Origin of the sequence: Sporofaciens sp. SGI.106 (genome assembly GCF_050314255.1) — a bacterium.
Classification (GTDB): Bacteria; Bacillota; Clostridia; order Lachnospirales; family Lachnospiraceae; genus Claveliimonas.
Window position 1 is genome coordinate 1 of the sequence record NZ_JBNPMZ010000009.1, and the last position, 57,671, is coordinate 57,671.

Annotated in this window: 49 protein-coding genes and 1 pseudogene; 37 read left to right on the plus strand and 13 right to left on the minus strand. The window is 42.9% G+C overall.

What is annotated here, in order from left to right; translation table 11 throughout:
- Positions 1–143 precede the first annotated feature (143 nt).
- Positions 144–1,307 (plus strand): annotated as a pseudogene (locus ACQRCC_RS08275) (MFS transporter).
- A 67-nt stretch (positions 1,308–1,374) separates the two neighbouring features.
- Here the strand turns inward: ACQRCC_RS08275 and ACQRCC_RS08280 are convergent.
- Complete coding sequence (locus tag ACQRCC_RS08280; RefSeq protein ID WP_427850341.1) at positions 1,375–2,388, minus strand: LacI family DNA-binding transcriptional regulator; 1,014 nt, start codon at positions 2,386–2,388, stop codon at positions 1,375–1,377.
- A 313-nt stretch (positions 2,389–2,701) separates the two neighbouring features.
- On the opposite strand from ACQRCC_RS08280, the gene ACQRCC_RS08285 reads away from it, so the two are divergent.
- From ACQRCC_RS08285 to ACQRCC_RS08325, 9 genes are all read left to right on the plus strand, one after another.
- On the plus strand, positions 2,702–4,066 hold the full coding sequence (locus ACQRCC_RS08285; protein ID WP_427850342.1) for an extracellular solute-binding protein: 1,365 nt from the start codon (positions 2,702–2,704) through the stop codon (positions 4,064–4,066).
- Between the two features lie 42 nt (positions 4,067–4,108).
- Positions 4,109–4,987, plus strand: coding sequence for a carbohydrate ABC transporter permease (locus tag ACQRCC_RS08290; RefSeq protein WP_427850343.1), 879 nt, complete (start codon positions 4,109–4,111; stop codon positions 4,985–4,987).
- A gap of 9 nt (positions 4,988–4,996) precedes the next feature.
- The gene (locus ACQRCC_RS08295; RefSeq protein WP_427850344.1) at positions 4,997–5,818 is read left to right on the plus strand and encodes a carbohydrate ABC transporter permease; all 822 of its coding nucleotides are present in this window, start codon (positions 4,997–4,999) and stop codon (positions 5,816–5,818) included.
- 40 nt (positions 5,819–5,858) lie between these two features.
- Positions 5,859–8,258, plus strand: coding sequence for a TIM-barrel domain-containing protein (locus tag ACQRCC_RS08300; RefSeq protein WP_427850345.1), 2,400 nt, complete (start codon positions 5,859–5,861; stop codon positions 8,256–8,258).
- 161 nt (positions 8,259–8,419) lie between these two features.
- Positions 8,420–9,073 (plus strand): YkgJ family cysteine cluster protein, encoded by a 654-nt coding sequence (locus ACQRCC_RS08305; RefSeq protein ID WP_427850346.1) that lies wholly within the window; start codon positions 8,420–8,422, stop codon positions 9,071–9,073.
- Positions 9,074–9,098: 25 nt separating this feature from the next.
- Positions 9,099–9,467, plus strand: a complete 369-nt coding sequence (gene crcB / locus ACQRCC_RS08310) for a fluoride efflux transporter CrcB (protein WP_427850347.1) — start codon at positions 9,099–9,101, stop codon at positions 9,465–9,467.
- Between the two features lie 22 nt (positions 9,468–9,489).
- Positions 9,490–10,290 (plus strand): selenium-dependent molybdenum cofactor biosynthesis protein YqeB, encoded by an 801-nt coding sequence (yqeB, locus tag ACQRCC_RS08315; protein ID WP_427850348.1) that lies wholly within the window; start codon positions 9,490–9,492, stop codon positions 10,288–10,290.
- 91 nt (positions 10,291–10,381) lie between these two features.
- Entirely contained in the window at positions 10,382–11,977 is a 1,596-nt protein-coding gene (locus tag ACQRCC_RS08320) for a xylulokinase (RefSeq protein ID WP_427850349.1), read from the plus strand.
- Between the two features lie 31 nt (positions 11,978–12,008).
- Positions 12,009–12,470, plus strand: coding sequence for an N-acetyltransferase family protein (locus ACQRCC_RS08325; protein ID WP_427850350.1), 462 nt, complete (start codon positions 12,009–12,011; stop codon positions 12,468–12,470).
- Positions 12,471–12,517: 47 nt separating this feature from the next.
- Here ACQRCC_RS08325 and ACQRCC_RS08330 read toward each other — a convergent pair whose 3' ends face one another.
- The 4 genes from ACQRCC_RS08330 to ACQRCC_RS08345 all read right to left on the minus strand — a co-directional run bounded on the left by ACQRCC_RS08330 (position 12,518) and on the right by ACQRCC_RS08345 (position 15,432).
- A complete protein-coding gene (locus tag ACQRCC_RS08330) occupies positions 12,518–13,804 on the minus strand; it encodes an aminotransferase class I/II-fold pyridoxal phosphate-dependent enzyme (protein ID WP_427850351.1) in 1,287 nt (428 codons plus the stop codon).
- A 247-nt stretch (positions 13,805–14,051) separates the two neighbouring features.
- Entirely contained in the window at positions 14,052–14,312 is a 261-nt protein-coding gene (locus ACQRCC_RS08335; protein WP_427850352.1) for a spore coat protein, read from the minus strand.
- 15 nt (positions 14,313–14,327) lie between these two features.
- Positions 14,328–14,510 (minus strand): hypothetical protein, encoded by a 183-nt coding sequence (locus ACQRCC_RS08340; RefSeq protein ID WP_427850353.1) that lies wholly within the window; start codon positions 14,508–14,510, stop codon positions 14,328–14,330.
- A 100-nt stretch (positions 14,511–14,610) separates the two neighbouring features.
- The gene (locus ACQRCC_RS08345; protein ID WP_427850354.1) at positions 14,611–15,432 is read right to left on the minus strand and encodes a gamma-glutamyl-gamma-aminobutyrate hydrolase family protein; all 822 of its coding nucleotides are present in this window, start codon (positions 15,430–15,432) and stop codon (positions 14,611–14,613) included.
- Between ACQRCC_RS08345 and ACQRCC_RS08350 the strand changes: the two genes are divergently transcribed.
- Positions 15,397–16,386 carry a dipeptidase gene (locus ACQRCC_RS08350; protein ID WP_427850355.1) on the plus strand — a complete coding sequence of 330 codons (990 nt, stop codon included), beginning with the start codon at positions 15,397–15,399 and terminating at the stop codon, positions 16,384–16,386. The two genes, ACQRCC_RS08345 and ACQRCC_RS08350, sit on opposite strands and share 36 nt — an antisense overlap.
- Positions 16,387–16,468: 82 nt before the next feature.
- Here the strand turns inward: ACQRCC_RS08350 and ACQRCC_RS08355 are convergent, their stop codons facing one another.
- Positions 16,469–17,689 carry an argininosuccinate synthase gene (locus tag ACQRCC_RS08355; RefSeq protein WP_427850356.1) on the minus strand — a complete coding sequence of 407 codons (1,221 nt, stop codon included), beginning with the start codon at positions 17,687–17,689 and terminating at the stop codon, positions 16,469–16,471.
- Positions 17,690–18,269: 580 nt separating this feature from the next.
- Here ACQRCC_RS08355 and proB point away from each other — a divergent pair.
- The 15 genes from proB to hemW all read left to right on the plus strand — a co-directional run bounded on the left by proB (position 18,270) and on the right by hemW (position 34,907).
- Positions 18,270–19,235 carry a glutamate 5-kinase gene (gene proB / locus ACQRCC_RS08360; protein WP_427850357.1) on the plus strand — a complete coding sequence of 322 codons (966 nt, stop codon included), beginning with the start codon at positions 18,270–18,272 and terminating at the stop codon, positions 19,233–19,235.
- A complete protein-coding gene (locus ACQRCC_RS08365) occupies positions 19,201–20,448 on the plus strand; it encodes a glutamate-5-semialdehyde dehydrogenase (RefSeq protein ID WP_427850358.1) in 1,248 nt (415 codons plus the stop codon). Before proB ends, ACQRCC_RS08365 begins: the two co-directional genes overlap by 35 nt.
- 186 nt (positions 20,449–20,634) lie before the next feature.
- Positions 20,635–21,675 (plus strand): N-acetyl-gamma-glutamyl-phosphate reductase, encoded by a 1,041-nt coding sequence (argC, locus tag ACQRCC_RS08370; RefSeq protein WP_427850359.1) that lies wholly within the window; start codon positions 20,635–20,637, stop codon positions 21,673–21,675.
- Between the two features lie 24 nt (positions 21,676–21,699).
- Positions 21,700–22,146 carry a GNAT family N-acetyltransferase gene (locus ACQRCC_RS08375; protein ID WP_427850360.1) on the plus strand — a complete coding sequence of 149 codons (447 nt, stop codon included), beginning with the start codon at positions 21,700–21,702 and terminating at the stop codon, positions 22,144–22,146.
- Positions 22,147–22,162: 16 nt separating this feature from the next.
- On the plus strand, positions 22,163–23,386 hold the full coding sequence (gene argJ / locus ACQRCC_RS08380; RefSeq protein ID WP_427850361.1) for a bifunctional glutamate N-acetyltransferase/amino-acid acetyltransferase ArgJ: 1,224 nt from the start codon (positions 22,163–22,165) through the stop codon (positions 23,384–23,386).
- A gap of 39 nt (positions 23,387–23,425) precedes the next feature.
- Entirely contained in the window at positions 23,426–24,322 is an 897-nt protein-coding gene (gene argB, locus ACQRCC_RS08385; protein ID WP_427850362.1) for an acetylglutamate kinase, read from the plus strand.
- 52 nt (positions 24,323–24,374) lie between these two features.
- A complete protein-coding gene (locus tag ACQRCC_RS08390) occupies positions 24,375–24,806 on the plus strand; it encodes a DMT family transporter (RefSeq protein ID WP_427850363.1) in 432 nt (143 codons plus the stop codon).
- A 67-nt stretch (positions 24,807–24,873) separates the two neighbouring features.
- The gene (locus tag ACQRCC_RS08395) at positions 24,874–25,524 is read left to right on the plus strand and encodes a helix-hairpin-helix domain-containing protein (protein WP_427850364.1); all 651 of its coding nucleotides are present in this window, start codon (positions 24,874–24,876) and stop codon (positions 25,522–25,524) included.
- A gap of 15 nt (positions 25,525–25,539) precedes the next feature.
- The gene (locus tag ACQRCC_RS08400) at positions 25,540–26,229 is read left to right on the plus strand and encodes a response regulator transcription factor (RefSeq protein ID WP_427850365.1); all 690 of its coding nucleotides are present in this window, start codon (positions 25,540–25,542) and stop codon (positions 26,227–26,229) included.
- Entirely contained in the window at positions 26,174–27,649 is a 1,476-nt protein-coding gene (locus ACQRCC_RS08405) for a sensor histidine kinase (RefSeq protein WP_427850366.1), read from the plus strand. The genes ACQRCC_RS08400 and ACQRCC_RS08405 overlap by 56 nt, the downstream gene beginning before the upstream one ends.
- 11 nt (positions 27,650–27,660) lie before the next feature.
- Positions 27,661–28,581: a GerMN domain-containing protein gene (locus ACQRCC_RS08410; RefSeq protein ID WP_427850367.1), complete on the plus strand. Its 921-nt coding sequence runs from the start codon at positions 27,661–27,663 to the stop codon at positions 28,579–28,581.
- Between the two features lie 34 nt (positions 28,582–28,615).
- Positions 28,616–30,823, plus strand: coding sequence for a DNA internalization-related competence protein ComEC/Rec2 (locus ACQRCC_RS08415; RefSeq protein ID WP_427850433.1), 2,208 nt, complete (start codon positions 28,616–28,618; stop codon positions 30,821–30,823).
- Entirely contained in the window at positions 30,807–31,790 is a 984-nt protein-coding gene (holA, locus tag ACQRCC_RS08420; RefSeq protein ID WP_427850368.1) for a DNA polymerase III subunit delta, read from the plus strand. Before ACQRCC_RS08415 ends, holA begins: the two co-directional genes overlap by 17 nt.
- A gap of 42 nt (positions 31,791–31,832) precedes the next feature.
- On the plus strand, positions 31,833–33,647 hold the full coding sequence (gene lepA, locus ACQRCC_RS08425; RefSeq protein WP_427850369.1) for a translation elongation factor 4: 1,815 nt from the start codon (positions 31,833–31,835) through the stop codon (positions 33,645–33,647).
- Between the two features lie 48 nt (positions 33,648–33,695).
- A complete protein-coding gene (hemW, locus tag ACQRCC_RS08430; RefSeq protein ID WP_427850434.1) occupies positions 33,696–34,907 on the plus strand; it encodes a radical SAM family heme chaperone HemW in 1,212 nt (403 codons plus the stop codon).
- Positions 34,908–34,918: 11 nt separating this feature from the next.
- Here hemW and ACQRCC_RS08435 read toward each other — a convergent pair whose 3' ends face one another.
- Positions 34,919–36,526 (minus strand): CTP synthase, encoded by a 1,608-nt coding sequence (locus tag ACQRCC_RS08435; protein WP_427850370.1) that lies wholly within the window; start codon positions 36,524–36,526, stop codon positions 34,919–34,921.
- 55 nt (positions 36,527–36,581) lie between these two features.
- The gene (locus ACQRCC_RS08440) at positions 36,582–38,075 is read right to left on the minus strand and encodes a DUF1846 domain-containing protein (protein ID WP_427850371.1); all 1,494 of its coding nucleotides are present in this window, start codon (positions 38,073–38,075) and stop codon (positions 36,582–36,584) included.
- Positions 38,076–38,259: 184 nt separating this feature from the next.
- Here ACQRCC_RS08440 and ftsH point away from each other — a divergent pair, with 184 nt between their 5' ends.
- The 4 genes from ftsH (at position 38,260) to ACQRCC_RS08460 (ending at position 44,123) form a co-directional block, all read left to right on the plus strand.
- On the plus strand, positions 38,260–40,185 hold the full coding sequence (gene ftsH / locus ACQRCC_RS08445) for an ATP-dependent zinc metalloprotease FtsH (protein ID WP_427850372.1): 1,926 nt from the start codon (positions 38,260–38,262) through the stop codon (positions 40,183–40,185).
- A gap of 95 nt (positions 40,186–40,280) precedes the next feature.
- Complete coding sequence (uvrC, locus tag ACQRCC_RS08450; RefSeq protein WP_427850373.1) at positions 40,281–42,119, plus strand: excinuclease ABC subunit UvrC; 1,839 nt, start codon at positions 40,281–40,283, stop codon at positions 42,117–42,119.
- A 123-nt stretch (positions 42,120–42,242) separates the two neighbouring features.
- Positions 42,243–43,166, plus strand: a complete 924-nt coding sequence (hprK, locus tag ACQRCC_RS08455; RefSeq protein ID WP_427850374.1) for an HPr(Ser) kinase/phosphatase — start codon at positions 42,243–42,245, stop codon at positions 43,164–43,166.
- Positions 43,167–43,187: 21 nt separating this feature from the next.
- A complete protein-coding gene (locus tag ACQRCC_RS08460) occupies positions 43,188–44,123 on the plus strand; it encodes an ROK family glucokinase (protein ID WP_427850435.1) in 936 nt (311 codons plus the stop codon).
- 192 nt (positions 44,124–44,315) lie between these two features.
- Here the strand turns inward: ACQRCC_RS08460 and ACQRCC_RS08465 are convergent, their stop codons facing one another.
- Positions 44,316–46,820 carry a transglycosylase domain-containing protein gene (locus tag ACQRCC_RS08465; protein WP_427850375.1) on the minus strand — a complete coding sequence of 835 codons (2,505 nt, stop codon included), beginning with the start codon at positions 46,818–46,820 and terminating at the stop codon, positions 44,316–44,318.
- A 143-nt stretch (positions 46,821–46,963) separates the two neighbouring features.
- On the opposite strand from ACQRCC_RS08465, the gene ACQRCC_RS08470 reads away from it, so the two are divergent.
- Entirely contained in the window at positions 46,964–47,614 is a 651-nt protein-coding gene (locus tag ACQRCC_RS08470; protein WP_427850436.1) for a YigZ family protein, read from the plus strand.
- Between the two features lie 36 nt (positions 47,615–47,650).
- On the opposite strand, the gene hpf is transcribed toward ACQRCC_RS08470, so the two are convergent.
- The 4 genes from hpf to typA form a co-directional block, all read right to left on the minus strand.
- Positions 47,651–48,184 carry a ribosome hibernation-promoting factor, HPF/YfiA family gene (hpf, locus tag ACQRCC_RS08475; RefSeq protein ID WP_427850376.1) on the minus strand — a complete coding sequence of 178 codons (534 nt, stop codon included), beginning with the start codon at positions 48,182–48,184 and terminating at the stop codon, positions 47,651–47,653.
- 103 nt (positions 48,185–48,287) lie between these two features.
- Positions 48,288–48,899, minus strand: coding sequence for a phosphate-starvation-inducible PsiE family protein (locus ACQRCC_RS08480; protein WP_427850377.1), 612 nt, complete (start codon positions 48,897–48,899; stop codon positions 48,288–48,290).
- A 26-nt stretch (positions 48,900–48,925) separates the two neighbouring features.
- Positions 48,926–49,819: a phosphatase PAP2 family protein gene (locus ACQRCC_RS08485; protein ID WP_427850378.1), complete on the minus strand. Its 894-nt coding sequence runs from the start codon at positions 49,817–49,819 to the stop codon at positions 48,926–48,928.
- Between the two features lie 18 nt (positions 49,820–49,837).
- Positions 49,838–51,670 (minus strand): translational GTPase TypA, encoded by a 1,833-nt coding sequence (typA, locus tag ACQRCC_RS08490; protein WP_427850379.1) that lies wholly within the window; start codon positions 51,668–51,670, stop codon positions 49,838–49,840.
- 238 nt (positions 51,671–51,908) lie between these two features.
- On the opposite strand from typA, the gene ACQRCC_RS08495 reads away from it, so the two are divergent.
- From ACQRCC_RS08495 to hisA, 6 genes are all read left to right on the plus strand, one after another.
- On the plus strand, positions 51,909–52,538 hold the full coding sequence (locus ACQRCC_RS08495) for a single-stranded DNA-binding protein (RefSeq protein ID WP_427850380.1): 630 nt from the start codon (positions 51,909–51,911) through the stop codon (positions 52,536–52,538).
- A gap of 122 nt (positions 52,539–52,660) precedes the next feature.
- Positions 52,661–53,551 carry a 4-hydroxy-tetrahydrodipicolinate synthase gene (gene dapA / locus ACQRCC_RS08500; protein ID WP_427850381.1) on the plus strand — a complete coding sequence of 297 codons (891 nt, stop codon included), beginning with the start codon at positions 52,661–52,663 and terminating at the stop codon, positions 53,549–53,551.
- Between the two features lie 51 nt (positions 53,552–53,602).
- A complete protein-coding gene (gene dapB / locus ACQRCC_RS08505) occupies positions 53,603–54,361 on the plus strand; it encodes a 4-hydroxy-tetrahydrodipicolinate reductase (protein ID WP_427850382.1) in 759 nt (252 codons plus the stop codon).
- A 19-nt stretch (positions 54,362–54,380) separates the two neighbouring features.
- Positions 54,381–56,333: a fructose-1,6-bisphosphatase gene (locus tag ACQRCC_RS08510; RefSeq protein WP_427850383.1), complete on the plus strand. Its 1,953-nt coding sequence runs from the start codon at positions 54,381–54,383 to the stop codon at positions 56,331–56,333.
- 100 nt (positions 56,334–56,433) lie between these two features.
- Complete coding sequence (locus ACQRCC_RS08515) at positions 56,434–56,775, plus strand: hypothetical protein (RefSeq protein ID WP_427850384.1); 342 nt, start codon at positions 56,434–56,436, stop codon at positions 56,773–56,775.
- 68 nt (positions 56,776–56,843) lie between these two features.
- Positions 56,844–57,626 (plus strand): phosphoribosylformimino-5-aminoimidazole carboxamide ribotide isomerase, encoded by a 783-nt coding sequence (gene hisA, locus ACQRCC_RS08520; protein ID WP_427850385.1) that lies wholly within the window; start codon positions 56,844–56,846, stop codon positions 57,624–57,626.
- Positions 57,627–57,671: the final 45 nt, after the last annotated feature.

The window sequence follows — 57,671 nt, forward strand, 5'->3', positions numbered from 1 at the left end:
ATTTTTGTAAAAACATATTTGATCTCCACTTATTCTTTGTCTGTTTTGTTATAGTATATGGCGGCTTTGAAATTGAAATTCAATTCGCACGACTATATAATTATATCACATAGATTAAAAAAGAAAATAAGGAGAGCAAAAAAATGAGTTTGTTATTAGGAATTATATATCTTTCATTTATCAGTCTTGGACTTCCGGATGCTCTGTTAGGCGCTGCATGGCCGAATATATATCCGGAATTTCAGGTTCCGGTATCTTATGCAGGTGTGATTTCTATGATTATTGCATTTGGAACTATTATTTCAAGTTTACAGAGTGACCGTCTCACGAGAAAATTTGGAACAGGCAAAGTGACAGCAGTGAGTGTTGGTATTACAGCATTTGCGCTTTGAGGATTCTCAATCAGCCATAGCTTTATGATGTTATGTTTATGGGCGGTTCCATATGGTCTTGGTGCAGGAAGTGTAGATGCTTCACTGAATAATTATGTGGCATTGCATTATGCGAGTAAGCATATGAGCTGGTTACATTGTATGTGGGGAATTGGTGCGACACTTGGACCTTACATCATGGGAACAGTACTAACAGGTGGAGCATCGTGGAATACAGGGTATAGAATCATATCTGTTTTGCAGATCGGACTTACAGCTGTTCTTGTATTCAGCCTCCCAAAATGGAAAAGTCAGAGTACATCAGCAGAAAGTCAGACAAAAAGTAAAGCCCTTTCACTGAGAGAAATCGTTTATATTCCCGGGGCAAAGGCGATTATGTTCTGTTTCTTCTGTTATTGTGCAGTGGAACAGACTACGATGCTTTGGGCAAGCAGTTATCTGAATTTGGTAAAAGGAGTAGATGCACAAACGGCAGCTTCATTTGCAGGTATGTTTTGCATTGGTATTACGGTTGGACGTGGAATCAATGGATTTATTGCTATGAAACTGAAAGATTATCAGATGATCCGCATGGGGCAGGGAATTATTCTGGGAGGAATTATAGTAATGATTCTTCCTTTAGGAGAAATTGCTTCGTTGATTGGCTTTTCCCTGATAGGATTGGGATGTGCTCCAATATATCCCTGTATTATTCATTCTACACCGGATTATTTTGGAGAGGAACATTCACAGGCAATTATAGGTGTACAGATGGCAAGTGCTTACATAGGAACATGTCTGATGCCACCACTGTTTGGAGTGATTGCAAATCATATATCCATCAAAATATTACCGGTATATTTACTGATTTTACTTGCATTAATGATATATATGCATGAATTATTAAGAAATACTGGGACGAACCGGGATAAATGATGGATGTCGAACAAGAGCGGTAGTTTCTCATTATTTGAGGTTCTACCGCTCTTGTTATTTGACTTTACTAAAATAAAGAAATTACGGACTGCCTTTCTACGATTTCTACATCCATGGTTACATGATCCGGAGAATCCATTTCTTCCCCGTGTATTTTTTTCAACAGAAGCTGAGTGGCAAGAAGTGCTTTCTGAGGGACATTCTGAGAAATGGAGGTCAACTTTGGAGAAGTATATCTGCATAGGCTCAAATTATCGTATCCGATTACCGACAGATCGACAGGAACCCGGACTCCTCCAAGACGTGCTCCTTCCATTATTCCAATCGCACAGATATCTGCTGTTGTTACAGCAGCAGTTATCTGAGTGGATGCAATTTGTTTTCCGGCGGCAATACCGCTTTCATAAGACGGTGGATAAGCAAAAACATAGTCCTCGCGGAACGGAATACCACATTCATCTAATGCTTTCCGATAACCGTTAAATCGCTTGGTGAGAAGGTGATTATCTTTATAATCTGCAACAAAAGCAATATGAGTATGGCCACGGTTGATCATGTATTTTGTTGAAAGATACAATCCTTTTTCATCATCAGAACAAATATTAATCAGTCCGGGCATGGTCAGATAACTGTCAAAAATGGCAATTGGGCACGGAGCAGATTCAATAAATTTAGAAAGATAATCCTGCATATCCGGATAAAGGAAAATGATTCCGTCAATATTCCAGTTTCTAAGAAGCTGTGTAATGTCTGTTTCTTTGGAAACGGAACGTACCATCGTATAATATCCGTTATGGCGAAGCTCTCTTTCTATAATTCCTATCATTGTGCTGACATAGGGGTTTTCCAGATAATTATCATTTGATGAATCGTCATCGAGATGTATGATAATGCCAATAATAGAAGATGTTTTATTTGTCATGTTTCTTGCGCTGAGATTTGGATAATAACCGCATTCTTCAATGATGGCATTCACCTTCTCAATCGTTTTTGCTGACACACGGTTATGTTTGCCGTTGATTACGTTGGAAACTGTCATCATGCTGACTCCGGCTTTTTCAGCAATATCTTTTAATGTCATAGGGGTGTTTCTTTTCCTTTCTAATAAATCACAGGTCTATATTTTATATTAAAAAAGTTTATAAACCTTTGTTGGTTTAAAATAAAACCTTTTGTTTCGTTTATTATACTACAATAGGTTTATAAAAACAAGTAGTATATGTAAGTTGTTGATAAAGATATTGTTAAAAATGCACGAATTAAAGTTTTTATAAATGTGAAAATTGATGAAAAAATAAAATGTTATTGACGAATCATTAGAGGCGTGTTAGTTTAAATATAGATTTAGCGCTAAACCAAATAGAGGTAAAAATGTGGAAATGAGGAGGCAAAATATGAAGAAGAAACTTATTGCAGCTATGCTGGCAACAACACTTGCAGTAACAGGATTAACAGGATGTGGCGGAAGTACAGATAGTAAAGACACAGAAGCAAAAATTGAAGTACCTACAGAACCTTTTGGTGACACAATTAAGTACGATCCTTCTGTAGAGATTAATGATGGAAAAGACATTACAGTAGAATTATGGGAGTGGGGCAGTGATGAACTTTTTCAGCAGGTAATTGATGGATATACAGCAATTCATCCAAATGTAACTATTAAGCTGGTTAACAATCCGTGGGAGGACTACTGGACAAAATTGCCGTTAGCATTAGATGGAGAGAACGGACCGGCAATTTTCAATGTTCACAATAGTTATCATGAGAACTTGATCAATTATATGGCTCCTCTTGATATTCCGATAGAAGATCTTCAGGCAGATTTTACGGGTGTAGATGCACATGTGATTGACGGTCAGGTTTATTATATCGACTATGGTATGATGACAGGTTCTGTATATTATAACAAAGAGATGTGGGAAGCAGCAGGACTCACAGATGAAGATATTCCGAAAACATGGGATGAGATGCGTGAGGTGGCAAAGAAACTGACAATTAAGGATGGAGATAAGCTGATTCAGGCTGGTTTGAACTTTAACGATGATTTCCATCAGAATTATTTGCTTGGACTGAACTATCAGCTTGGCGAAAACCTGTTCCAGGAAGATGGAAAAACTCCAAATGTAAATTCAGATGCCATGAAGCAGATTATGCAGATGCTGGTAGATATGTATGAAAAAGATGGTGTCGGATCGAAAGACTTTGGAGAAAAAGGAGCTGACAGCTTTGGACAGGGTCAGTCCGCTATGGTTATCCAGTGGGGACATTATTATAACACTCTGAAAACAACATGGAGCAATATTGACTTTGGTGTATTTGAGATTCCTACATTTGACGGTGAGCCATATGCATATAACCGATATAACGGTGAGTCCACATTTGGTGTTAACAAAAACGCACCGGCAGATCAGCAGGCAGTTGCACAGGATTTTGTAAAATATTTCCTGGCAAATGATGATGCGCAGGTTGCATTTAACATTGCAATGAGTACATTCCCGGCTAAGAAATCTCTTGCAGACAATGAGGAGATTCTGGCAAATCCGTCACTGGAAGTTCTTGCAGAGCACATTGACCACTATATCTGGCCAGGTCCGATGCCTTCTACAGTTGAGACTTCTCTGAAAAAAGCAGGACAGGATATTTTCTTTAATGGCGTAGATATCGACACTGCATTTGATGAAGCACAGAAGAATATCATCAAAGATATGAAGAACAGTTCCTTTGTTTCTGTTGAAAATCTTTACGCATATGCGGAGTAATGAACTGGAATCCCGCAACATAGAAAAGGGAGGTAAACATTTATGTTTAAAAAGAGCCATCCCCTGCAAAGTAAAAGTGAAATCATACTGAGAAATATTGTAGTTGCTGCAATGGTAATTTTCTTTTCAGTGTTTCTCATCGTTCCTATAGGAATTGCGTTTGCAGGAAGTTTTCACGAATGGAATCCGTTGAGCGGAACGTATAATTTTCTGGGACTGGAAAATTACAAAGAAGTGTTTACCAGTGCCCTGTTTGGAAAGTCCATGTTAAACACGTTGATTTTCTCGGTTGTAGTTATTATCTTCCGTGTAGGACTGGGACTTGGAATCGCATATGCCATTTATTCTGCTTTAGTAAAACATAAAAGCTTCTTTAGGGCAGTATATTATATGCCGGTGGTTACACCAATGGTAGCTGTGGCATTTGTATGGAAATTTATGTATAACCCACAGATAGGTACGATTAATCAGATACTTGGTCTGGATGTGAACTGGCTGATGAATCCGAAAACGGCCCTGATTGCGGTTATGATTATGACCATCTGGAAAGATTTTGGATATGCGGTAGTAATGTATATGGCGGGGCTTTATTCGCTCCCGTCAGATGCATTGGAAGCAGCTAAGGTTGACGGTGCAAATGCATGGCAGACATTCCGTTATATTACACTGCCTCTTTTGAAACCGATGACTTTATTTGTAGTAATTAACTCCATTATCGCTTACATTCAGGCATATGTGCAGATTTTGATTATGACGGAAGGCGGACCGGGAACTTCTACATACCTGGCTTCCTACATTATTTACGACGAAGCTTTTGTAAAATATAATTTTGGTTACGCTTCTGCACTTTCCTTTGTACTGTTTGTGATTACGGCGGTATTTTCATGGTTATCTTTCCGGGTTTCCGGAAAGGAAGAATAGGAGGCTGTTATGAGAAGAAAAGTAAGCAGTATTGTATTAAACATAGTTCTTCTTATGCTTGGAGTGGTTACTGTTTATCCATTTGTATGGATGCTGTGCTCCTCTTTTAAGAAAAACAGTGAAATTATGGCTTTGGAACAGCATCTTCTTCCGCAGGAATTTATTTTGGATAATTACGTTAATATGAACGCCCACTTTAATTTCCTGAGATTTTTTGTAAACAGTTTGCTGGTTACAGTAGTGGTTACGGTTTTGGTTGTTTACACAAGTACACTGTGTGGCTTTGTGTTGAGTAAATATAAATTCAAAGGAAGAAATCTTATTTTTGGATTTGTACTTTCAACTATGATGGTTCCATGGTGTGTAACGATTATTCCAAAATATTCTATGATTCAGAGCTTTGGCTGGATGGACAGCTATAAAGCATTGATTATTCCGGCAATGTTCAGTGGATTTGGAATATTTATGATGAAACAGCATATTTCATCTATGCCTGATGAAATACTGGAGGCAGCACGAATTGATGGTGCAAATGAATTTTATATTTTCCATAAAATTGTGTTTCCAATGGCTAAAAATGGTATTTCCAGTATTGCCATATTCCAGTTCCTGTGGACATGGGAAGATTTCCTGTGGCCTTATCTGGTAATTAATACCCAGGAAAAGCAGCTTCTGGCAGTAGGACTTAAGATGTTTAACGGTCAGTATTCAACGGATTATGGCGCTTTATTTGCAGCTACGGCAATTTCTATCGTTCCGGTGCTTTTGATTTATTTGTTCTTCCAGAAACAATTTATTGCAGGTATTGCATCATCGGCAGTTAAGGGATAGTATAATGCCATAATATATTAAAATAAAAGGAGACAGAATTATGCAGGATATGTATAAAGTTGAGACTCGTTCTGCTGCTCTGGCTGCTAATATGGTCACTGGTAAAAAATACAGGATCACCCTTCTTACGGAAGGGTTGATCCGTTTGGAATACAGTGAAGATGGTATATTTGAAGACAGAGCAACACAGATGGTTTTTTTTCGGGACTTTCCCAAAACGGACTTCAGGGTTATAACAGGTAAAGGCGGGATTGAAATTCACACATCCAGGATTCATCTTATATATAATGAAAAAGAATTTTCGAGTCATGGTCTCAGTATACAGGTAAAAGGAAACCTGAGTGCATATCACAGTATCTGGCATTATGGAGAAGAAATACATGATCTTGGAGGAACATCCAGGACTCTGGATGAGGCTGATGGAGCTATTCCTCTGGACCATGGAGTGGTTTCGCGGTTTGGCTATTCTGTGATTGATGACAGCAGATCACAGGTGCTTCTTTCGGATGGGTGGATTGAACCCAGAAAAAAAGGGATAAAAGATCTGTACTTTTTCGGGTATGGGCATGATTATAAAGATGCTCTCAATGATTTTTACCGTTTGTGTGGAAAGACGCCTATGCTTCCGAGGTTTGCCCTTGGAAACTGGTGGAGCCGTTATTATAAGTATTCAGAAGAATCTTATATGGAATTGATGGAAAGATTTGACAGAGAAAATCTTCCGTTTACGGTGGCAGTTATCGATATGGACTGGCATTTGGTTGACGTAGACCCGAAATACGGAAGCGGCTGGACAGGATATACCTGGAATAAAGAACTCTTTCCGGATCCGGAAAGGTTTTTAAAAAGACTTCATGACAGAGGAATGCGAACCACATTAAATGTACATCCGGCTGATGGTGTTCAGGCACATGAAGAAATGTATGAGAAAATGGCAACAGCGATGGGAGTGGATATCCAGGCGGAAGATCCGGTAATCTGTGATCCGGCTGATCCTAAGTTTATGGAAGCGTATTTTAAATATCTTCATCATCCGAGAGAAGAGGAGGGTGTGGATTTCTGGTGGATAGACTGGCAGCAGGGAAGTAATTGTAAGATTGAAGGACTTGATCCTTTGTGGATTTTTAATCACTTCCATTTTCTCGATAGTAAAAGAAATGGAAAACGTCCTATGACTTTTTCCAGATATGCCGGACCTGGAAGTCATCGGTATCCGGTGGGCTTTTCCGGAGACACAGTAATTACGTGGGAATCACTTGATTTTCAACCATATTTTACGGAGACGGCATCCAATATTGGATATGGTTGGTGGAGCCATGATATCGGCGGTCATATGCAGGGCTATAAAGATGATGAAATGACAGCCCGTTGGACACAGTTTGGAATTTTCTCACCAATTATGAGACTTCACAGCTCCTGTAGTGAATTTAATGGCAAGGAACCGTGGAGATTTAAAAAAGAGACAGAACTGGTCATGGGAGATGCTTTAAGGCAGCGCCATGCTATGATTCCGTATCTGTATACCATGAATTACAGAAGTTATAAAGAAAATCTTCCTGTAATTCTTCCTATGTATTATGAATATCCGGAAGAACAGGCAGCTTATCAAATGAAAAATCAGTTTTTCTTTGGTTCAGCAATGATTGTCGCACCGATTACACAGCCAAGAATTCATAAATTGAACTTAGCCAAGGTTAAAGTATGGCTTCCAGATGGTGTCTGGTATGATATTTTTACAGGGGTCATGTACAGAGGTGGAAGGACACTGGATATGTATCGTTCGTTGGAGAGTATTCCTGTACTTGCCAAGGCAGGAGGAATCCTGACCTTTACAGATGAGATCAGTGGTGTGGATGCAGCAAAGAATCCGGATTCATTCAGAATCCATGTATTTGCCGGTGCGAATGGCAGGTTTGAGCTTTACGAGGATGATAACGAGACATGTGACTATGAAGAGAATCGCTGTGTGACAACAGAGATGATATATTCAGAAGACAAGGATAACGTATTTACGATTATGCCATCTTTTGGAGATTTATCATTGATTCCGGAAAGACGTACGTATACGGTGGAATTGACAGGCTATCAGAAAGATGCTGTGAATTGTGTGCAGGCAGAAATTGACGGCGTTCCTGTTGTGCCGGATAAGATCTCATATAATGAAGAAAAACAGGCAGTGATTATTTGTGTATCAGATGTATCTGTAAAACAGATGTTAAGAATCATTGTGGATTCACAGTATGTGGAGTGTAAGAACAGGGTAGAAGAACGATGTTTCGCATTACTCAACCAGGCAGAGATAGAGTTTAATCTGAAGGATGAGCTGTATAAGAGGATTTTGAGAGAAAAACAAATATCCGTACTTGTTGCAGAATTAAACTCTATGGATTTGTGTCAGGATTTATATGGGGCACTTTTGGAGCTGATTACGGCAAGATAAGATTGTGTCTAAATAAGAGAAAAGTAAATGAAAAGCAACACCTTATGTTGATTAGGGGTGTTGCTTTTTTGTTCGCTAATTTTGCCTGTGTTGACGAAATCAGGGGTGTGTGTTAAATTTTTGATAGTAAAATAGAATCCAACAGCAATGGAGGAGAGTTCATGAAACGGGAAATAGATTTAAATGTAATATCAGATGGAAAATTGTATACCGCAAATGATATGGTGAAAGCAGATTGTGGGGACTGTAAAGGTTGTTCGGCGTGTTGCAGAGGAATGGGACAGTCCATTGTCTTGGATCCATTAGATGTTTTTAGGTTGATTAAGAAACTAAATCAGAACTTTGAAGAGCTTATTGGTTCATGCCTGGAGCTTCGGGTAGTGGATGGCCTGATTCTCCCAAATCTTAAAATGCAGGGAGAGGAGGAACAATGCGCTTTTCTGAGCGAGGAAGGCAGGTGCAGTATCCATGCGGAGCGTCCAGGATTCTGTCGCCTTTTCCCGTTGGGAAGATATTATGAAAATGGAAGCTTCCGATATTTTCTCCAGATTCACGAATGTAAAAAGGAGAACCGGGCAAAGATTAAGGTAAAAAAATGGCTGGATGTTTCGGATGTAAAATGCTATGAGAAATTTATTAATGACTGGCACTACTATTTAGTTTCTATGCAGGATTGTTTGTCAGAAAAACCGGACAAAGCGAAGAAAGTCAGTATGTATATCTTGAAGCAGTTCTATCTGTTGCCGTATAATATGGAAGAAGATTTTTATTCACAGTTTTACCATCGATTAGAAGAGGCGGAAAACTGCTGCTAGATTAGACGACAGGGAGGTTAGGAGAATGCCGGGAATTATATATGTAGGGCTGGGAGGAGCCGTAGGAGCTATGGCAAGATACGGAATCAGCCTTTTGCCATCGAAGACAATGTTTCCTGTTTGGACTCTGGTAACTAATTTTGCGGGAGCGTTACTGATTGGCTTTGTGACCGGAATGCTGGCTATGAACTCAGAAAATGCACAGAATACCGCTTTGTTCTGGAAAACGGGTGTATGTGGTGGATTTACAACATTTTCTACATTTTCTCTTGAGACATTAGGTCTTTTGGAACGGGGAGAAGTTTTCACAGGGACAATTTATGCGGTTTTAAGTGTAGTGTTGTGTCTGGCAGGGGTTTATGCCGGAAGGGCAATATCTGGAATGATGAAATAAACATATATCGGAGGAATGGAAAATGGATAGACTTGTGATTGTCCGGGGCGCGGGAGATCTGGCGACGGGAGTAATTGCAAAGCTCTGGCGGTCTGGATTTACCGTTGTTGCACTGGAAAGTGAAGCTCCGTCTGCTATACGCAGAACGGTTGCCTTTTCAGAGGCTGTCTATCAAAAGGAAACAACGGTGGAAGGAATTACAGCCTGTCTGGCTGTAGAGAAAAATACTCTGGATATATTAGAGCAGGGAAAAATTCCGATACTTATAGATAAAGAAGCGGATATTTTGAAGAAAATTCATCCATTTGTGCTTGTAGACGCAATTCTGGCGAAGCGAAATCTTGGTACGAATATGGAGATGGCAGATATTGTAATCGGACTTGGGCCGGGATTTACAGCGGGAGTTGATGTTCACGCAGTAATTGAGACAATGCGGGGACATAATCTGGGCAGAGTATATTATAAAGGGAGTGCGATTCCTAACACAGGGATTCCGGGGATGGTAGGCGGTTATGCAAAAGAAAGAGTAATGTATGCAGGAAACGCGGGTATAATGAAAGGAATATGCAGGATAGGTGATTCTGTCCGGCGTGGAGATATTATTGCTTACGTGGGGAATGAACCTGTCTATGCGTCAATTTCCGGAGTTCTGAGAGGAATTCTGCCGGATGGATTTGAAGTGAGGGTTCACGAAAAACTGGCGGATATTGATCCGCGGGAAGATGAATATCAGAACTGCTTTCTGATATCTGATAAAGCGAGGTGCATTGCGGGAGGAGTCCTGGAAGCAATATTATGTCTGGAGAAGGGAAGGCTTGCTTAATTAAATTCTTTGTTGTATATTATTAACAGAGAGATTTTTCTGTGCTAAATTGTAGATATATTGCACAAATATATGAAAGAGGTGTAGAACGATGGGAAACGCGAAAAACAGCATTTTAAACGGGAAAACAGCATTGGGAATTGAATTTGGTTCCACTCGTATTAAGGCAATCCTGATCGACGAGAATCACGAGGTGATCGCATCCGGCGGACATAGCTGGGAGAACAAACTGGTGAATAACATCTGGACTTATGATCTGGAAGATGTTTGGGCAGGATTACAGGATTGTTACAGAGATCTGACTGAGGATGTGAAGAAAAAATACGATGTTGTGCTGGAAAGTGTTGGTTCTATTGGATTTAGCGCTATGATGCACGGATATATGGCTTTTAATGAAAATGATGAACTTCTGGTTCCATTCCGTACCTGGAGAAATACGATTACAGAACCTGCTGCAGATGCGTTGACAGAATTGTTCCAGTACAATATTCCGCAGAGATGGAGCGTGGCACATCTGTATCAGGCAATTATGAATGGGGAAGAGCACGTGCCGGATGTGAGATATATTACAACCCTGTCAGGATATGTTCATTGGAAACTGACAGGAGAGAAAGCACTTGGTGTGGGAGATGCTTCCGGAATGTTCCCGATTGACATTGCAACAAGCTCATTTGATGAGCGCATGATCGGACAGTTTAACGAGCTGATAGCAGATAAGAATTATCCATGGAAACTGGAGGAGATCCTTCCAAAGGTTATGGTGGCAGGAGAAAAAGCTGGTGTGCTGACAGAAGAAGGTGCAAAACTTCTGGATCCGACAGGAACTTTGAAAGCGGGAATTCCGCTTTGCCCTCCGGAAGGAGATGCAGGAACCGGTATGGTGGCAACCAATAGTGTTAAACAGCGTACCGGTAATGTGTCTGCAGGAACCAGTATCTTTGGAATGGTTGTTCTTGAAAAGGAACTGTCTAAAGTATATAGAGAGCTGGATATGGTTACAACACCTGATGGAAGCCTGGTTGCAATGGCTCACTGTAACAACTGTACATCTGATCTGAATGCCTGGGTAGGTCTGTTTAAAGAATTTGCAGATACCTTTGGTATGGAAATAGATATGAATGGCCTGTTTGGAACTTTATATAACAAAGCTCTGGAAGGAGATAAGGATTGCGGCGGATTGCTGGCATACAACTATTTCTCAGGAGAACATGTAACCGGATTTGAAGAAGGACGTCCACTTTTTGTGCGCAGACCGGACAGCAAATTTAATCTTGCAAACTTTATGAGAGTACATCTGTATACCTGTCTGGGCGCATTGAAGACCGGTATGGATATTCTTGCAAAGAAAGAGAATGTTCAAATCGATGAGATTCTGGGACATGGTGGTCTCTTCAAGACCAAAGGTGTCGGACAGAGTTTCCTTGCAGCATCCATTAACACACCGGTAACTGTTATGGAGACAGCTGGTGAAGGTGGAGCATGGGGAATCGCTATTCTTGCTATGTTTATGGAAAATAAAGCAGAAAATGAGACACTTCCAACTTATCTTGCTGATCACGTATTTGCAGGACAGAAGGGAACTACACTGGCTCCGGATGCGGCAGATGTAGAAGGATATGAAGTATTTATTGACAGATATACCAAAGGACTTTCTATAGAAAGAGCGGCGGTAGATTCTCTGGTATAAGAAATATTCCAATGGCGGGAGTGTGTTACCTATGCAAATCAGACTGGCGAATACAGAGGATGCCGGAAGAATAAAAGAATTGTATAAAGTATTATATCGGGAGACATCAAGACTACAACCGGAATTCATACGGGAAACGGAGCAGGATGAAGAGTATTTGAAATTCATCATTCTTGGTGAAAATGGTGATATTATTCTGGCGGAGCAGGATGGCCAGTTGCTTGGCTTTGTGATGGTTCAGCAAAGAAAGACCAGATATATCGGATGCCTTGTTCCGTACCGCTATGCGTATCTTCCGGACATTGTGGTGGTGGAAGAATACCGAAGGCAGGGAATAGGTAAAAAACTGCTTCGTGCGGCGAAGGTCTGGGCGAAGAACAGAGGGCTTGAGTATGTTGAACTGAACTGTCTCAGTGGAAATGTAGCAGCCAAAGCGCTTTATCAGAGTGAGGACTTTGCCGAATGTATGTGTACCATGCGGACAAAATTATAATAAAAATGCGTTGATATCATGTGGTATCAACGCATTTTTTACTGAATTTATTTGGATTCCAGCAGTTTGTCGATGCTGACGAGTTTGACACTTAATACAAATATTTCAGCTGCCAGGGCAAGCTCTTCTGGTGTTGGGTAGGAAGGAGCAATGCGGATATTTGTATCTTTGGGGTCCTTGCCATATGGAAAAGTTGCACCTGCATTGGTCATGATCAATCCTGCTTCTTTGGCTTTTGCTACGATTGCCTTTGCGCAGCCTTCCATAGAATCGAAGGAGATGAAATAACCTCCTCGTGGAGCAATCCAGGAACCGATTCCCAATCCGCCCAGTTCACGATCCAGTGTATTTAATACAGCATCGAATTTAGGACGAAGAACAGCGGCATGTCTCTTCATGTGAGTTACCATGCCATGAATGTCTTTGAAATATCTGACATGGCGCAGCTGATTTAACTTGTCGTGACCGATAGTTTGAATCTTCATCTGTTTCTTTATGTCTTCCAGATTTGCGTCTGATGCGGCAATTGCTGCGATTCCGGATCCAGGGAAACTGATCTTGGAAGTAGAAGAGAATTTGTATACCATATCCGGATGTCCTTCCTTCTTACATTCCATAAGGATCTCAATCAGGTAATCCTGTTTATCTTCATATAAATGATGGATGCTGTATGCGTTATCCCAGTAAATACGGAAATCCTCTGCTGCAGGGTTCAGTTTTGCAAAACGGTGAACTGTTTCGTCAGAATAAGTAATTCCCTGTGGATTAGAGTATTTCGGTACACACCAGATGCCTTTAATAGCCGGATCACTGCTTACCAGTTCTTCTACGATATCCATATCCGGGCCGGTTGGCGTCATTGGTACATTGATCATTTCAATTCCAAAATACTCTGTAATTGCGAAATGTCTGTCATATCCAGGTACAGGACATAAGAATTTGACTTTATCCAGCTTGCACCAGGGAGTGCTTCCCATAACACCGTGTGTCATGGAACGGGCAACCGTATCGAACATAACATTCAGGCTGGAATTACCGAAGATGATAATATTGTCCTTTGGAACTTCCATCATATCCGCAAGAAGCTGTTTGGCTTCTGCAATACCGTCCAGTACACCATAATTACGACAGTCCACACCCTCGCTGCAGACAAGGTCGGAATCACTTTTCAGGACATCCATCATTTCCATAGAAAGATTAAGCTGTTCTGTTGATGGTTTTCCTCTGGACATATCCAGTTTCAGCCCTTTGGCCTTTACTTCTGCGAATTGTGCTTCCAGGTCAGTTTTTAAGTTCAATAATTCTTCTTTTGATAATTCTTCGTACGCTGCCACTTTAGCATCCTCCATCTCATTTTTTCTCAATGCTATTATTCTAACACATTTTGAAGAATCGTCAATTGTTTCTTGCAAAAAAAGTAAAAAAAACCGTATTTTTTTGGGAATATACAATAGATATGAAATGTTTTTGGTGGATTAATTCATTTTTGGGAATGGAATGGATAAAATCAGGAGATTATATTTGGAAATATACGATAAAAGGGCTCAAGTGTACACCTGAACCCATTTTATATAGGAAAACTTATTTCATAACCGGTTGTGTCAGGATGGATTTTACGTGGTTGATTTCCTGCTGTGATGCTTTTTCGGCAGGCACATAGTAGCTTTTCTCTCTTGCAATCTGATAAAGTTTCTCCTGAGACATTTCGCATTCATTGCGAAGCTGCTTAAGGCACTGTTTCAATTCTCTGTTTTCCGTCTGGGGAATCATTTCGCCAAAACGGGTCAGTTCTCCATTTACGCCGGTCAGCGCATCTACAACCATTGTTTTTTCATTTAACATTTCTTTGCGTCCTCCTTATAAAAATTTCATAAGTTCCTGCTTATTCTTCATTGCAGAATTTGCTGCGTCCTGAAATAACTGTTTTACTTCCGGATCCTTGCTCTGGCTTGCATATTCTGTCAGTTTGCAGTGACATGTGTCGTATCCTCCTATCAGATGACGGAGATTCTGTAAATCTAAAACGGATAAATCTGCCATGGTTTTATTCCTCCTCTATATTTGTTTAAGAGTGCCAGCGGCAATCTGTTTACCCGGTTAGTATGTGAAAAACAAATGAAAATATACAGTAAGAAATATGTTATTTTGAGGCTTTCAGGAAAGAATAAAATAGAGTACGCATTTTTTGAGACGTGTGATACATACATTCCGGATGCCATTGTACACCTGCAACAAAGGAGTGGCGGCAGGATTCGATGGCTTCTGGCACGTGATCGGAGGTTTCTCCGACAATGACGAGATCATTACCGGGAGTTTGAATAGCCTGATGATGGAAACTGTTAGTATCAACAGATTCTTCAAAAATATTATATAGCATACTATTTTTTTGAAAGATAACAGTGTGGAAAATATCACTCCGCTCCAGTGTGTTTTGCATGTGACAGAAGGCAGGTGTGTGTGCAAAGGAGAGGTCCTGATAGATTGTCCCGTTGCAGGCAACATTGATAAGCTGCATGCCGCGGCAGATTCCGAGAACAGGTCTGTCATGATCCAGTAACAGTTTCAGGAAAGACAGGTGGAACTTATCCGTCCGGATGTCGGTGGGAGAGGAGGTGTCCAAAGGATTTTCGTCCATCAGTATGGGGCTGATATCGCCGCCTCCACAGAAGAGAAAACCGTCACAGAGAGAAAGCCAGGAAGAGAAAATATCCTGGATGGGAAGGTCCTGAAGGGGGAAAAGGATGGGAAGAATGACGGGAATTCCCCCAGAGCAGGTGATGGCATCAATGTAGGCGTGACTAACGAACTGGCGTATGGAAGAATCACGAATGTCCAGTCCACAGGCAATTATTCCAATCACAGGGTTCATAAATGGGCTCCTTTGCGCTATGATATAGTAAGAATCTATGATTGGGAGATGTAGAATATGAGTGAAAAGAATATACCGCTTTTGGATATGCATTGTGACACCATCTGGCAGCTCGCTGTACAGAAACAACCAGGAGATTTGATGGATAACACCGGATGTGTGAGCATTGAGAAACTGCAGCGTGCCGGTTCAATTGCGCAGTTTTTTGCATGCTTTGTATACGCGGAAGAGCTGGAAGGAGATACACCTGAGGAAAAATATGAGCATGGATACGGATCTGTGCTTGAAATGTGTGATTATCTTAAAAAACAGGAGGAGAAGTATCCGGATGAGATTGCCCTGACTTTAAACTATGAACAGTTGGAAAAGCATCAGAAAGAAGGCAGAATATCAGCATTTCTGACGGTGGAAGAAGGCGGAATCCTGTGTGGTAAAATCGAGCGCCTGGATGAATTGTACAGGAAAGGTATCCGACTGATCACTCCCCTTTGGAATTATGAAAACTGCATTGGACATCCTAATTCCAAAGACAGAGAACAGATGCAGCTTGGTCTCAAGCCTTTTGGAATTGAGGCAGCCAAAAGGATGGAAGAGCTGGGAATAATTATCGATGTGTCCCACGCATCGGATGGAACTTTCTGGGATCTGCTGAAATATACGGAAAAACCATTGGTGGCATCCCATTCCAATTGCCGGGAGTTTTGTGCGCATCCCCGGAATCTCTCTGACGAGATGATCCGTGCGCTGGCACAGCGGGGAGGAGTGGCAGGATTGAACTTCTATGGCTTCTTCCTGGAGGGAAACAGAGAATCAAGATTAGAGGCAATGGTGGCACATATCAGGCATATGATCTGTGTGGGCGGCAGTGATTTTCCTGCGATAGGTACAGATTTTGATGGTTTCGATGGAATGGAACTTATGGAAATACCGGATATTGGGGAGATGAGATGCCTTGCACAGGCACTGAAAAAAGCGGGACTTACAACAGGGCAGATTGAAAAAATATGGTTCGGAAATGCGAAAAGAGTGATAAGAGATTTGCTTTAAATATGAATGAGTTAGTGTGAGAATACAAAAAAGATTACGCACAGTATTATTCCATGCGTAATCTTTTTTGTATGTAATTATCTTATTTTCCTTCAATTTCCTGCATTTTCATTGCACGAACTTTCAGCGGCAGACCGAACAGATTGATGAATCCGTCTGCATCGTGATGGTCGTACAGTTCTCCTGTTGTGAAGCTTGCAAGAGATTCACTATACAGAGAATATGGAGAAGTGGTTCCGGCTTTGATGATGTTACCTTTGTAAAGTTTGAATTTTACTTCACCGGTTACATATTCCTGTGTGCTCTCGATAAATGCCTGAACTGCTTCGCGCAGTGGTGTGAACCATTTTCCTTCATATACGATCTGGGACAGTTTGTTGCCCATCTCTTCCTTTACTTCATAAGTAGCACGGTCTAATACCAGCTCCTCTAACTGCTGATGTGCTTCATAGAGTATAGTTCCGCCAGGTGTCTCATATACACCACGGGATTTCATACCAACAACACGGTTCTCAACGATGTCGCAGATACCGATACCGTGTTTTCCGCCCAGCTCATTTAATTTGCGGATTATGTCAGAAACTTTCATTTCTTCTCCGTTGATGCTCTTCGGAACACCTTTTTCAAATGTCATGGTTACATATTCTGCTTCATCCGGTGCTTTTTCCGGTGTAACACCAAGTACCAGCAAATGATCATAGTTTGGCTCATTTGCAGGATCTTCAAGTTCCAGACCTTCGTGACTGATATGCCATAAGTTACGGTCACGGCTGTAGCTGTGGCTTGCGTCAAATGGAAGATCAATACCGTGCTGTTTGCAGTATTCAATCTCCTCTTCACGGGACTGCATGGTCCATACATCTGTCATTCTCCATGGAGCGATGATTTTGATGTCCGGTGCGAGTGCTTTAATACCGAGTTCAAAACGGATCTGGTCATTTCCTTTACCGGTAGCACCGTGGCAGATAGCGGTAGCGCCTTCTTTTCTTGCAATCTCTACCAGTCTCTTTGCGATAGCCGGACGAGCCATGGATGTTCCCAGTAAATATTTGTTTTCATAAATGGCATGTGCCTGTACGCATGGTACAATATAGTTATCGCAGAAGTCGTCTACGATATCTTCAATATATAATTTGGAAGCGCCGGATAATTTCGCACGCTCTTCCAGTCCGTCCAGTTCTTCTCCCTGACCACAGTCTACGCAGCAGCAGATAACTTCATAGTCGAAATTTTCTTTTAACCATGGGATGATTGCGGTAGTATCAAGTCCTCCTGAGTACGCTAATACAACTTTCTCTTTCATTATAAATGCCTCCTGATATACAGTGCCTGACAGCACAGTTTATTTTAAAATTTGTATCTTTTTTTTTCGCAAGAATTACTATACACCATTTTTTATAAATATGCAACAGGAAAATAAAAAATAAGACAAAACTGAATGATGATTTAATAAATATGCATAAAAAAGAATATATATGCATTTAAAACGTATAAAATTGCATAAAAACGAATGAATAAAAATAAGATGTGGAAAAAATATGCTTGACAAATCAGAATATTTATATAAAATAGTTGGAAAATAAAAAGAAAAAACGGACTGGGTTTGATGATGGGAGTGATCGACATGAATTGTGTAAGCAGTTTTAAGTGTGACTTGAATATTTATGTGATGAACTCTGCTTTACTTTCTGTAAGCAGTATTGTTTTTGTGCCGTGTTTTCCGAATCCCCTTGGGGTTGGTATGGCATAAAATTCAATATTGAATTACAGGAAAGAATATGTTTGGATTCTGAAAGGACAGCGGCAAAACATATGCTTTTGCCGTTGTTTTTTTCGTTAAATAAAATGCAGAATCTATATATGAAAGGCAGGAAAATAAGATCATGAAAATCAGAGAGATGTTGAAAGATAAAAAACGAATCGTGATTAAAGTTGGTACATCAACAATTACTTATGCAGAGACCGGAAATATTAATCTGGATAAACTGGAGAAATTTGTACGCATTCTTATTAATCTGAGAAATCAGGGGAAAGAAATTATAGTGGTGTCATCCGGTGCAGTTGGAATTGGAAGAAATGTTCTGGGTGTGAAAAGCAATGTAAAAGACCAGGCTGTACGGCAGGCATGTGCAGCGGTCGGGCAGGGAAGGCTAATGATGATGTATGAAAAACTTTTTGCGGAGTACAGTCAGTTAACAGCACAGGTTTTGTTGACAAAGGAGTCAATTATGAATAAAACCTGTGCACAGAATGCAAGGAATACATTTGATAAATTATTTGCTATGAATGTTGTTCCGATTGTGAATGAAAACGATGCAATTTCTGTTGATAAAGAAATGTACGGTAATTTTGGTGATAATGATACTATGGCCGCATATGTGGCATCTCTGGTAGAGGCTGATCTTCTGATATTAATGTCAGATATTGAAGGCTTGTATACGGATGACCCAAGAAAAAATCCACATGCCCGTTTTATTCATACTGTGGTGAAAATAGATCGGGAACTTGAAAATATGGGGAAAGGTGCGGGCAGTGATGTAGGAACAGGTGGAATGGCAACAAAGATTGAGGCTGCGAAAATTGCTGTAAATTCAGGCGCGGATATGGTAATTGCCAATGGTCAGAATATTTATACAATTAATGATATTATGGCGGGTAAGAAGGTTGGAACTCTTTTTCTGACCGGTGAGCATGCGGAGGGTACAGAAAATATGCTGGCACCGGAAAGAGAACCGTATAGAAGACTTGCAAAAAGGATGCGAAAAGAGGCGTTGAGTAAGAAAAAAGAAAGTTATCAGACAGGAGGTACAGATTATGACTTACATGGAAGCAATTGGCAGGCAAGCTAAGAATGCGGTGAAACGTGTTCAGCTTTTGGGGCAGGATGAGAAAAACAGAGGACTTCGTTCAGTGGCAGAACTGCTTCGGGCACAGAGTAATTATATTTTAAAGGAGAATCAGAAAGATATAGTCCGGGCAGAAGAACAGAAAATGAAAGAATCACTGATAGACAGACTGAGACTTTCAAAAGAGCGGATTGAGGCAATGGCAGAGGGACTTTATCAGATTGCAGATCTGGAAGATCCTGTAGGCGAAGTAATTTCAATGAAAATAAGACCGAATGGGCTGCGGATTGGAAAAAAGAGAGTTCCTTTAGGAGTTGTTGGTATTATTTATGAGTCCCGTCCGAATGTAACTGCGGATGCATTTGGATTGTGTTTTAAGACTGGTAATGTGACTATTTTAAGAGGCGGAAGTGATGCAATTTATTCTAATAAGGCGATCGTTCAAGTGGTACGGGAAGGACTTATCATGGAAAATCTGCCGGAAGATTCGGTGATTCTGGTAGAAGATACGGATAAGGCGCATGTCACGGAAATGCTTCGGATGAATCAGTATATAGATGTTCTGATTCCAAGGGGAGGCAAAGGTCTGATCGATCACGTTGTGAAAAACAGTACTGTACCGGTTATCGAAACAGGTACAGGAAACTGTCATATTTACGTAGATGAATATGCAGATATTGAGATGGCAGCGAATATTATTGAAAATGCCAAGACACAGCGTACAGGAGTTTGTAATGCATGCGAATCTCTGGTGGTTCACGAACAGATTGCCGGGAAGGCAATACCGGTAATTTGTGATCGGCTTAAAAAGAAGGGTGTGGAAATCCGGGGAGATGAAGTTGCAAGAGATATTTATCCTGAGATCATTGCTGCTACAGAAGGGGATTGGGGAACAGAATATCTGGATAAAATTATTTCTTTGAAAGTTGTTTCTTCTATTAATGAAGCAATTGAACATATTAATTACTACAACACGGGGCATTCAGAAGCTATTATTACAGAAAATTATACGAACGCTTTGATGTTCCAGGATGAAATTGATGCGGCAGCAGTTTACGTGAATGCTTCTACGAGATTTACAGACGGATTTGAATTTGGGTTTGGCGCGGAAATCGGTATCAGTACTCAGAAATTGCATGCAAGGGGACCGATGGGATTGGAGGCGTTGACGACAATAAAATATATTATATTTGGTAATGGGCAGATAAGAAAGTAAAAATGTGCCGTACACGGGGTGAAATTCCGATGTACGGTATCTTTTTAATTTAATGCTTGCATAATATACAATATAAGCGTATAATTATGCAATATCGAAAATCAAATATGCAAAGACTCTTTACAATAGGAAGAAAGTGGTATACACTTTAACAGATAACTTTGCACATAAGAGAGGATGAGAATTATGATTAAAGTCGGAATTATTGGTTCTACCGGATACGCAGGAGGAGAACTGGTGAGAATCCTGACCGGACACAAGGATGCTGAGATTGTGTGGTACGGATCCAGAAGTTATATAGATAAGAAATATGCAGAAGTATATCAGAATATGTTTCGTATTGTAGATGCGAAGTGCATGGATGATAATATGGAAGAACTTGCAGAGATGGCAGATGTGATCTTTACAGCAACACCACAGGGATTATGTGCTTCACTGGTGAATGAAGACATTCTTTCAAAGACAAAAATCGTGGATCTGAGCGCGGATTTTCGTATTAAAGATGTTAATGTTTATGAGAAATGGTATAATATTGAGCATAAGAGTCCGCAGTTTATTGAAGAAGCAGTGTATGGACTCTGCGAAATAAACAGAGAAGATGTGAAAAAAGCGAGATTAGTTGCGAATCCGGGATGTTATACGACATGCTCCATTCTGACAGCATATCCGCTGGCAAAAGAGGGTCTTATTGATATGAAGACTCTCATTGTAGATGCAAAATCAGGAACTTCCGGAGCAGGAAGAGGCGCTAAGCTTCCGAATCTGTTCTGTGAAGTAAATGAGAATATGAAAGCGTACGGAATTGCTTCTCACAGACATACACCGGAGATTGAGGAGCAACTGAGTTATGCATCCGGAGAGGATGTTGTCATTAACTTTACACCTCATCTGGTTCCTATGAACAGAGGAATTCTTGCAACCGAGTATGCAACCCTTAAGAAAAATGTGACTTATGATGAGGTCAGAGCTGTCTATGATAAGTATTATAAGGATGAGAAGTTCATCCGCGTGCTGGATGAGGGCGTATTCCCAGAGACAAAATGGGTTGAGGGAAGCAACTATGTAGATATTAATTTTAAGATAGATCCGAGAACAAACCGTATTATCATGATTGGAGCAATTGACAACCTGGTAAAAGGTGCGGCCGGACAGGCAGTGCAGAATATGAATCTGATGTTTGGTCTGGATGAGGCGGAAGGACTGAATCTGGTTCCGATGTTCCCTTAATAATAACGATGGAAGAGGTACTATATGATAAGAGTAATGACTATTGATGACTATGATGAGGTATATCACCTCTGGAAGAAAATCCGTGGATTTGGGATCAGAAGCATGGATGATTCCAGAGAAGGTGTTGCAAGGTTTCTTAAGAGAAATCCGACTACCAGTGTAGTAGCAGTAGAAGATGGCAGAATTGTAGGAAGTATTCTGTGCGGACATGATGGAAGACGCGGATGTTTTTATCATGTGTGTGTGGATGAAGGGTACCGCAGACATGGAATAGGCAAGGCTATGGTGGTACGTGCCATGGAAGCCCTGAAGGCAGAGGAAATAAATAAGGTCTGCCTGATCGCATTTACGAAGAATGACATCGGGAATGCATTTTGGAACACGATTGGATGGACGAAACGTCTTGATTTGAATTATTATGATTTTACATTAAATGAAGAAAATATAACTGCGTTTAATGAGCAGTAGGAAAGGTGGAAATAAGATGGAAATTATCAAAGGCGGAGTAACCGCGGCAAAAGGATTCGAAGCAGCCAGCACAGCAGCTGGAATTAAGTATAAGGATCGTACAGATATGGCACTGGTATACAGCCAGGTTCCATGTGAAGTGGCAGGTACCTTTACTACAAATGTAGTAAAAGCAGCTCCGGTAAAATGGGATCGTCAGGTTGTAGATAGCGGAAAGAAAGCACAGGCTGTCATTGTAAACTCAGGAATTGCTAATGCCTGTACTGGAGCGGAAGGATTTGGATACTGTAAGGATACAGCTGATGCGGCAGCAGAGGCTCTCGGTGTGTCAGCCGATGGTGTCCTGATCGGATCTACCGGCGTTATCGGAAAGCAGATGCCTATCGACCGTCTGGTTGCAGGTATTAAAGTTCTGGCTGGAAAGAAGAATGACTCTATCGAGAACGGAACAGAGGCTGCAAAAGCAATTATGACTACAGATACCTGTGAAAAAGAGCTTGCAGTGACTATACAGGTGGGAGATAAAACAGTGACGATCGGAGGTATGGCAAAAGGTTCCGGTATGATTCATCCGAATATGTGCACGATGCTTGCATTTATTACAACGGATGCAGTTATCACAAAGGAAGCTCTCCAGAAAGCGCTGAGTGAAGACGTAGGCGATACATATAATATGATCTCTGTGGATGGAGATACATCTACCAATGATACGGTTGTGCTTCTGGCTAATGGAATGGCAGAGAATAAGACAATCGAATATGGAACAGAAGAATATGAAGAGTTTAAAAATGCACTGCATGTGATTAACGAGTACCTGGCTAAGAAAATTGCAGGAGATGGCGAGGGTGCAACTGCTCTCTTTGAAGTAAAGGTAGTTGGAGGAGAAAGCGTAGAGCAGGCCAAAGTTCTGGCAAAATCTATCGTCTGCTCGAACCTGACCAAAACAGCGATTGCAGGTCATGATGCAAACTGGGGAAGAATTCTCTGTGCAATGGGATATTCAGGCGCGCAGTTTGATCCGGAGCAGGTAGATTTATTCTTTGAGAGTAAGGCAGGAAAGATTCAGATTATTGAGAATGGTACAGCGGTAGATTACAGTGAGGAAGAAGCTACGAAGATTCTTTCTGAATCTGAGGTAACAGCTATCGCAGATGTGAAGATGGGAGATGCACAGGCAACTGCATGGGGCTGTGACCTGACTCACGGATACATCGACATTAATGCAGATTACAGAAGCTAAGAAACGGAAAAGTAAGAACAGAAGCTGGGAGTTTAAAAAATGGATAAAAGTATGCAGAAATATCTGGATAAGGCGGAAGTGCTGATTGAGGCGCTTCCTTATATCCAGAGATTTAACCGGAAGGTAATTGTAGTAAAATACGGCGGAAGTGCCATGGTAGACGAGACTTTGAAAGAACAGGTGATTCAGGATGTGACACTTCTGAAACTGGTTGGATTCAAGCCGATTATTGTACATGGCGGTGGTAAGGAAATCAGCCGCTGGGTAAGCAAGGTTGGAATGGAACCGAAGTTTATTAATGGTCTGCGTGTAACGGATGAGGATACAATGGAACTGGCTGAGATGGTACTTGGCAAGGTGAATAAAGAACTGGTGAAGCTGGTGGAGAGTCTGGGAGTCCGCGCTATTGGAATCAGCGGCAAGGATGGAGGACTTCTGAATGTAACGAAGAAATATGCAGACGGAGAGGATATTGGATTTGTTGGTGAGGTTCAGAAGGTAAATGCAGATATTCTCTATGATCTGCTGGAGAAGGACTTTCTGCCGATCGTGTGTCCGGTAGGACTGGATGATAATTTCCTTACCTATAATATCAATGCTGATGATGCTGCGTGTGCGATTGCGAGAGCGATGCATGCAGAGAAGCTGGCATTTTTGACGGACATTGAGGGAGTATATAAAGACCCGAAGGATCCGGAAACTTTGATTTCCGAACTTAAGGTATCAGAAGCCCATAAACTTATGGAAGACGGTTATATTGGCGGCGGTATGCTTCCGAAGCTTAATAACTGTATAGAGGCTATTGAAAATGGCGTATCCAGAGTTCATATTCTGGATGGACGAATTCCGCATTGTCTGCTGCTTGAGATATTTACCAACAAGGGTATCGGAACGGCAATTCTCAATGACGGGGAAGAGATGTATTCTCTGAAATAGAGAATGAAAAGACCAATCATCGGATATACTGAAAAAAACAGGAGGTATGTCTATGATTGGTTTTTTGATTGCTCTTTTATCAGGAGCGCTCATGAGTGTGCAGGGGGTATTTAATACGCAGGTAACGAAGACGACAGGAATGTGGGTCAGCAACGGATGGGTGCAGTTCAGTGCATTTGTTGTATGCGTTCTTGCCTGGCTGGTTATGGGCAGAGACAGTATCAGTGCTATCGGAAAAGTGGAACCCAGATACATGCTTTTGGGAGGCGTAATCGGTGCGGGGATTACATGGACGGTTATTAAGAGCATGGAGCAGCTTGGACCGGCAAAAGCAGCTCTGTTAATTGTAATCTCACAGCTTATTGTAGCTTATTTGATTGAGCTTTTTGGGTTATTTGGCGTGGAAAAGGAACCGCTGGAATGGAGAAAAGTCGGAGGTATGGTACTGGCTCTGATTGGAGTTGCAATTTTTCAGTGGAAATAGTACAATTAACTATGTCTAGGCATAAGAGGGGCATTTACAGTTTCGACATGCTGTAAAGGAGGATTTTATGCGAAAGACAAAGGGAAAAGTAAGATTAGGATTATGGATTTTCTGTATGGTTTTATCTGTATTTTGCATCGGATGCCATAAGGAAGAAAAAGAAAGCATTTCTCTGGAAGATGCAGTTATCCCGGAAGAATCTGATGAGGAGAAAGAAGAACTGGAAGAAGATTCCGGAGGCAGAGAAGAAGAACGCGCGGAGCCTCTGGCAGTTCATGTGTGCGGCCGGGTAGCGGTGCCGGGAGTCTATGAGCTGGAAGCCGGAAGCAGAATCTGTGATGCTGTTGAGGCAGCAGGCGGCATGCTTCAGGATGCGGCTGATGAGTGTATCAATCAGGCAGCTTTTCTTGAGGATGGACAGAAGATATATATTCCCTCCCGGGAAGAGGTACAGGAACAGAGTGCCAATGGGCTGTGGCAGAATGATAATTCTGTCAATAATTCTGCAGGTACATCGGAGTCAGACGACAGAGTGAATATTAACAGGGCCGGTAAAGAGGAGCTGATGACTTTGACGGGAATTGGCGAGCGAAAGGCGGAGGCAATTCTTGAATACAGGCAAACTCATGGCGGATTTGACAGTGTAGAAGAGCTGATGCAGGTAGAGGGAATTAAACAGGGAACCTATGAGAAAATCAAGGACCAGATAGGGATATAGAGGGAGATGAATTAAATGAGTAAAAGGGTTTTGGTAGTTGATGATGAGAAGCTGATCGTAAAGGGAATCCGATTCAGTCTGGAGCAGGATGGAATGCAGGTAGATTGTGCTTATGATGGGGAGGAAGCTCTTCGTCTTGCGAGAGAGAATGCATATGACATGATTTTACTTGATATCATGCTTCCCAAACACGATGGCTTTGAAGTGTGTCAGCAGATTCGGGAATACTCTGATGTACCGATCATTATGCTGACAGCAAAGGGCGAAGATATGGATAAAATTCTGGGACTGGAGTATGGTGCGGATGATTACATAACAAAACCTTTCAACATTCTGGAGGTGAAGGCACGTATCAAAGCAATCATGCGCCGGACCGGAAAGAGACGGGATGAAAATGAGACCGGTAAGATAGTGGTCAAGGGTGAGATGAAGATTGACTGCGAAGGCCGAAGAGTATTTATCGGTGATCGTGAGATCAATCTTACAGCAAAGGAATTTGATCTTCTGGAGCTCCTGGCTACGAATCCCAATAAAGTGTACAGTCGTGAAAACCTTCTGAATATTGTGTGGGGATATGAGTATCCGGGAGATGCAAGAACGGTCGATGTACATATCCGTCGTTTGCGCGAGAAGATTGAAACACATCCAAGTGATCCGAAATACGTGTATACGAAGTGGGGTGTTGGCTATTATTTCAGGGGTTAGACCATATTTTAAAAAGAAATATTTGAAAAGTCTGCGTCTCAGAATTGTTTTCTGGCTGATGGTGGTAGGGGTAATCCCCTGCCTGATCATCCGGTTAATTATGCTGGAAAGCTATGAGAGACGGGCAGTTGACGTGCGGACTGCGGAAATTCAGAATCAATGCACGATTCTTTGTAATCAATTGGGCAGCTCTAAATATCTGGTCAATGGCACATCTGAGGTTATCCGGACAGAACTGACACAGTTATCCAGTATCTATAACGGAAGGATACTTGTGGTTGATGATGAATTACGAATTGTTGAAGACACATATAATCTTGAAAAAGGAAAGATTATTATATCAAAAGACATTATTAAGTGCCTAAAAGGAAAAGGTAATAGTCATTATGACAAGAAAAATCATTATATTGAAGTGACGACACCGATTCTGGAAGAAGATGAAAAAGTCTCCGGAGTTATGCTGGTCAGTGTGTCAACAGATACCATTGCAGCAACTATGGACATGCTTCGTGTCAAATCGAATATTGCAGGAGGAATCATCGGTATTGCGGTACTGGTTCTGGCGGTGATTCTGGGAACGGTCATGATGAGGCCATTTGAAAGAATTACACGTTCTATCGAAGCGGTTACGGAAGGATATGAAGATAATTATCTTCAGGAGAACACGTATGCGGAAACAATGAGGATTTCGGAGGCGTTCAATAAGATGCTGGGACGGCTTAAAGTTCTGGATGAATCCAGGCAGGAGTTTGTTTCCAATGTTTCGCATGAGCTTAAGACACCGCTGACATCTATGAAAGTGTTGGCCGATTCTCTTCTCGCTCAGCAGGATGTTCCGGTAGAAATCTATCAGGAATTTATGACAGATATGTCGGAAGAGATCGAGAGAGAAAATAAGATTATTAATGATCTTCTTTCTCTGGTCCGTATGGATAAGACGGCGTCTGCTCTGAATATAAAGTCTGAGAATATTAATGAGTTGGTGGAACGGATTCTCAAACGTCTGCGGCCTATTGCTGCAAAAAACAATATTGAGCTGGTGTATGAGAGCTTTCGCCCGGTAACAGCAGAAGTGGATGAAGTGAAACTTACACTCGCTATTTCTAATCTTGTGGAAAATGCGATTAAGTATAACCATGAAAACGGATGGGTTCATGTATCTCTGAATGCAGATCACCGCTATTTTTATATAGAGGTGGCAGATTCCGGTATCGGGATTCCCGAAGAATCAAAAGAGCATATATTTGAGAGGTTCTATCGGGTAGACAAGTCACATTCCCGGGAGATCGGTGGTACCGGACTGGGGCTGTCGATTGCCAGAAGTGTGGTTGTAATGCATAGAGGAGCAATTAAGGTGTTCAGTCAGGTGGGTGAGGGTACCACATTTACGGTTCGCATACCGATCAGTTACGTTGTGTAGGGGGTGAAAGTATGAGGAAAAAGAAATTTGAGATTCTTTCGCTTGTTTTGATCCTGACGTTGGTGGCTGTCGGATGTAATCGGAAAGGTGATCCGAAAGAGGGTGAACCCTATCTTTATTATATCAATGAAGAGGAAGGACCTCTGGTAAAAAAAGCATATGACTGGAAAGGAGAAAACGCCCGGGAGGAAGTGGAGAATATACTGGAGGGCTTTGGGCATACAGAGGATCCGGCTGAGTATCATTCTCCTATGCCATTGAAAGTGCGTGTGGAAAAATATACACTTGAGGATGGAAAACTGGATCTCTATTTTGATGAGGATTATGCCACAATGGGAACAGTGGAGGAAACGCTCTGCCGGGCGGCACTTGTCCAGTCGTTTGTGCAGATTGATGGAGTGGATATGGTAAAAATTTATGTAGGACAGGAAGCACTGACGGATAAGAGTGGTCAGGAGATAGGGTATATGAGAGCTGAGGATTTTGTTCAAAATACGGGAATGGCACTCAATTCTTATCAACGTGCTTCTATGACTCTTTTCTTTGCGAATGGGAATGGTGACAAGCTGAAGCGGGAGAAAAGAGAAGTCCGTTATAGCAGCAATATGTCTATTGAAAAAGTACTAGTGGAGCAGCTGATAAAAGGACCAGACAGCGGCAGTTTAAAAGCGACCATACCACCGGAGACAAAGCTTTTGGGAATTTCGGTGAAGGAAGGAATCTGCTATGTGAATTTTGATGAGGGATTTTTGATGGAAGGGTATGATATCAATCCTAAAATTACGATTCTATCTCTGGTAAATACAATCATAGAGGGAGGAAATACCAGCCAGGTACAGATATCTGTGAATGGAAAGACTGACGTGGTGTTTCATGATGTGGTGGATCTGAGTAAACCGATTTCCAGAGATCTGGACATTGTGGAGGAGTAAAAAAGTATTGAAAAAGATATTTAAAGAAAGAATATTGTTTTCTTTGAGCCTTTTGTTTCTTGTGTCTTCCTTTGTGGTTATTCATATGGGAAGATTACATGTTTTGCCGCATATAACGGCATCATCTATAGAAACATGGATACCGCCCGGAGAGCAGGCGGCGGTATCCGGCCAGGTGGCCGATAGAAAAGAAATGTCTGATTATCAAATTCTGTATCTGAAAAACAGTTCTCTGACATATCAGAAGAGATCTATAAAAAATCCTGAAATTATTCTTTATGACAACAGTAAAATGGAAGTTCTGATCGGAAACAGTATTGAAGCGAAAGGTGAGATATCGTATTTCGATGAGGAGAGAAATCCGGGGAATTTTGATCGAAAATTCTACTATAAGAAACAAAAGATAGCAGGAAGTATGTGGGCAGCAGAAATCCGGATAGTGAATAAGAGAGAGAATCATCTGAAAGAGAAACTGATGGAATTTCGTGAAGCATGGAAAGCCTTTCTGATGGAGGCGGCAGGGGAGGAAAAAGGCGGTATCCTGTGTGCCATGCTTCTGGGAGATAAGACGGGGATGGAATCGGAGATTAAGGAACTGTATCAAAGAAATGGAATTGCTCATGTGCTGGCGATTTCGGGACTGCACATTTCTCTGATCGGAATCTTTTTTTATCGCTTTATGCGAAGAATAACCGGCTCATATATTGCGGGCGGTGCAGTGGGAATGATTTTTATGGGGCTGTATATCCTGATGATCGGAATGAGTATATCCGCCATGCGGGCGGTGATTATGTTTTTATTCCGGGTTGGTGCTGATATGAGCGGGAGAGTCTGTGATATGCGCACATCCATAGCGGTTTCGGCTGTCTGCGTTATATTGTGGAGACCTTTATCTTATTATGACGGGGGATTTCAGTTGTCCTTCGGAGCAGTGCTCGGGGTCTTCTTGCTGACGATGATCTGTGGACAGAAAAAAGGGGAAAAGGGGATAAAGGTTACATTAACACAGGGACTTAGAGCAAGTCTTGCGATACAGCTTGCCACATTTCCGATTCTTTTGTACCACTTTTTTGAATTCCCGTTATATGCCTGTATACTGAATCTTATCGTTGTTCCTCTGATGAGTGTACTGATGCTTATGGCTATCCTGGGGAGTGTGACGGGACTTTTGTGGACGGGAGGAGGATTGTTCTTTATTTATATCTGCAAATGGATCCTGTCTGTGTTTGAGGCGTTGTGTCAAATGACAGAAATGCTACCGGGATATCGGGTCATAACCGGGCGCCCGGGATTTTTCTGGATTTTCTTCTATTATCTGTGCCTAATCGCTTTTGTTTACCTGTCTGTCCGGGAACGCGGCAGAATCAGAATACTGCTTCCGGTGGCAGGATTCCTGATACTTTTGGCTAATTGCCCTTTTATCAGACAGCCTGAGCTTGAGATTACCATGGTGGATGTGGGACAGGGGGATTGTACATTTCTTCGGGAAAAGGGAGGGATTACCTGTCTGGTGGATGGTGGAAGCAGTGATGTTAAGAATGTGGGGCAATACCGTATAGAACCTTTTCTGAAAGTAAGGGGTGTAAACCGACTCGATTATATTTTTGTTTCTCACGGGGATGCAGATCATATGAATGGTATACAGGAACTTCTGGAAAGACAAAGGCAGGGAATTAAGATTGGTGCATTGGTGCTGCCGGTGGAGGAAACATGGGACGGAGCACTTTGTGATTTGGCGGCAACTGCGGAAAGTGAGGGTATTCCGGTTTGTGTTATGGAGCCGGGGGATCAGTTAAAAATAAAGAAACTGTCTTTGACCAGTCTGTTCCCCGGACGAAACACGGAAACTGAGAAAGGGAATGCCTCATCCATGGTGCTTTCTGTTTCTTATGATGCAATGGATATGCTGTTTACCGGGGATCTGGAAGGAAAAGGGGAAGAGGAAGTCTGCAAAATGCTTTCAGAGAAATATGAAATCCTGAAGGTTGCCCATCATGGTTCCAGAAACTCAACCTGTGCGGAATTTCTGAATCGAGTGAAGCCGAAAGCTGCCCTCATTTCTGCGGGGGCAGAAAATCCCTATGGACATCCCCACGCGGAGACGATGAAACGTCTTGTAAAATGCGGATGCAGAATATATAATACTGCGGACGGGGGAGCGGTTATTCTCAGAATGGAAGGAAAAACAGTAGCCAAGCTGAAGATTTTCCAGTATAATAAATGCTATGAAAACTTTGAATGAAGATATGAAGACTGGACAATTTAAGAATGTATACCTGCTGTTCGGTGAAGAGGCGTATCTGAAAAAGCAGTATAAAGAGCGGCTTACCAAAGCCCTGCTTCCGGAGGGGGATACGATGAATTATGCCCATTATGAAGGAAAGGGAATCCCACCATCGGAGCTGATTGACCTGGCGGAGACTATGCCCTTTTTTGCTGACCGTCGATTAATTGTGGTAGAAGACTCGGGTTTTTTTAAAAATGCCTCACCGGAGCTGGCAGACTATGTAAAACAGATGCCGGATACTGCCTGTTTTTTATTTGTGGAAAATGAGGTGGATAAGCGCGGCAGGCTATATAAGGCTGTGAAGGATAAAGGGCGGGCCGTGGAACTTGGCAGACAGGATGAGAAGACTCTGATGCTCTGGATTCTCGGCATGGTAAAAAGGGAAGAAAAGAAGATTCAGGAGTCTACAGTCCGGTATTTGATCGCAAAGACAGGTACAGATATGGAGAATCTGGAAAAGGAGCTTGAGAAACTTTTCTGTTACACTGTTGACAGAGAGGAGATCCGGGCAGAGGATGTAGATGCGATCTGTACCACTCAGATTACCAATAAAATTTTTGAGATGATAGAAGCTGTTGCCTGTCAGAATCAGAAGAAGGCGCTGGATTATTATTATGATCTGCTGGCACTCAAGGAACCGCCTATGCGGATTCTCTATCTTCTGGCCCGTCAGTTCAAGCTTCTTCTGGAGGTTCAGGAACTGGTGAAAAAAGGGTATGGAAAGAAACAGGTGGCTCAGGAGGCAGGACTTCACCCCTTTGTGGCGGGAAAGTATATGGATCAGTGCCGGAATTTCTCTAAGGACGAGCTTCGTGCAATCATGGAAGAGGCGGCAGAGCTTGAAGAATGTGTAAAGACAGGCCGGTTAAATGATGTGATGAGTGTGGAAATATTTATCCTGAAGAAGAGGGGAAAAGTATAATAATCCTGAATATAGAAAAAGCAGAATAAAGGAGTAATAGAAATGTCAGAGATAGATCAGAGTAAAATTCGTAATTTTTGTATTATTGCCCATATTGACCATGGCAAATCAACCCTGGCGGACCGCATCATCGAGATGACCGGTCTTCTGACCAGCCGGGAGATGCAGTCTCAGGTTTTGGATAATATGGAGCTGGAGCGTGAGCGTGGAATCACCATTAAGGCCCAGACAGTTCGAACGGTGTATAAGTCAAAATCAGGAGAGGAGTATATTTTTAACCTGATTGATACTCCGGGACACGTGGATTTTAATTATGAGGTGTCCAGAAGTCTGGCTGCCTGTGACGGTGCGATCCTTGTGGTGGATGCAGCCCAGGGAGTGGAGGCACAGACTCTGGCCAATGTATATCTTGCGCTGGATCATGATCTGGATGTGCTTCCGGTTATCAATAAAATCGATCTGCCCAGTGCGGATCCGGAGCGCGTTATTGAAGAAATTGAAGATGTTATCGGAATCGAAGCTACAGAGGCACCGCTTATTTCTGCAAAGACAGGCGTAAATGTGGAAGAGGTGCTGGAACAGATTATCACAAAAATTCCTGCTCCGGAAGGAGACCCGAAGGCTCCGCTGAAAGCATTGATCTTCGATTCAGTATATGATTCCTATAAAGGAGTCATTGTGTTCTGCCGTATAAAAGAAGGAACGGTAAAGAAGGGAACACCGATTAAGATGATGGCAACCGGAGCGACAGCGGAGGTCGTTGAGGTAGGATATTTTGGAGCCGGCCAGTTTATTCCGTGTCAGGAATTAAGCGCAGGCATGGTAGGATATATTACTGCAAGTTTAAAAAATGTAAAAGATACCCGCGTGGGTGATACCATTACAAATGCAGTAAATCCGTGTGCGGAACCTCTTCCGGGATATAAGAAGGTAAATCCTATGGTGTATTGCGGTATGTATCCGGCAGACGGAGCAAAATATCCGGATCTTCGGGATGCACTGGAGAAACTGCAGTTGAATGATGCGTCTCTTCAGTTTGAGCCGGAGACATCCATTGCCCTTGGATTTGGATTCCGCTGCGGTTTCCTGGGACTTCTTCATCTGGAGATTATTCAGGAGCGTCTGGAGAGAGAGTACAATTTGGATCTGGTGACGACTGCACCGGGAGTTATTTATAAAGTGCATAAGACCAATGGGGAGGTCATTGATCTGACGAATCCGTCCAATCTGCCGGATCCTTCCGAGATAGATTATATGGAAGAGCCTATGGTAAAAGCGGAGATTATGGTGACATCGGAGTTCATTGGTGCCATTATGGATCTGTGCCAGGAGAGAAGAGGAATCTATCAGGGAATGGAGTATATCGAGGAGACCAGGGCGGTACTTCGATATCACCTGCCGTTGAATGAGATTATCTATGATTTCTTCGATGCATTGAAGTCACGTTCCAGAGGATATGCTTCCTTTGATTATGAGATGCTTGGCTATCAGCAGTCTGAACTTGTAAAGCTGGATATCCTGATTAATAAGGAGGAAGTGGATGCGCTTTCCTTCATTGTGCATGGCGGAACGGCCTATGAGAGAGGACGCAAGATGTGTGAAAAGCTGAAAGAGGAAATCCCGAGACAGCTCTTTGAGATTCCGATTCAGGCGGCAATCGGCAGCAAGATCATTGCCAGAGAGACCGTTAAAGCAATGCGAAAGGACGTCCTTGCAAAATGCTACGGTGGCGATATCAGCCGTAAGAGAAAACTTCTGGAAAAACAGAAGGAAGGAAAGAAACGAATGCGCCAGGTGGGAAATGTAGAGATTCCGCAGAAAGCATTCATGAGTGTTTTGAAGCTGGATGATAAGTAAGCGAGTCTTGAAAAGATGGGTGAGTGAGAGAAGATGAGTGAAAGCAATGTGAAAGAATTGGAGCTGTATCTTCATATCCCCTTCTGTATCCGTAAATGTAAATACTGTGACTTTCTGTCTGCACCTGCTTCCGGGCAGGAAAGACAGAGGTATGTGGAAAGCCTTTGCAGGAATATCCGTGCTTACAGCGCGCCTGCGAAGGCTTATAATGTCGTCAGTATTTTTATGGGGGGAGGAACGCCGTCCATATTAGAACCGGAGCAGATAGAGGTAATTTTCCGGGCGGTATATGAGACCTTTCAGGTGGATGAGAATGCGGAGATTACGATGGAAATGAATCCGGGGACGGTGACAGAAGAGAAGCTTCGGGCCTGCAAAAAAGCAGGAATTAACAGACTGAGTATCGGACTACAGTCAACGAATAACCATGAACTTAGAGTTCTTGGAAGAATTCATACCTATGAGGACTTTATCGACACCTATGTAATGGTTAGAAAAGCAGGATTTGAGAATGTAAATATTGATCTGATGTCAGCACTGCCGGGACAGACAGAGGAGAGCTATGAGGACACCTTAAGAACAGTGGCAGAGCTGGCTCCGGAACATATATCGGCATACAGTCTTATCATTGAAGAGGGAACCCCTTTTTATGATCTGTATGGAGAAAATGGCGTCGGCTGTAATCCGGGAGGAAGAGAGTCTTTACCAGACGAAGATATGGAGCGGAGAATGTATCGCCGTACATCGGAAATCCTGAGAGAATATGGATATCAGCGTTATGAGATATCAAATTATGCTATGCAGGGATATGAATGCCGTCATAATCTGGGATACTGGGAACGGAAGGAATATCTTGGAATTGGGATTGGCGCAGCCTCTCTGATGAATGAAACCCGCTGGAAGGAGACGGACAGTCTGGAGGAATATAATGAATTCTGGAGCCGGGAGTTCCTTTTCTCAGAACCGTGGTCAGAGACAAGCGGGGTAAATAATGCTTATCATGATATAGAAGAATTGAGCAAAAAAGAACAGATGGAAGAGTATATGTTTCTGGGGCTTAGAAAGATAAAAGGAATATCAAAAAAGAAATTTAAAGATATCTTTAAAAATGATATTATGACTGTATACGGCGATGAAATTGAAAAACTATTAAAACAGGACCTTCTTTGTGAAGAAGGTCCCGATAAAGATATTCTCTGTCTTACAGAGCAGGGACTGGACGTCAGCAATTATGTGATGTGTGAGTTCCTGCTGGATTAAGTTTTCGTTCTTTATTTATTCTGAAATTCCAAAGCAGCTTCAACGAATCCTTTAAATAATGGATGCGGCCTGTTCGGTCTGGACTTCAGCTCCGGATGGGCCTGAGTTGCAATAAACCACGGATGATCAGGAATCTCAATCATTTCTACAATGCGTCCGTCCGGTGAAAGTCCGGACAGCTTCATACCGTGGGAAGTAAGCGCATCGCGGTAATCATTATTTACCTCGTAGCGATGGCGATGACGCTCATGGATTTCTTCTTTTCCATAGAGTGCATATGCTTTGGATGTCTTATCCAGAACACATGGATAAGAGCCCAGACGAAGAGTACCACCGATATTTTCGATTCCAATCTGTTCCGGCATGATGTGAATAACCGGATGAGTAGTGTTGGGATCAAGCTCTACACTGTGGGCGTCATGATATCCGATTACATTGCGGGCAAACTCCACAATAGAGAGCTGCATACCAAGACACAGTCCCAGGAACGGCACCTTGTGGGTGCGGGCATAATGAATGGCTTCAATCTTTCCGTCGATACCACGGTCTCCGAATCCTCCGGGAACCAGTATGCCACTTACATCTCCTAACAATTCATCGACATTTTCCGGAGTTACGGTCTCGGAATCGATCCATTTAATATTTACGGTAGCACGGCTGAAGATGCCGCCGTGTTTTAGTGCTTCCACGACGCTGATATATGCATCGTGAAGCTGAATATATTTTCCAACCAGTGCAACTGTAACTTCTGTGTTCGGGTGACGCAGATAATCAACCATTTCAGTCCAATCCTTCAGGTCCGGTTCCGGACAGTCAAGATGCAGACATTCACAGACTACTCCTGCAAGATTCTCACGTTCCATGGCAAGAGGAGCCTCATAGAGATATTCCACATCCAGATTCTGGAGTACATGACTGGAAGGAACATTACAGAAGAGTGCAATCTTATCCTTAATGCCATTATCTAAAGGATGTTCGGAACGGCATACAAGGATATCCGGCCAGATTCCCATTCCCTGCAGATCCTTAACGCTTGCCTGTGTTGGTTTAGTCTTCATTTCCTGTGATGCCTTCAGATATGGAATCAGTGTTACATGAATCAGAATGGCATTTTCATGTCCGATGTCATGCTGGAACTGTCTGATTGCCTCAAGGAAAGGCTGGCTTTCGATGTCACCTACGGTACCACCAACTTCTATAATGGCAATTTCCGTATTCTTGGAAGCGGGGTTGCGATAAAAGCGATCCTTGATCTCGTTGGTAATGTGAGGAATCACCTGAACGGTTCCGCCGCCGAAATCACCCCGACGCTCTTTGTGCAGTACAGACCAGTAAATCTTACCGGTTGTAACGTTAGAATTCTTGGTTAAGCTTTCGTCAATGAATCGTTCATAGTGTCCCAGGTCAAGATCTGTCTCCGCTCCATCATCCGTGACGAAAACCTCACCATGCTGAACCGGATTCATAGTGCCTGGGTCAATGTTGATGTAAGGGTCAAATTTCTGCATTGTTACCGTATATCCCCGTGCCTTCAGAAGGCGTCCCAGAGATGCTGCAGTGATGCCCTTACCAAGTCCTGATACTACACCGCCTGTTACGAATACGTATTTTACTGCCATGTTCTTTTCCTCCCTGTCTTAGCTGGTTGTCAGATGTCTGTTTTTAAAAAAGTTATTATACACCGGTTTCAGAAAAAAATACAGCCTTTTTTTCATATTTTGGTTCAAAAGTTGCCTGAATAGACAGCTTTTTAAATTGCTTTATATCTACAGAGCTCACCATGACAGAAGTGTGTGCCTGACAGCCTTTTAGTTTGGGAAGCTGGTCCAGAGCAAGCTGGGCAGTTTCGTCAGTGGCAGCACTGACTGAGAGTGCGATCAATACCTCATCTGTGTGAAGACGGGGATTTTTGCTTCCCAGATAATTGACCTTTAATTTCTGAATCGGCTCAATCGCCTCAGGTGAGATGACATGGCGGGCATGTTCGATTCCGGCCAGTTCTTTCAATGCGTTCAAAAGAAGAGCGGCACTGGCTCCCAGCAGGTCGGAAGTTCCTCCCGTGATAATGCGTCCGTCCTGAAGCTCCAGTGCGGCAGCCGGCGCATTACTTTCTTCAGCGCGTTCCAGGGCTGCATCTACAACCGAGCGGTCATGAACGGTAATGCCTGCCTGGTTCATAAGCATCTCGATCTTGAATACCTCTTCTTCTGTGCAGGATCCGGCCAGAAGACGCCCCATTGCATCGTAATATCTGCGAATGATTTCCTGGCGGGAAGCTTCCCGGCAGATTTCATCATCACAGATGCAGTTTCCAGCCATATTCACTCCCATATCAGTAGGAGATTTATATGGATTTTCTCCATAGATCCGTTTGAAAGTGGCGCTGAGTACCGGGAAAATTTCTACATCACGGTTGTAATTGACTGTTGTCTCACCGTATGCTTCCAGATGAAAAGGATCGATCATATTTACATCATTCAGGTCTGCAGTTGCCGCCTCATAGGCAAGGTTTACCGGGTGCTTTAAAGGAATGTTCCAGATCGGGAAGGTCTCAAATTTTGCATATCCTGCCCGTATGCCTCTTTTGTGCTCATGGTAGAGCTGGGACAGGCATGTGGCCATTTTTCCGCTTCCGGGGCCCGGTGCCGTGATAACCACCAGAGGTCTGGTTGTCTCAATATAGTCATTCTTTCCATAGCCTTCGTCACTGACGATAAGGGGAACATTACTTGGATATCCCGGGATGATGTAATGGAGGTATACCTTAATTCCCAGACGTTCCAGCCGTGTTTTAAACAAATCGGCGCTTGGCTGTCCGGAATACTGGGTGATTACGACGCTGCCTACATATAATCCACTTCTGATAAATTCTTCTCTCAGTCGAAGTACATCAGAATCGTAAGTGATTCCCAAATCCCCGCGTACTTTGTTTTTTTCAATATCACCGGCACTGATGACTATGACGATCTCAGCCTGATCAGCCAGCTGCTTCAGGAGTCTGAGCTTACTGTCCGGCTGAAAACCGGGAAGGACTCTGGAGGCATGATAGTCATCAAATAATTTTCCGCCAAATTCCAGATAGAGCTTGTTGTCAAACTGATTGATACGCTCCCGGATGTGTGCGGATTGCATTGAAAGGTATTTTTCGTTGTCAAATCCTATTTTCATTGGTATCTTCCCCTTGTTCTATAATTATATCTGCATTTGATTTCAGAAAAATGTGTATAAACATTTCCTTCACAAGTATACTACAAGATAGACTTAGTTTACAATCTTTTCATAATGTTTTTATTGATTTTAAAGAGGGCTGTACTTATAATAAGAAAGGTAAGTACAGGAGGATAAGATTAAAATGAATAATCAGAATAATAATCGGAATAACAAGCCGGATCCGAATCGGAATAATAAGCAGGGAATTGCTTTTATTTTTATAGTGACTCTGATTACCTCCCTGATTGTGATGGCAATGTATCAGTTTCAGGGAAGTGGAAATGCGAATGAGATTACCTATGATAAATTCCTTCAGATGGTTGATGACAAGAAGGTAGATGAGGTTATCATTTCCAGTGACCGGATTCAGATTAAGGCAAAGAAGGAAGACGGCAAGCGTGCCCAGGAATACTATACGGGTGTAGTTAATGATGACGGCCTTACAGAACGTCTGGAGAAGGCAGGAGTGAAGTTCACACAGGAGATTCCGGATACCACATCTATGGTGGTGCTGAATCTGATTTCCATGTTCCTGCCGATCGCATTCTTTATTGGAATGGGAATCTGGATGGTGCGCCGGATGTCAAAGGGCGGCGGCATGATGGGCATCGGGAAGAGTAATGCCAAGATGTATGTAGAAAAAGAGACCGGTGTTACCTTTAAGGATGTTGCGGGACAGGATGAAGCGAAGGAATCACTTCAGGAAGTTGTGGATTTCCTTCATAATCCGGGAAAATACACAGGAGTGGGAGCAAAGCTTCCCAAAGGAGCCCTGCTTGTAGGACCTCCGGGAACCGGTAAAACGCTGCTGGCCAAGGCAGTAGCAGGCGAGGCTAAAGTGCCATTCTTCTCACTGTCCGGTTCTGCATTTGTGGAAATGTATGTTGGTGTTGGTGCTTCACGTGTGCGTGACCTGTTCAAGCAGGCCCAGCAGATGGCACCGTGTATTATTTTCATTGATGAGATTGATGCAATCGGTAAGAGCCGTGACAATCAGCTTGGAGGAAATGACGAGCGTGAACAGACTCTGAATCAGCTTCTGGCTGAGATGGATGGATTTGACACAAATAAGGGACTGTTACTTCTGGCAGCAACCAACCGTCCGGAGATTCTGGATCCGGCATTGCTTCGGCCGGGACGATTTGACCGGAGAATCATTGTGGAGCGCCCGGATCTGAAGGGACGTGTGGATGTCCTGAAGGTACATTCCAAAGATGTTAAGATGGATGAAACGGTAGATCTGGAGGAAATTGCACTGGCAACTTCCGGCGCTGTGGGATCTGATCTTGCAAATATGATCAATGAGGCTGCGATTAATGCGGTAAAGCATGGAAGAAATGCAGTATCACAGAGTGATTTGTTTGAAGCAGTGGAAGTGGTTCTGGTCGGTAAAGAAAAGAAAGACAGAATCATGAGTAAGGAAGAACGCAGGATTGTATCTTATCATGAGGTTGGACATGCTCTGGTAAGTGCTCTTCAGAAGGATGCGGAGCCTGTACAGAAGATCACTATCGTGCCAAGAACCATGGGAGCTCTCGGTTATGTTATGCAGACACCGGAGGAAGAAAAATTCCTGAATACGAAAAAAGAACTGGAAGCAATGCTGGTTGGTATGCTGGCAGGTCGTGCGGCGGAGGAAATTGTTTTTGACACGGTTACTACAGGTGCTTCCAATGATATTGAAAAGGCAACTAAGATAGCGAGAGCCATGATTACCCAGTATGGTATGAGTGAGAAATTCGGTCTTATCGGGCTGGAATCTGTTCAGAACCGTTATCTGGACGGAAGACCGGTTGCAAACTGTGGAGAGGCAACCGCTGCTGAAATCGATAAGGAAGTTATGAAGATGTTAAAAGATGCCTACGAGGAGGCAAAACGGCTTCTCAGTCAGCATCGGGCATCTCTTGATAAGATCGCAGCCTTTCTTATTGAGAAGGAAACGATTACCGGTAAGGAATTTATGAAAATATTCTATGAGGCAGAAGGAATTGATCCGGAGGCAAAGAAAGAGCCTGAGGAGAGAATTGCCATGAAGGAGTTTTCCGCAGTGGAAGCTGAGACGGAATAAAAAAGCGGCTGTGCATGATGCACGGCCGCTTTTATGAGTCCCTTGTCATTTTCAGGGGAACAGAGGCATAAATAACAGGAAAGGGTTTTCGATGCATGTTTGATATTCAGGAAGAATTAAAGAAACTCCCGGGTAAGCCGGGGGTCTATCTGATGCATGATGAAAAGGATGACATTATATACGTTGGTAAGGCTATCAGTCTGAAGAACCGTGTGAGGCAGTATTTTCAGACCAGCCGAAACAAGGGAGTTAAGATTGAACAGATGGTGACCCATATTGCCAGGTTTGAGTATATTGTGACCGATTCTGAACTGGAGGCACTCGTTCTGGAATGTAATCTTATTAAAGAACACAGGCCGAAATATAATACCATGCTTATGGATGATAAAAGCTATCCATTTATTAAAGTAACCGTTGATGAGCCATTTCCACGGATTATGCTGGCACGTCGGATGGTAAAGGACAAGGCACGCTATTTCGGCCCATATACCAGTGCTGGAGCGGTAAAAGACACGATAGAGCTTATTCGTAAACTTTATCATATCCGGAGCTGTAACAGAAAGCTTCCCCGGGACATCGGGAAGGAGAGACCCTGTTTGAATTATCACATTCATCAGTGCAAAGCACCCTGTCAGGGATACATTTCTCAGAAAGAATATCGGGAATCTATTGATGAAGTATTACATTTTTTGAATGGAGACTATGATATAATTTTGAAAAATCTGAAAGAAAAGATGATGGAAGCTTCGGAGGCAATGGAATTTGAGAAAGCCATTGAATATCGGGAGCTTCTTAGTAGTGTTCAAAAGATTGCCCAGAAACAGAAGATTACCGATACTGCCGGAGAGGACAGGGATATACTTGCGCTTGCTGTGGATAACGAGGATGCGGTGGTCCAGGTGTTTTTCGTAAGAGGCGGCCGACTGATAGGAAGAGATCATTTTTATCTGAAAATCGCAGGAGAAGAGACGAAAGGGGAGATACTTTCCAGTTTTATCAAGCAGTTTTATGGAGGGACACCTTTTATCCCGCCCAGGCTCATGCTTCAGGAGGATGTGGAGGACAGGGAATTACTGGAAGAATGGCTGACTCAGAAAAGAGGACATCGTGTACATCTCCTGGTTCCCAGAAAAGGCAGCAAAGAAAAGATGGTTGAGCTGGCGGCAAAGAATGCTGCTCTGGTGCTCAGCACGGATAAGGAACGTCTCAAACGGGAAGAAGGAAGGACGATTGGAGCGGTAAAGGAGCTGGAGAAGCTTCTGGGGTTAAAGAATCTTAACCGCATGGAGGCTTATGATATTTCTAATACGAATGGCTTTGCATCGGTAGGTTCCATGATTGTATATGAAAAAGGAAAACCAAAGCGTAATGATTACCGTAAGTTCAAGATACGGGGCGTTCAGGGAGCCGATGATTACGCAAGCATGGAAGAGGTTCTGCGCAGGCGGTTTGAACACGGTATGCGTGAGAAAGAGGAGGGAAAAGAGCTGGGAGGATTTACAGCTTTCCCGGATATCATCCTGATGGACGGAGGACGTGGGCAGGTAAATGTGGCACTTCGTGTACTGGATGAACTGAGGCTTAATATTCCGGTCTGCGGCATGGTGAAGGATGATAATCATCGAACCAGGGGTCTTTATTACAATAATGTAGAGATACCCATAGACCGGAATTCGGAAGCATTCAGACTGATCACCAGAATACAGGACGAAGCGCACCGGTTTGCTATAGAATTCCATCGGAAGCTAAGGAGCCAGGGACAGGTACATTCTATTTTGGAGGATATTCCGGGTGTCGGACCGGCAAGGAGAAAAGACTTGATGCGTCATTTTCAGACGTTGGATGCCATCAAAAATGCAACAGTCGAAGAGTTAAAAGAGCTGCCTTCCATGAATGAAAAATCTGCCCGCGAAATCTACAAATTCTTTCACTAATGTGATATACTGAACGCATAGCGACGAACACACCGACATAGAGAAATCCACCGTCTGCTTGCAGACGAGGAGATTTCTCGAAGTGAGCGTTCGGAGCGAGGAAAGAAACGAAAGGAGATTGTCATGTCTAAAGTAGAGATGAAAAAAATCGTCGAAAAGATGAATTTAAGGAATCTGACCCCGGATATAGATTTATCCGGCAGATGTGTTGAGGTACCGGATATCAATCGTCCAGCTTTGCAGCTTACAGGCTTTTTTGATCATTTTGATGCAGAGCGTGTACAGATTATCGGATATGTAGAATATACCTTCTTAGAGAAGATGCCGGAGGAAAGAAAAAAAGAAGTGTATGCCGAACTTCTGTCATATAAGATTCCCTGTATCATTTTCTGTCGAAACCTTCAGCCGGAGCCTGCGCTTTTGGAAAAAGCAAATGAGATGGAGATACCGATTTTTTCAACGGATAAAAAGACATCTTCTTTTACGGCAGAGCTTATTCGATGGCTGAATGTACAGCTGGCACCTTGTATTTCTATTCATGGAGTGCTGGTGGATGTATATGGTGTTGGTGTCCTGATTATGGGAGAAAGCGGGATTGGAAAGAGTGAATCTGCACTGGAGCTGATTAAAAGAGGTCACCGGCTCGTCAGCGACGATGTAGTAGAGATTCATAAGGTCAGTGATGATACTCTGGTTGGAACAGCTCCGGATATTACCCGCCATTTTATTGAGCTTCGCGGTATCGGTATCGTAGATGTTAAGACACTTTTTGGAGTGCTGAGTGTAAGAGAAACGCAGAATATTGATCTGGTTATTACTTTGGAAGACTGGAACCGGGATAAGGATTATGATCGTTTGGGTCTGGATGAAGAATATACCGAATTCCTTGGAAATAAAGTAGTATGCCATCAGCTTCCGATTCGACCGGGAAGAAATCTGGCAATTATCGTTGAGACAGCAGCAATTAATCACAGACAGAAACAGATGGGATATAATGCTGCACAGGAATTATATAAGAGGGTTCAACAGAATCTTGCAAGAAAATAAAGAGGAGGGCAAAAAGAAATGCTGAAGTATTGTTTTGGAGTTGACATTGGTGGAACAACCGTAAAAATGGGGTTGTTCACAACGGTGGGGGAACTGATTCACAAATGGGAGATCAAGACCCGTACCGAAAATGGAGGGGAAGCTATTCTTCCGGATATTTCTCGGGCAATATTTGATAAAATGAAAGAGAGAGGCCTTGAAAGAGAAGATATTGTGGGTGTTGGAGTTGGAATCCCGGCACCGGTTAATGCAGAGGGAATCGTTAAGAATACTGCAAATCTGGGATGGGGCTATAAAGAAGTTGTCAAAGAGCTTTCAGAGCTCCTCGGAGGTATGAAAGTGGCTGCCGGAAATGATGCCAATGTAGCTGCTCTTGGTGAGATGTGGCTTGGTGCCGGGCATGGAGAAAAAAACATGATTATGGTTACTCTTGGAACCGGAGTCGGAGGCGGTGTGATCGTAGATGGAAAGATTCTTATCGGAGCAAATGGTGCAGGTGGCGAAATCGGTCATATCTGTGTGAACTATAATGAAGAAGACTGCTGTGGTTGTGGAAATAAGGGATGTCTGGAGCAGTATGCTTCCGCTACCGGTATTGCCCGGCTTGCAAGGATCCGCTTAAAAAAGAATGATGATCTAACAGTGCTTCGTGAACATAAATTTATCAATGCCAAGGTAGTATTCGATGCGGTTAAAGAGAACGATAAGGTGGCAATTGAGGTGGCAGAGGAGTTCGGAAGATATTTGGGACATGCACTGGCAAATCTGGCTGTGGTTGCAGATCCATCTGTTATTGTAATTGGCGGAGGTGTATCAAAAGCCGGTGAAGTACTGATTCCTTTTGTTGAAAAACCATTTCATGAAAAAGCATTTTTTGCCAATCAGGAGACCCGGTTTGTTCTTGCGACTCTGGAAAATGATGCAGGAATCTGCGGCGCTGCAAAATTGATTATTTAAAGAGAGGGATAAAAAAAGATTGCGCTTAGCGCAATCTTTTTTACTCTATAGGAAACTGCGTTTCCATAGAGCAAAAACCCTCCGGGGGATGCGCACTCCGGCGTAAGCAGAAGATGTCGCAGAGCGACCGCCGGAGGCACGAGAGTTCCGTCAGCGGAACTCTTTGTTCTCCATTTCGATTAGATATTAAGTTTACTGGGTTGGTGTATCTTCACCGGATTCGCCGCCACCGGATTCACCACCGCCGGATTCACCGCCGCCGGATTCACCACCACCGCCAGATTCACCGCCGCCGGTATTTCCACCGGTCGAGCTTCCATTATTACCGCCTGTATTATTCGAATCGGTATTTTCTGTTGTTTCTTCTTCTGGTTCTGGTTCATGTCCATAACATACTTCATCAGGCACTGTGTCAGGAGCAAAGTATTCCGTAATGGAAGGACAGCTTCCTGCACGTGCAAGAAGACCGGTTTCTGTACAGATTGTCTTCTTTACAATAGATGAAGGCATTACGAAATCTCTGTATTCCAGCCCTTCATGAATCCGGCTCATAATACTTCTCCAGATTCTGAAACGATATTGTGTGTCGATATTTGTCAGAGATTTGTTTTCATCATAACCACCCCATACAGCGCATGTATAATATGGAGTGTATCCACAGAACCAGAGATCTACGTCGTGATCTGTAGTTCCGGTTTTGCCGGCTACAGGCATATTATCGAGAGCAGCTCTACGTCCGGTACCATCAGTGACTACAGATTCCATTGCACTGGTAAGAAGTGCTGCTGTTGTATCTTTTAAAACAGTACGTGATTCCGGGGATGCTTCCAACAGTACGTTGCCATCGTGATCCAGAATTTTTGAATACAGCGTTGGATTATTATATACACCATGATTGGCAATTGATGCAAATGCGGCACAGAGCTGATAGTTGTATACACCCTTTGTAAGACCGCCAAGTGCGATAGACTCAACATTGTCAGAGTCTTCAATTGTTGTAAAGCCAAAATTCTTTACATAGTTATATCCAACCTGAGGAGTAATTTCCTGGATGGTTTTAATTGCACAGACATTCTGGGAATTCTCAATGGCAGTACGCATGGTAATGTAACCCATATAACTTCCGCTGGCATTTTTAAGAGGAGCACCGTTGGAATACTGCCACGGTTCATCCTTAATCACGGTTGCAAGTGTCTGACCACAGCTGTCCAGCGCGGGAGCATAGGTGGAAAGAATCTTAAAACAGGAACCGGGCTGTTCAGGATTGCCCTTATATGCACGGTTCAGGCTCTGGCTGGTCTCTTTTGTTCCGCGTCCACCGACCATGGCTTTGATTTGTCCAGTGCTCTGATCCATGAGAGTGACAGAAGCCTGAGGCTGTGGAGTCAGGTACATTACTTCATCGTAGGTATCACCTTCGCGGGCAATCGTAGACTTCCATTCTTCAACCATAGCTCGTGCCTCATCTTCGGAAGAGAAGAGAAGTCCATATTCATCACCATAAGTATTCTGTGCGTATTGTTTGACGTGACCGGAGCTGTAGTTTTCAACAGTACCGTCTGCACGTGTAACTGTCAGTGCATAAGACAATCCAACTTCTTTCAGCCACGGGTAGTTCTCGTCATTGTTCATTTCTTCATCACAGATCTGCTGCATTGCAAGATTCTGAGTAGAGTATATGCTGAGACCACCGCTGTACAATGCGTTATATGCCTGGGTTTCTGTATATCCAAGGCGATTCTGCAGATCCTGAATAACCTGTTCGGAAAGTGCATCTACAAAATAAGTATATGGAGAATCATCACCGAACTGGTTGTTTACGTTCTGAATTCTGGAATATACATCGTCAGCCATGGCTTCATCGTAAGCCGCCTGGTCAATATATCCCTGCTTCAGCATCTTGTTCAGTACCTCCGTGCGGCGTGTACTGTTCTCTTCCGGGTTTATAACAGGATTATATCTGGACGGATTCTGAGTAATTCCTGCGATAACAGCAGCTTCAGAAAGGGTGAGTTCAGAAACGTCTTTGTTAAAATAACGCTTTGCGGCGGATTGTACACCCAGACAGTTCTGACCAAGGTTGATTGTGTTCATATAACTTTCCAGAATTTCATCTTTTGACATCTGTTTTTCAATGTCCAGTGCCAGAAATTGTTCCTGAATCTTTCGTTCCACTTTCTCGTAAAAAGTATCTTCGGATACGAAATTCGGGAAAACATTATTCTTTATGAGCTGCTGGGTGATTGTGCTGGCACCTTCTGTAAAATGTCCGCCGTGGGCAAGTCCCACAACAGCGGCTCTGGCAATACCCTGAGGGTCGATACCCTTATGCTCATAGAAACGCTCGTCCTCAATTGCAACAAAAGCATGCTGGAGGTCAGCAGGAATTTCATCGATGGATTTATAAATACGGTTGGAACCTGAGGTGACAAACCGTTCAATCTCTGTTGTGCCATCGTCTGCGTACACAAAAGTCGTATATCCGCTTGGACGGACATCAGCCGGGGATACTTCAGGGGAATTATCCAGGATTTTTTTCAGGAAAATAAATCCTCCGGCAGCACCGGCTACACAGATGGCAATGAGACAGAGTAAAAAACCCTTGAATAATCTCACTCCTACACGTCTTCCCTGCATGGTTGCTTTTGACGTAATAGTTTTCTGCTTTTTAGAAGCTTTTCTCTTACCATAATTCATGAATTTGTGCCTCCTTCACACTTGATAATTATATCAAATATAGTAATTGAAATAAAGAAAAAAATAAAAACTTCATATTTCAGTAGGAAAAATTTAAGAAATTCGTTATAGTAGTATGTAGAAATATGAAGAAAGGTGAAAATATGTTGTCAGAATACCGTATTGCATATAAGGGCGGAGAAGGAGAAATCGTTGAGAAAAAGTCCCGGTTCATTGCAACTGTCCTGCCGGTGGATCAGGAAGAAGAAGCCCTTGAGTTTATTGAAAAAATGAAAAAAAAATACTGGAACGCAACCCATAACTGTTATGCATATGTGGTTGGAGACCGCCATGAAATTCAGCGTTACAGTGATGATGGAGAACCCGGAGGGACAGCCGGACGTCCGATGCTGGATGTACTTCTGGGAGAGGACATTCATAATGTGGCAGTAGTAGTAACCCGATATTTCGGAGGAACCCTTCTGGGGACAGGAGGGCTGGTGAGAGCATATTCTTCCGCGACGAAAGCAGGGCTGGCTTCTTCTGTGATTATAACCAAAATCCCGGGATTTAAACTGCGGATTACCACTGATTATACAGGATTGGGAAAGATACAGTATATTCTGGGAGAACGGAAGATACCGATTCTGGATACTGTTTATACAGATAAAGTGGAGATGCAGCTGGTTATTCCGGCTGTGCAAAAGGAGCAGGTGACAGACGCGCTGATAGAAGGAACGAATGGGAAAGTGCAGTTTGGAGAGGCGGAAAGCTGCTATTATGCGGAAATCAATAAAGAAATACTGGTTTTATAAAAAATCCCCCGGTTTTCCGGGGGATAATATGCTCTCTTATTGAAATTCAGGTTCGATCAGACCAAAGGTTCCGTTTTTACGGCGGTAAACGACATTTACTTCATCTGTCTCTGCGTTGCAGAATACAAAGAAATCATGTCCTGTAAGTTCCATCTGTACACACGCATCTTCAGGGAACATAGGTTTAATACCAAATTTCTTTGTACGGACAATTTTTATTTCGTTTTCCTCCGGAGCCTCTTCTTTTTCAAAGAATTCCGGCTGGAAAACACCGCTTTCCTGATGCTTGGCAACTAATTTATTTTTATATTTGCGCAGCTGACGTTCAATAACCTCTTCTACAAGATCGATAGATACATACATATCACTGCTGACCTGTTCAGAACGGATCAGATTGCCCTTGACGGGAATGGTCACCTCGATTTTCTGACGTTCTTTCTCTACGCTTAATGTAACGATGACTTCTGTGTCCGGAGTAAAGTACCTCTCCAGTTTTCCAAGTTTGTTCTGGATTGTGTTTTTAAGACCGGGTGTTACATCAATGTTCTTTCCGCTAATAATAAATTTCATACTGCCAACTCCTTTACGAGGTAATTTCAGAAAGACTAAAATCTGACAATTTATAAAATTATCTGCGTTCTATCTGATATATTCAGTATAACATGTTTATCTGTTAATGTATAGCGCGAATTACTTCAATTCGGGAAATTTTTCCCTCATGCATTTTCGCAACTCTCAAACCACAATCATTAAAGTAAATACATGCTCCGACACCGATATCCGTATGTTCTTCTTCAAGCTTCTGTGTCAGCAGACTTACAAGAGTCTCTTCATCAGTATCAGGAAGTGAGAGTTTCAGGATTTTATTGACGTAATACACCTTCGTGGACGCACGGAAAATATTCTTGTCTGAAAGGTCAAATTCACAGAACAGGAATTTTCTGGTGGCAAATAAAAGGGCAATAGCGGAAACCCCGATCAGGCTGGAAAGGGGGGAAGAGTGATCGATGATAATCTGTCTTGCAATTGCAAATAACAGTACCTCGAAAACAGTATCCGGAGTGTGGTAATACATCATCCGGATCAGCTCTACGCCGATGATCAGGTTAAAGCAGGTATCCAGGAGATCCTCATAATTGGGATATACATCCAGGTTGGGAATGTTGGAAAGGGAGCCTGCAAGACGAATACTAAGCAGGATAATCCCGATGGACAACATTATGGAAATGAAAAATTCCAGGATACTTGCAAGGTGTGTTAGTAGCAGGGTTACGTATTTTCTCATATTTTATCCTTCTCCCAATGAAATTATTATGCCGGTTTCTTCAGAACACGGCTGAACAGAAACGGGTAAATAACCAGTATCCATAACACCAGTATAAAATATTCCATTAGTTTTGCCAAGATAGAACTGCCTAAAATAAAGGAAATTCCTTCTTTTAACAGGATAGCGCCGACTAGACCGACTATAACTTTCACAAATTGCTGCCAGAGGTGAGATGTTTCAGTGGAAAAATGAAATCTCGTACGTTCCAGATACCAGCCTACTGCAAAACCGATACCGGCGCCTGCTGTTTTACAGCAGTCTGCAGCATAGTTGGAAGTGATGATTCCTCTTTTCAGCAGAATCATTGCATATGCAGCGCATGCCAGAGAAAGAAGAGCCATGAGAATGGCTATCTTTTTCTGGTGAGTCGTGTTCTCCATAAGGAAGTCCTGAAAATGCCAGATCAAAAAGGAACAGACGATAGAGACTATCATGGCTGTCAGTACATCCTTTGGAGTGTGGCATCCCAGATACATCCTGGAGAACCCAATCAGCATAAATGCGAGAACACAAAGAGTTTTCAGCCATATTCTGCGTGCTTTCAGAGCCAGCGGGAAAAAGAGTGATGTTGCTCCCTGCGTGTGCCCACTGGGAAAAGAATAGCCGGTGGCAGCGGGGATGGCACTTTCCACTGCGTGGAAGTTCGGATCCAGTATCCATGGACGTGGAATCCTGAATGTTATTTTCAGAGACTGAACCAGGATACCGGAACTGAAAAAACTGAATCCAAGTACGTAAGCCAGCCGTCTGTCCATGCACCAGTATATCAGGCAGATGACTGCAATAATCGGAATTTCCTGTCCTAAATAAGTGACAAATTGCATCAGATGATCCAGAAAAGGGGTACGAATCCCCTCAAGCATCCATAAAAAACTCATAATAACCTCTCAAAATAATTAACCCTGTTTGTAGTTGCTTCGTTTTCTAAGCTTTGGATCCAGAATCTTCTTGCGGATTCTCAGATTTTTCGGAGTTACTTCCAGAAGCTCGTCGGTATCAATGAAATCCAAAGCTTCTTCCAGACTCAAAACTCTCGGAGGAGTCAGGCGCAGAGCCTCGTCTGCACTGGAGGAACGGGTGTTGGTCAGGTGTTTTGTCTTGCAGATATTTACCTCAATATCATCTGTCTTTCCATTCTGACCAATGACCATGCCGGAATATACTTTTTCTCCGGGTCCAATGAATAAGGTTCCGCGTTCCTGAGCGCTGTAAAGTCCGTATGTGACGGATTCACCGGTCTCGAAAGCGATAAGAGAACCCTGTTTGCGGTACTGAATATCACCCTTGTATGGTGCATATCCGTCGAATGCCGTGTTGAGAATTCCATTACCCTTGGTGTCAGTCAGAAAATCGCCCCGGTATCCAATCAGGCCACGTGCCGGAATGGAGAATTCCATACGGGTGTAACCGCCGCTGGCAGTACCCATGTTGCGGAGCTCACCTTTTCGCTGACCCAGTTTCTCAATAACAACACCGGTAAATTCCTCCGGTACATCGATGTAGGCAATTTCCATAGGTTCAAGCAGCTTGCCTCTTTCATCATGCTTGTACAGAACCTCTGCCTTACTTACTGCAAATTCATATCCCTCACGGCGCATATTTTCAATTAAGACGGAGAGATGAAGCTCGCCTCGTCCGGATACCTTGTAGCTGTCGGTACTGTCTGTTTCTTCCACACGGAGACTGACATCCGTATTTAATTCCCGGAACAGACGATCCCGGATATGGCGGGAGGTTACGTATTTTCCTTCCTGACCGGCAAATGGACTGTCATTTACCATAAACTGCATGGCAATGGTAGGCTCGGATATTTTCTGGAACGGGATGGCAACCGGATTTTCCGGAGAGCAGATGGTATCACCGATGGAAATATCGGAGATACCGGAAATTGCTACAATGGAGCCGATGGTGGCTTCTTTTACATCAACCTTTTCCAATCCATCAAATTCGTATAGTTTACTGATGCGTACTTTTTCACGCCGCTCCGGATCATGTTCGTTGACTACGATCATATCCTGATTGACGCGAATGGTTCCGTTGTCTACCTTACCGATTCCGATACGGCCTACGTATTCGTTATAGTCAATGGTGCTGATGAGTACCTGGGTATCTGTATCGGGATCACCTTCCGGTGCCGGAATATAGTCCAGGATCGTCTCGAACAGGGGAATCATATTTTCCGGCCCGTCTTCCAGCTCCAGTACGGCATATCCGGCCTTGGCAGAAGCGTAAACGAACGGGCACTCCAGCTGCTCATCAGAGGCATCCAGGTCAATGAAGAGTTCCAGAACTTCGTCGATCACTTCCTCCGGACGTGCTTCCGGACGATCGATTTTATTAATGCAGACAATGACCGGGAGCTGAAGCTCCAGGGCTTTTCTCAATACGAATTTGGTCTGCGGCATAGCGCCCTCGAAGGCATCTACCACCAGGATAACACCATTTACCATCTTAAGGACACGTTCCACCTCACCTCCGAAATCGGCATGACCGGGAGTGTCTATGATATTAATTTTGGTTCCTTTATAGTAAACAGCTGTATTTTTGGACAGGATTGTAATACCACGTTCACGTTCAATATCATTGGAATCCATGACGCGTTCTGCAACTTCCTGATTTTCTCGGAAAACACCGCTCTGCTTTAATAGTTCGTCTACCAGCGTTGTTTTTCCATGGTCTACATGGGCAATAATCGCAATATTGCGGACATCTTCACGTTTGGTCTTCATATTAATTCATCCTTTTCTTTATCTGTTTTCTACCTATTTAATGTTATAACTAATATAGTGTATCACATTTTCAGAAATTTACAAGAATTAAAGAAATATGGTTTGAAAATATAAAATATGGTTCTAAACAGTCTGCAGGGTGCATAGACTAAGTATTACCCCGGGCAGGTTATGAGTACTCTGCGGGGAAAATGAATAAACTAAAAAATACGACTCAGAGGAAGGGAGATTTACAATTATGTCAGATAAGATTATTGAAAACAATCAGGTAACAATTATGGGAGAAGTGGCTTCTGCATTTACATTCAGCCACGAGGTGTTCGGAGAAGGATTTTACATGGTAGATGTCCTTGTAAAGAGACTCAGTAATTCGGAGGACCGGATACCGCTTATGATCTCAGAGCGCCTCATGGATGTGACACAGGATTACACGGGGGAATTTATTATGGCAAGCGGACAGTTCCGCTCCTACAACCGGCACGATGAACAGAAGAACCGGCTGATATTATCTGTGTTTGTGAGAGAGGTAGCATTTATCGATGAAGAACCGGACGGAGCCCGGACAAATTCTATTTTGCTGGACGGATATATCTGCAAACTGCCGGTGTACAGGAAAACTCCGCTGGGAAGAGAAATTGCAGATCTTCTGCTTGCGGTAAACCGGCCATATGGAAAATCGGATTATATTCCGTGCATTTGCTGGGGGCGTAATGCGAGATTCGCATCATCATTTGAGGTGGGAGAGCATGTGCAGGTGCTGGGAAGAATCCAGAGCAGGGAATATGTGAAAAAGCTTTCTGAGACAGAGACGCAGAAGCGTGTGGCATATGAAGTTTCTGTGAGCAAACTGGAATGTATAGAAGATTAGGATTTCTGTAAAAATGCATCCTGGGGAAAAAACTGCCCCGGTCATCCAAGAGTTTCATTGACATTACATATGAATAATGATAAACTTTTTTAAAGTAAGAAAATGGAAAATGGAGGATCAAGATGGCAATTTTTACAGGTGCAGGCGTGGCATTGGTCACACCATTCCACGAAGATGGAAGTGTAAATTATGACAAATTGGATGAGCTGATAGATTATCACTGCGAGAATGGTACCGACAGTATTATTATCTGTGGAACTACCGGTGAATCTTCTACCTTATCCGAAGAGGAGCATATGGAGTGTATCCGTTTTGCAATTGAGCGGACGAAGAAAAGGATTCCGGTTATTGCGGGAACAGGTTCCAATGCTACATATACAACGATTGATATGTCAAAAGAGGCAGTAGAGTATGGAGCAGACGGACTGCTTCTGGTAACTCCGTATTATAATAAGGCAACTCAGAATGGTCTGATCGCACATTATAAAGCGGTGGCAGCAGAGGCAAAGGCACCGATTATTATGTACAGTGTGGCAAGCAGAACGGGAATGAATATTGCTCCTGAGACAGTGGCAACACTGGTAAAAGAGGTAGATAACATTGTCGGAGTGAAAGAGGCATCCGGCAATATCGGTCAGGTGGCAAGGATCATGAGTCTGACAGACGGCAACATTGATCTGTATTCCGGAAATGATGACCAGATCGTACCTCTTCTGTCCCTGGGCGGAAAGGGAGTAATCTCTGTACTGTCCAATGTGGCTCCGAGAGAGACGCATGATATCTGTGCAAAGTTCTTTGCGGGAGATGTGAAAGGGGCATGTGATCTTCAGTTGAAGGCAATACCTCTTATTGAGCAGCTTTTCTGTGAGGTGAATCCGATCCCGGTCAAGAAGGCTGTGAACCTGATGGGAATGGAATGCGGAGGTCTTCGTATGCCATTGACAGAGCTGTCACCGGAGCATGAAAAATCTCTTGCACAGGCTATGAAGGATTTTGGAATTAAACTGGCATGAGCCACCCCGTACTAACATAGATGAAACAGAGATAAGAGAGGAAACGACATTATGATAAAGGTAATCATGCACGGTTGTAACGGCAGGATGGGCCAGGTCATCAGTCAGATCATCGCTTCAGATGAGAGTGTAGAGATCGTGGCAGGAGTAGACTGGTATATGGGAATAGAGAATCCCTACCCGGTATTTGAGTCGGTAGAAAAATGTGATATCGAGGCGGATGTAGTGATTGATTTTTCCAATGCTGCTGCTGTAGACGGACTTCTGGATTATTGTGTGGAGAAACAGGTTCCGGTGGTGCTCTGTACTACCGGTCTGTCAGAAGAACAGCTTCAGAAGGTTGAGGATGCTTCGAAGAAGGTGGCGATTCTGAAATCTGCCAACATGTCTCTGGGTGTGAATCTGCTGATGAAGCTTTTAAAGGATGCGACGAAGGTACTGGCTCCTTCCGGATTCGATATTGAGATTGTGGAGAAGCACCATAATCAGAAGCTGGATGCGCCGAGCGGAACAGCCATTGCACTGGCAGATTCTATTAACGAAGCAATGGATGATTCATACAGCTATACTTATGACAGAAGTCAGGTGCGCAAAAAGAGAGATTCAAAGGAAATCGGCATTTCTGCTGTACGCGGAGGAACCATCGTTGGAGAGCATGAAGTGATTTACGCAGGTAATGATGAAGTGATCGAGTTTAAGCACACTGCGTATTCTAAAGCAATCTTTGGAAAAGGAGCTGTGGAGGCATCCAAGTTTCTTGCGGGTAAACCGGCTGGCTGGTATGATATGTCAGATGTAATCAACTTATAAGAAGAGGAGTGGAAGGAAGATGGAAGAACTGAAATTCAAATATTTACAGAGGCTTTCAGAACTTTATCCGACCATCGCTCAGGCATCGACAGAAGTGATTAATCTTCAGGCGATACTGAACCTGCCGAAAGGCACAGAACATTTTCTGACGGATATTCATGGGGAATATGAGGCGTTTTCCCATGTCCTTAAGAATGGTTCAGGTTCCGTTCGTCGAAAAATTGACGATGTTTTTGGTAATACTATGAGTAGCAGGGATAAGCAGGCCCTTGCTACTCTTATTTATTATCCGAGAGAGAAGATGGACCGGGTCAAAAAAGAAGAGAGCAACATGGAGGACTGGTATAAGATTACGCTGTATCGTTTGATCGAGGTGTGTAAGAGGACGGCAAGCAAATATACCCGTTCCAAAGTCAGGAAGGCACTGCCCAAAGATTTTGCTTATGTCATTGAAGAGCTGATTACGGAGAAAGCGGAGCTTACGGATAAAGAATCCTATTATAATGAAATTGTAAATACGATTATCCGGGTGCGCCGTGCGGAGGAATTTATCGTTGCGCTCAGTGAGCTGATCCAGAGGCTGATCGTGGATCATCTGCATATTGTCGGGGATATTTATGACAGAGGTCCTGGTCCTCATATTATTATGGAAAAGCTTATGAAACACCACAGTGTGGATATTCAGTGGGGAAATCATGACGTGCTGTGGATGGGAGCTGCGGCCGGACAGAGAGGCTGTATTGCGAATGTGATCCGTATCTGTGCAAGATATGGGAATCTTGACATTCTGGAGGATGGATATGGGATCAATCTGCTTCCGCTGGCGACCTTTGCCATTTCTACCTATGCGGATGATCCGTGCCAGTGCTTTGGACTGAAGGGTACCAGCAGTTATACCGCTCAGGAAAAAGAGATGGAAATTAAAATGCATAAAGCAATCTCTATTATCCAGTTCAAGGTGGAGGGTCAGATTATTCGGAAAAATCCGGGATTTAAGATGGAGAGCAGGAATCTTCTTCACCACATTGATTATGAAAAAGGAACGATTGAGATTGATGGAAAAATATATGAGCTGTTAGATAAGAATTTTCCGACAATTGATCCGAAGCATCCGTATATGCTCACGAAAGAGGAAGAGGATATTATGGAGCGTCTGGAGCGTGCATTCCTGAACTGTGGAAAGCTGCAGGAGCATATGAGATTTCTGCTGAATAAGGGTGGTCTGTATAAGGTATTCAATAATAACCTTTTATACCATGGCTGTGTGCCTCTTAACGAAGACGGCAGCATGAAGTCTGTACGTATTTATGGAAAAACATATAAGGGCAAGGCGCTTTATGAGGCGTTGGAAAGCTATGTGAGAAAAGGGTTCTTTGCTGTGGATCCCAAAGAAAAGGAACGCGGAAAAGACATGATGTGGTACATATGGCTTCATGAAAATTCTCCGTTATTCGGAAAGGATAAGATGGCTACTTTTGAGCGATATTTCCTGGCAGAGAAAGAGACTCATAAAGAGAAAAAGAATCCGTATTATTCTATGCTGGAAAATGAAAAAGTAGTGGACAGTATTATGGAAGAATTTGGTCTGGAGTCCGAGTGTGCACATATTGTCAACGGACATGTCCCGGTAAAGAGCAAAAATGGTGAAAGCCCTATCAAATGCGGCGGTAAAGTACTTGTTATTGATGGAGGCTTTTCAAAGGCATATCAGAAAGAAACGGGAATTGCCGGGTATACATTGATTTATAATTCCTATGGACTGATTCTGGCGGCCCATGATCCGTTTGAGTCGACAGAAGCAGCTATTGAGAAGGAGAGTGATATTCACTCTGACAGTATTGTCATAAAACGGGTTCTGGCACGAAAACGGGTGGAAGATACAGATACGGGAAAAGAAATAAAAGAGCGTATCCAGGATCTGGAACTTTTACTTGAGGCTTACCGCAGTGGTATGATAAAAGAAAAAATATAGAAAAAACTTCCTTTTGTGTAAGAGTATAGAATTTGGGAATCTGCAAATATTACAGATGACAAGTAATACTTGATTATAAATACATGAAAGGGAGAAAAAGATGAAACAGTTCAAAAAATTAATGCTGGTGCTGATGTGTGTAGGAGTACTTGGAAGCCTGACAGCCTGCGGAAGTAATAATAATGCTGATGATAATGTGGCGGGAAATAATTCTGCGGGTCAGAATACGAACGATACCAATGGCACCAAGGCAAATGATGCCACAAACGGCAATACCGATACAAATGGCGTCAATAATAACAATACCGACAATACCAATAACGGTACAGGAATTGCCGATGAGATCGGCGATGATATCCGGGATGGCGCTGAGGATATCGGAAATGATATTGACGGCAATGGCACTAACGACAGAACAGACAATACAATTAACAATAAGTAATACAGAAATCATTTTGCCACAGGCAGATTTTCGAAACTGCCTGTGGTAAAGTGTTGAGGGAGACAGTTATGAGATTCAGACCTTGTATCGATATACATAATGGAAAGGTGAAACAGATTGTAGGAGGAAGTCTGAAGGACGCGGGCGACAGTGCGGATGAAAATTTTGCTTCGGAGTATGACAGCACATTTTATGCAGAGCTTTACAAAAAGGACGGGCTTCGGGGAGGACATATCATATTATTAAATCCCCCTTCTTCCGAATATTATCAGGCCACCAGGGAACAGGCAATGAAAGCTCTTGAAACCTGGCCGGGTGGTATGCAGATCGGTGGCGGCATTACGGCGGACAATGCCGGAGAGTATCTGGAAGCAGGTGCAAGCCATGTGATCGTCACTTCCTATGTGTTTCAAAATGGAGAGATTCGATGGGAAAATCTGCATAAACTGAAAGAGACTGTGGGAAAAGAGCATCTGGTTCTGGATTTAAGCTGCCGGAAAAAAGACGGAGGATATTATATTGTGACCAACCGCTGGCAGACATTTACGGATGTGAAGCTGGAGGTGTCAACACTGGAGATACTGGCGGAATACTGCGATGAATTTCTGGTTCACGGAGTAGATGCAGAAGGAAAGTCTGCCGGTGTGGAAGAAAATCTGGTGGAGATACTGACCGAAGCGGTCAGAGAACATCCGGGAATTTCTGTTACATATGCGGGAGGGATCGGTTCCCTGGAAGACCTTGAGAGGTTCAGGAACATCAGTGATGGGTGTCTGGATATTACAATCGGAAGCGCACTGGATTTGTTCGGCGGAACGATCCCTTATGAGGAGATAAAGCATTGTATGTGAGGAGATGCAGCTTCTTCTTGAATTGCACGATGGATAGTGATAGAA

What these genes read in the sequence shown, in the direction of transcription:
- argC (WP_427850359.1), top strand. Translation starts at nt 20,635, where the DNA reads ATGATTAAAGTCGGAATTATTGGTTCTACCGGATACGCAGGAGGAGAA.
- ACQRCC_RS08300 (WP_427850345.1), top strand. Translation starts at nt 5,859, where the DNA reads ATGCAGGATATGTATAAAGTTGAGACTCGTTCTGCTGCTCTGGCTGCT.
- ACQRCC_RS08325 (WP_427850350.1), top strand. Translation starts at nt 12,009, where the DNA reads ATGCAAATCAGACTGGCGAATACAGAGGATGCCGGAAGAATAAAAGAA.
- hisA (WP_427850385.1), top strand. Translation starts at nt 56,844, where the DNA reads ATGAGATTCAGACCTTGTATCGATATACATAATGGAAAGGTGAAACAG.
- dapB (WP_427850382.1), top strand. Translation starts at nt 53,603, where the DNA reads ATGATAAAGGTAATCATGCACGGTTGTAACGGCAGGATGGGCCAGGTC.
- ACQRCC_RS08410 (WP_427850367.1), top strand. Translation starts at nt 27,661, where the DNA reads ATGAGGAAAAAGAAATTTGAGATTCTTTCGCTTGTTTTGATCCTGACG.
- dapA (WP_427850381.1), top strand. Translation starts at nt 52,661, where the DNA reads ATGGCAATTTTTACAGGTGCAGGCGTGGCATTGGTCACACCATTCCAC.
- ACQRCC_RS08395 (WP_427850364.1), top strand. Translation starts at nt 24,874, where the DNA reads ATGCGAAAGACAAAGGGAAAAGTAAGATTAGGATTATGGATTTTCTGT.
- ACQRCC_RS08390 (WP_427850363.1), top strand. Translation starts at nt 24,375, where the DNA reads ATGATTGGTTTTTTGATTGCTCTTTTATCAGGAGCGCTCATGAGTGTG.
- ACQRCC_RS08480 (WP_427850377.1), bottom strand. Translation starts at nt 48,899, where the DNA reads ATGAGAAAATACGTAACCCTGCTACTAACACACCTTGCAAGTATCCTG.
- uvrC (WP_427850373.1), top strand. Translation starts at nt 40,281, where the DNA reads ATGTTTGATATTCAGGAAGAATTAAAGAAACTCCCGGGTAAGCCGGGG.
- ACQRCC_RS08375 (WP_427850360.1), top strand. Translation starts at nt 21,700, where the DNA reads ATGATAAGAGTAATGACTATTGATGACTATGATGAGGTATATCACCTC.
- argB (WP_427850362.1), top strand. Translation starts at nt 23,426, where the DNA reads ATGGATAAAAGTATGCAGAAATATCTGGATAAGGCGGAAGTGCTGATT.
- crcB (WP_427850347.1), top strand. Translation starts at nt 9,099, where the DNA reads ATGCCGGGAATTATATATGTAGGGCTGGGAGGAGCCGTAGGAGCTATG.
- ACQRCC_RS08290 (WP_427850343.1), top strand. Translation starts at nt 4,109, where the DNA reads ATGTTTAAAAAGAGCCATCCCCTGCAAAGTAAAAGTGAAATCATACTG.
- ACQRCC_RS08285 (WP_427850342.1), top strand. Translation starts at nt 2,702, where the DNA reads ATGAAGAAGAAACTTATTGCAGCTATGCTGGCAACAACACTTGCAGTA.
- ACQRCC_RS08495 (WP_427850380.1), top strand. Translation starts at nt 51,909, where the DNA reads ATGTCAGATAAGATTATTGAAAACAATCAGGTAACAATTATGGGAGAA.
- ACQRCC_RS08345 (WP_427850354.1), bottom strand. Translation starts at nt 15,432, where the DNA reads ATGCATATCCAAAAGCGGTATATTCTTTTCACTCATATTCTACATCTC.
- ACQRCC_RS08280 (WP_427850341.1), bottom strand. Translation starts at nt 2,388, where the DNA reads ATGACATTAAAAGATATTGCTGAAAAAGCCGGAGTCAGCATGATGACA.
- ACQRCC_RS08340 (WP_427850353.1), bottom strand. Translation starts at nt 14,510, where the DNA reads ATGGCAGATTTATCCGTTTTAGATTTACAGAATCTCCGTCATCTGATA.
- ACQRCC_RS08350 (WP_427850355.1), top strand. Translation starts at nt 15,397, where the DNA reads ATGAGTGAAAAGAATATACCGCTTTTGGATATGCATTGTGACACCATC.
- ACQRCC_RS08355 (WP_427850356.1), bottom strand. Translation starts at nt 17,689, where the DNA reads ATGAAAGAGAAAGTTGTATTAGCGTACTCAGGAGGACTTGATACTACC.
- ACQRCC_RS08510 (WP_427850383.1), top strand. Translation starts at nt 54,381, where the DNA reads ATGGAAGAACTGAAATTCAAATATTTACAGAGGCTTTCAGAACTTTAT.
- ACQRCC_RS08320 (WP_427850349.1), top strand. Translation starts at nt 10,382, where the DNA reads ATGGGAAACGCGAAAAACAGCATTTTAAACGGGAAAACAGCATTGGGA.
- hprK (WP_427850374.1), top strand. Translation starts at nt 42,243, where the DNA reads ATGTCTAAAGTAGAGATGAAAAAAATCGTCGAAAAGATGAATTTAAGG.
- ACQRCC_RS08305 (WP_427850346.1), top strand. Translation starts at nt 8,420, where the DNA reads ATGAAACGGGAAATAGATTTAAATGTAATATCAGATGGAAAATTGTAT.
- typA (WP_427850379.1), bottom strand. Translation starts at nt 51,670, where the DNA reads ATGAAGACCAAACGTGAAGATGTCCGCAATATTGCGATTATTGCCCAT.
- ACQRCC_RS08365 (WP_427850358.1), top strand. Translation starts at nt 19,201, where the DNA reads ATGACTTACATGGAAGCAATTGGCAGGCAAGCTAAGAATGCGGTGAAA.
- proB (WP_427850357.1), top strand. Translation starts at nt 18,270, where the DNA reads ATGAAAATCAGAGAGATGTTGAAAGATAAAAAACGAATCGTGATTAAA.
- ACQRCC_RS08295 (WP_427850344.1), top strand. Translation starts at nt 4,997, where the DNA reads ATGAGAAGAAAAGTAAGCAGTATTGTATTAAACATAGTTCTTCTTATG.
- ACQRCC_RS08465 (WP_427850375.1), bottom strand. Translation starts at nt 46,820, where the DNA reads ATGAATTATGGTAAGAGAAAAGCTTCTAAAAAGCAGAAAACTATTACG.
- ACQRCC_RS08485 (WP_427850378.1), bottom strand. Translation starts at nt 49,819, where the DNA reads ATGAGTTTTTTATGGATGCTTGAGGGGATTCGTACCCCTTTTCTGGAT.
- ACQRCC_RS08400 (WP_427850365.1), top strand. Translation starts at nt 25,540, where the DNA reads ATGAGTAAAAGGGTTTTGGTAGTTGATGATGAGAAGCTGATCGTAAAG.
- yqeB (WP_427850348.1), top strand. Translation starts at nt 9,490, where the DNA reads ATGGATAGACTTGTGATTGTCCGGGGCGCGGGAGATCTGGCGACGGGA.
- ACQRCC_RS08470 (WP_427850436.1), top strand. Translation starts at nt 46,964, where the DNA reads ATGTTGTCAGAATACCGTATTGCATATAAGGGCGGAGAAGGAGAAATC.
- ACQRCC_RS08515 (WP_427850384.1), top strand. Translation starts at nt 56,434, where the DNA reads ATGAAACAGTTCAAAAAATTAATGCTGGTGCTGATGTGTGTAGGAGTA.
- ACQRCC_RS08335 (WP_427850352.1), bottom strand. Translation starts at nt 14,312, where the DNA reads ATGTTAAATGAAAAAACAATGGTTGTAGATGCGCTGACCGGCGTAAAT.
- ACQRCC_RS08440 (WP_427850371.1), bottom strand. Translation starts at nt 38,075, where the DNA reads ATGAAAATAGGATTTGACAACGAAAAATACCTTTCAATGCAATCCGCA.
- hpf (WP_427850376.1), bottom strand. Translation starts at nt 48,184, where the DNA reads ATGAAATTTATTATTAGCGGAAAGAACATTGATGTAACACCCGGTCTT.
- ftsH (WP_427850372.1), top strand. Translation starts at nt 38,260, where the DNA reads ATGAATAATCAGAATAATAATCGGAATAACAAGCCGGATCCGAATCGG.
- holA (WP_427850368.1), top strand. Translation starts at nt 30,807, where the DNA reads ATGAAAACTTTGAATGAAGATATGAAGACTGGACAATTTAAGAATGTA.
- argJ (WP_427850361.1), top strand. Translation starts at nt 22,163, where the DNA reads ATGGAAATTATCAAAGGCGGAGTAACCGCGGCAAAAGGATTCGAAGCA.
- ACQRCC_RS08435 (WP_427850370.1), bottom strand. Translation starts at nt 36,526, where the DNA reads ATGGCAGTAAAATACGTATTCGTAACAGGCGGTGTAGTATCAGGACTT.
- lepA (WP_427850369.1), top strand. Translation starts at nt 31,833, where the DNA reads ATGTCAGAGATAGATCAGAGTAAAATTCGTAATTTTTGTATTATTGCC.